The 55,338-nt window shown below is 58.4% G+C and carries 55 protein-coding genes and 1 riboswitch (2 of these 56 running past the window's edge); of the genes, 14 read left to right on the top strand and 41 right to left on the bottom strand.

From position 1 onward, the window contains the following. The 6 genes from ACR0DK_RS00505 to ACR0DK_RS00480 form a co-directional block, all read right to left on the bottom strand. Nucleotides 1–1,079 carry the 5' portion of an acetyl-CoA C-acetyltransferase gene (locus ACR0DK_RS00505; protein WP_170420896.1) on the bottom strand. The gene continues 133 nt to the left of window position 1, outside the view, so 1,079 of the gene's 1,212 nt are visible here — the first part of the coding sequence; it begins with the start codon at nt 1,077–1,079; the stop codon falls past the left edge of the window. Between the two features lie 12 nt (nt 1,080–1,091). Beyond that, nucleotides 1,092–1,730, bottom strand: a complete 639-nt coding sequence (locus ACR0DK_RS00500; RefSeq protein ID WP_480734532.1) for a glutathione S-transferase family protein — start codon at nt 1,728–1,730, stop codon at nt 1,092–1,094. A gap of 31 nt (nt 1,731–1,761) precedes the next feature. Continuing rightward, complete coding sequence (locus ACR0DK_RS00495) at nt 1,762–1,974, bottom strand: hypothetical protein (protein ID WP_170391916.1); 213 nt, start codon at nt 1,972–1,974, stop codon at nt 1,762–1,764. A 53-nt stretch (nt 1,975–2,027) separates the two neighbouring features. Next, nucleotides 2,028–3,809, bottom strand: coding sequence for an acyl-CoA dehydrogenase C-terminal domain-containing protein (locus ACR0DK_RS00490; RefSeq protein ID WP_480734529.1), 1,782 nt, complete (start codon nt 3,807–3,809; stop codon nt 2,028–2,030). A gap of 38 nt (nt 3,810–3,847) precedes the next feature. After that, nucleotides 3,848–4,249, bottom strand: a complete 402-nt coding sequence (locus ACR0DK_RS00485; protein WP_039536426.1) for a MerR family transcriptional regulator — start codon at nt 4,247–4,249, stop codon at nt 3,848–3,850. Between the two features lie 172 nt (nt 4,250–4,421). Then, entirely contained in the window at nt 4,422–4,790 is a 369-nt protein-coding gene (locus tag ACR0DK_RS00480; RefSeq protein WP_170391912.1) for a MerR family transcriptional regulator, read from the bottom strand. A 117-nt stretch (nt 4,791–4,907) separates the two neighbouring features. On the opposite strand from ACR0DK_RS00480, the gene ACR0DK_RS00475 reads away from it, so the two are divergent. Genes ACR0DK_RS00475 through ACR0DK_RS00465 form a run of 3 tightly spaced genes read left to right on the top strand, consistent with a single transcriptional unit; the run spans nt 4,908 to nt 7,166 of the window. After that, nucleotides 4,908–5,327 carry a PaaI family thioesterase gene (locus tag ACR0DK_RS00475; RefSeq protein ID WP_010438901.1) on the top strand — a complete coding sequence of 140 codons (420 nt, stop codon included), beginning with the start codon at nt 4,908–4,910 and terminating at the stop codon, nt 5,325–5,327. 1 nt (nt 5,328) lies between these two features. Then, nucleotides 5,329–5,847: a PaaI family thioesterase gene (locus ACR0DK_RS00470; RefSeq protein WP_170391910.1), complete on the top strand. Its 519-nt coding sequence runs from the start codon at nt 5,329–5,331 to the stop codon at nt 5,845–5,847. 2 nt (nt 5,848–5,849) lie between these two features. Next, nucleotides 5,850–7,166, top strand: coding sequence for an MATE family efflux transporter (locus tag ACR0DK_RS00465; RefSeq protein ID WP_480734527.1), 1,317 nt, complete (start codon nt 5,850–5,852; stop codon nt 7,164–7,166). Here ACR0DK_RS00465 and arsC read toward each other — a convergent pair. From arsC to ACR0DK_RS00445, 4 genes are read right to left on the bottom strand one after another with little or no spacing between them, the layout of a single operon-like run. Then, on the bottom strand, nt 7,163–7,504 hold the full coding sequence (gene arsC / locus ACR0DK_RS00460) for an arsenate reductase (glutaredoxin) (protein ID WP_480734526.1): 342 nt from the start codon (nt 7,502–7,504) through the stop codon (nt 7,163–7,165). The genes ACR0DK_RS00465 and arsC overlap by 4 nt on opposite strands. After that, on the bottom strand, nt 7,501–8,559 hold the full coding sequence (locus ACR0DK_RS00455) for a quinone-dependent dihydroorotate dehydrogenase (protein ID WP_480562356.1): 1,059 nt from the start codon (nt 8,557–8,559) through the stop codon (nt 7,501–7,503). Before ACR0DK_RS00455 ends, arsC begins: the two co-directional genes overlap by 4 nt. Beyond that, entirely contained in the window at nt 8,556–8,987 is a 432-nt protein-coding gene (locus ACR0DK_RS00450) for a DUF1330 domain-containing protein (protein WP_480734524.1), read from the bottom strand. The genes ACR0DK_RS00455 and ACR0DK_RS00450 overlap by 4 nt, the downstream gene beginning before the upstream one ends. Next, nucleotides 8,984–9,322 carry a DUF952 domain-containing protein gene (locus ACR0DK_RS00445; RefSeq protein WP_480734521.1) on the bottom strand — a complete coding sequence of 113 codons (339 nt, stop codon included), beginning with the start codon at nt 9,320–9,322 and terminating at the stop codon, nt 8,984–8,986. The genes ACR0DK_RS00450 and ACR0DK_RS00445 overlap by 4 nt, the downstream gene beginning before the upstream one ends. A 108-nt stretch (nt 9,323–9,430) precedes the next feature. Between ACR0DK_RS00445 and ACR0DK_RS00440 the strand changes: the two genes are divergently transcribed. Further along, nucleotides 9,431–11,008 carry a bifunctional metallophosphatase/5'-nucleotidase gene (locus ACR0DK_RS00440; RefSeq protein ID WP_170625323.1) on the top strand — a complete coding sequence of 526 codons (1,578 nt, stop codon included), beginning with the start codon at nt 9,431–9,433 and terminating at the stop codon, nt 11,006–11,008. Nucleotides 11,009–11,059: 51 nt separating this feature from the next. Here ACR0DK_RS00440 and ACR0DK_RS00435 read toward each other — a convergent pair whose 3' ends face one another. Continuing rightward, the gene (locus ACR0DK_RS00435; protein WP_480734520.1) at nt 11,060–12,712 is read right to left on the bottom strand and encodes a tetratricopeptide repeat-containing sulfotransferase family protein; all 1,653 of its coding nucleotides are present in this window, start codon (nt 12,710–12,712) and stop codon (nt 11,060–11,062) included. 151 nt (nt 12,713–12,863) lie between these two features. Between ACR0DK_RS00435 and mnmH the strand changes: the two genes are divergently transcribed. Then, on the top strand, nt 12,864–13,916 hold the full coding sequence (gene mnmH, locus ACR0DK_RS00430; RefSeq protein WP_480734518.1) for a tRNA 2-selenouridine(34) synthase MnmH: 1,053 nt from the start codon (nt 12,864–12,866) through the stop codon (nt 13,914–13,916). Here mnmH and selD read toward each other — a convergent pair. Genes selD through ACR0DK_RS00395 form a run of 7 tightly spaced genes read right to left on the bottom strand, consistent with a single transcriptional unit; the run spans nt 13,907 to nt 21,993 of the window. After that, nucleotides 13,907–16,066: a selenide, water dikinase SelD gene (gene selD / locus ACR0DK_RS00425; protein WP_480734516.1), complete on the bottom strand. Its 2,160-nt coding sequence runs from the start codon at nt 16,064–16,066 to the stop codon at nt 13,907–13,909. The two genes, mnmH and selD, sit on opposite strands and share 10 nt — an antisense overlap. A 5-nt stretch (nt 16,067–16,071) precedes the next feature. Beyond that, a complete protein-coding gene (locus tag ACR0DK_RS00420; protein WP_170401276.1) occupies nt 16,072–16,458 on the bottom strand; it encodes a Na+/H+ antiporter subunit G in 387 nt (128 codons plus the stop codon). 7 nt (nt 16,459–16,465) lie between these two features. Further along, nucleotides 16,466–16,735 (bottom strand): K+/H+ antiporter subunit F, encoded by a 270-nt coding sequence (locus ACR0DK_RS00415; protein WP_170563653.1) that lies wholly within the window; start codon nt 16,733–16,735, stop codon nt 16,466–16,468. Further along, complete coding sequence (locus ACR0DK_RS00410) at nt 16,732–17,229, bottom strand: Na+/H+ antiporter subunit E (protein WP_170392908.1); 498 nt, start codon at nt 17,227–17,229, stop codon at nt 16,732–16,734. The genes ACR0DK_RS00415 and ACR0DK_RS00410 overlap by 4 nt, the downstream gene beginning before the upstream one ends. Continuing rightward, entirely contained in the window at nt 17,229–18,767 is a 1,539-nt protein-coding gene (locus ACR0DK_RS00405) for a monovalent cation/H+ antiporter subunit D (protein WP_480734515.1), read from the bottom strand. The genes ACR0DK_RS00410 and ACR0DK_RS00405 overlap by 1 nt, the downstream gene beginning before the upstream one ends. After that, complete coding sequence (locus tag ACR0DK_RS00400) at nt 18,764–19,123, bottom strand: Na+/H+ antiporter subunit C (protein ID WP_170391885.1); 360 nt, start codon at nt 19,121–19,123, stop codon at nt 18,764–18,766. Before ACR0DK_RS00400 ends, ACR0DK_RS00405 begins: the two co-directional genes overlap by 4 nt. Next, the gene (locus tag ACR0DK_RS00395) at nt 19,123–21,993 is read right to left on the bottom strand and encodes a monovalent cation/H+ antiporter subunit A (protein WP_480734512.1); all 2,871 of its coding nucleotides are present in this window, start codon (nt 21,991–21,993) and stop codon (nt 19,123–19,125) included. The genes ACR0DK_RS00400 and ACR0DK_RS00395 overlap by 1 nt, the downstream gene beginning before the upstream one ends. 220 nt (nt 21,994–22,213) lie before the next feature. Between ACR0DK_RS00395 and ACR0DK_RS00390 the strand changes: the two genes are divergently transcribed. After that, nucleotides 22,214–22,687, top strand: a complete 474-nt coding sequence (locus tag ACR0DK_RS00390) for a rhodanese-like domain-containing protein (protein ID WP_480734510.1) — start codon at nt 22,214–22,216, stop codon at nt 22,685–22,687. Next, nucleotides 22,684–23,499, top strand: coding sequence for a PHB depolymerase family esterase (locus ACR0DK_RS00385; RefSeq protein ID WP_170391879.1), 816 nt, complete (start codon nt 22,684–22,686; stop codon nt 23,497–23,499). Before ACR0DK_RS00390 ends, ACR0DK_RS00385 begins: the two co-directional genes overlap by 4 nt. On the opposite strand, the gene mdoH is transcribed toward ACR0DK_RS00385, so the two are convergent. The 13 genes from mdoH to cbiE form a co-directional block, all read right to left on the bottom strand. After that, nucleotides 23,500–25,371 (bottom strand): glucans biosynthesis glucosyltransferase MdoH, encoded by a 1,872-nt coding sequence (gene mdoH, locus ACR0DK_RS00380; protein ID WP_480734508.1) that lies wholly within the window; start codon nt 25,369–25,371, stop codon nt 23,500–23,502. It lies immediately after the preceding gene. Beyond that, on the bottom strand, nt 25,368–26,867 hold the full coding sequence (locus ACR0DK_RS00375; protein WP_480734505.1) for an OpgD/OpgG family glucan biosynthesis protein: 1,500 nt from the start codon (nt 26,865–26,867) through the stop codon (nt 25,368–25,370). The genes mdoH and ACR0DK_RS00375 overlap by 4 nt, the downstream gene beginning before the upstream one ends. Then, nucleotides 26,864–28,081, bottom strand: a complete 1,218-nt coding sequence (locus tag ACR0DK_RS00370) for an OpgC family protein (RefSeq protein ID WP_170594865.1) — start codon at nt 28,079–28,081, stop codon at nt 26,864–26,866. The genes ACR0DK_RS00375 and ACR0DK_RS00370 overlap by 4 nt, the downstream gene beginning before the upstream one ends. A gap of 33 nt (nt 28,082–28,114) precedes the next feature. Then, nucleotides 28,115–29,485: a tetratricopeptide repeat protein gene (locus ACR0DK_RS00365; RefSeq protein WP_480734502.1), complete on the bottom strand. Its 1,371-nt coding sequence runs from the start codon at nt 29,483–29,485 to the stop codon at nt 28,115–28,117. Nucleotides 29,486–29,665: 180 nt separating this feature from the next. Then, nucleotides 29,666–30,850: a CaiB/BaiF CoA transferase family protein gene (locus tag ACR0DK_RS00360; RefSeq protein WP_480734500.1), complete on the bottom strand. Its 1,185-nt coding sequence runs from the start codon at nt 30,848–30,850 to the stop codon at nt 29,666–29,668. Beyond that, a complete protein-coding gene (locus tag ACR0DK_RS00355; protein ID WP_480734498.1) occupies nt 30,837–32,456 on the bottom strand; it encodes a thiamine pyrophosphate-binding protein in 1,620 nt (539 codons plus the stop codon). The genes ACR0DK_RS00360 and ACR0DK_RS00355 overlap by 14 nt, the downstream gene beginning before the upstream one ends. Nucleotides 32,457–32,535: 79 nt before the next feature. Then, on the bottom strand, nt 32,536–33,000 hold the full coding sequence (locus tag ACR0DK_RS00350) for a DUF302 domain-containing protein (RefSeq protein ID WP_480734497.1): 465 nt from the start codon (nt 32,998–33,000) through the stop codon (nt 32,536–32,538). A 76-nt stretch (nt 33,001–33,076) separates the two neighbouring features. Next, nucleotides 33,077–33,820 carry a precorrin-6A synthase (deacetylating) gene (gene cobF / locus ACR0DK_RS00345; RefSeq protein WP_480734496.1) on the bottom strand — a complete coding sequence of 248 codons (744 nt, stop codon included), beginning with the start codon at nt 33,818–33,820 and terminating at the stop codon, nt 33,077–33,079. Beyond that, the gene (cobA, locus tag ACR0DK_RS00340) at nt 33,813–34,541 is read right to left on the bottom strand and encodes a uroporphyrinogen-III C-methyltransferase (RefSeq protein WP_170512197.1); all 729 of its coding nucleotides are present in this window, start codon (nt 34,539–34,541) and stop codon (nt 33,813–33,815) included. The genes cobF and cobA overlap by 8 nt, the downstream gene beginning before the upstream one ends. After that, nucleotides 34,538–35,860, bottom strand: coding sequence for a cobyrinic acid a,c-diamide synthase CobB (locus ACR0DK_RS00335; RefSeq protein WP_480734495.1), 1,323 nt, complete (start codon nt 35,858–35,860; stop codon nt 34,538–34,540). The genes cobA and ACR0DK_RS00335 overlap by 4 nt, the downstream gene beginning before the upstream one ends. Beyond that, nucleotides 35,847–36,641: a precorrin-4 C(11)-methyltransferase gene (gene cobM / locus ACR0DK_RS00330; RefSeq protein WP_480734493.1), complete on the bottom strand. Its 795-nt coding sequence runs from the start codon at nt 36,639–36,641 to the stop codon at nt 35,847–35,849. The genes ACR0DK_RS00335 and cobM overlap by 14 nt, the downstream gene beginning before the upstream one ends. Continuing rightward, entirely contained in the window at nt 36,638–37,006 is a 369-nt protein-coding gene (locus ACR0DK_RS00325; RefSeq protein WP_480734491.1) for a cobalamin biosynthesis protein, read from the bottom strand. Before ACR0DK_RS00325 ends, cobM begins: the two co-directional genes overlap by 4 nt. Further along, complete coding sequence (gene cbiE, locus ACR0DK_RS00320; protein ID WP_480734489.1) at nt 37,003–38,202, bottom strand: precorrin-6y C5,15-methyltransferase (decarboxylating) subunit CbiE; 1,200 nt, start codon at nt 38,200–38,202, stop codon at nt 37,003–37,005. Before cbiE ends, ACR0DK_RS00325 begins: the two co-directional genes overlap by 4 nt. Between cbiE and ACR0DK_RS00315 the strand changes: the two genes are divergently transcribed. Continuing rightward, entirely contained in the window at nt 38,201–38,932 is a 732-nt protein-coding gene (locus ACR0DK_RS00315) for a cobalt-precorrin-6A reductase (RefSeq protein ID WP_170391851.1), read from the top strand. The two genes, cbiE and ACR0DK_RS00315, sit on opposite strands and share 2 nt — an antisense overlap. Here the strand turns inward: ACR0DK_RS00315 and cobJ are convergent. From cobJ to ACR0DK_RS00280, 7 genes are read right to left on the bottom strand one after another with little or no spacing between them, the layout of a single operon-like run. Next, entirely contained in the window at nt 38,929–39,687 is a 759-nt protein-coding gene (cobJ, locus tag ACR0DK_RS00310; protein ID WP_170512163.1) for a precorrin-3B C(17)-methyltransferase, read from the bottom strand. The two genes, ACR0DK_RS00315 and cobJ, sit on opposite strands and share 4 nt — an antisense overlap. After that, complete coding sequence (locus ACR0DK_RS00305) at nt 39,684–40,412, bottom strand: precorrin-2 C(20)-methyltransferase (protein ID WP_170420941.1); 729 nt, start codon at nt 40,410–40,412, stop codon at nt 39,684–39,686. Before ACR0DK_RS00305 ends, cobJ begins: the two co-directional genes overlap by 4 nt. After that, nucleotides 40,409–41,038 carry a precorrin-8X methylmutase gene (locus ACR0DK_RS00300; RefSeq protein ID WP_480734487.1) on the bottom strand — a complete coding sequence of 210 codons (630 nt, stop codon included), beginning with the start codon at nt 41,036–41,038 and terminating at the stop codon, nt 40,409–40,411. The genes ACR0DK_RS00305 and ACR0DK_RS00300 overlap by 4 nt, the downstream gene beginning before the upstream one ends. After that, nucleotides 41,038–42,165 carry a precorrin-3B synthase gene (cobG, locus tag ACR0DK_RS00295; protein WP_480734486.1) on the bottom strand — a complete coding sequence of 376 codons (1,128 nt, stop codon included), beginning with the start codon at nt 42,163–42,165 and terminating at the stop codon, nt 41,038–41,040. The genes ACR0DK_RS00300 and cobG overlap by 1 nt, the downstream gene beginning before the upstream one ends. Then, nucleotides 42,162–45,455: a cobaltochelatase subunit CobN gene (gene cobN / locus ACR0DK_RS00290; protein ID WP_480734485.1), complete on the bottom strand. Its 3,294-nt coding sequence runs from the start codon at nt 45,453–45,455 to the stop codon at nt 42,162–42,164. The genes cobG and cobN overlap by 4 nt, the downstream gene beginning before the upstream one ends. 5 nt (nt 45,456–45,460) lie before the next feature. Continuing rightward, the gene (cobW, locus tag ACR0DK_RS00285; RefSeq protein WP_170662098.1) at nt 45,461–46,516 is read right to left on the bottom strand and encodes a cobalamin biosynthesis protein CobW; all 1,056 of its coding nucleotides are present in this window, start codon (nt 46,514–46,516) and stop codon (nt 45,461–45,463) included. Next, nucleotides 46,513–46,893, bottom strand: coding sequence for a DUF1636 family protein (locus ACR0DK_RS00280; protein WP_170391837.1), 381 nt, complete (start codon nt 46,891–46,893; stop codon nt 46,513–46,515). The genes cobW and ACR0DK_RS00280 overlap by 4 nt, the downstream gene beginning before the upstream one ends. 85 nt (nt 46,894–46,978) lie before the next feature. After that, nucleotides 46,979–47,185, bottom strand: a riboswitch (cobalamin riboswitch). A 105-nt stretch (nt 47,186–47,290) separates the two neighbouring features. On the opposite strand from ACR0DK_RS00280, the gene ACR0DK_RS00275 reads away from it, so the two are divergent. From ACR0DK_RS00275 to ACR0DK_RS00265, 3 genes are all read left to right on the top strand, one after another. Continuing rightward, nucleotides 47,291–48,277: an NAD(P)-dependent oxidoreductase gene (locus ACR0DK_RS00275; RefSeq protein ID WP_480439222.1), complete on the top strand. Its 987-nt coding sequence runs from the start codon at nt 47,291–47,293 to the stop codon at nt 48,275–48,277. Nucleotides 48,278–48,391: 114 nt separating this feature from the next. Then, complete coding sequence (locus ACR0DK_RS00270) at nt 48,392–49,399, top strand: glycosyltransferase family 2 protein (protein ID WP_480734481.1); 1,008 nt, start codon at nt 48,392–48,394, stop codon at nt 49,397–49,399. After that, a complete protein-coding gene (locus tag ACR0DK_RS00265; protein WP_480734479.1) occupies nt 49,392–50,003 on the top strand; it encodes a class I SAM-dependent methyltransferase in 612 nt (203 codons plus the stop codon). Before ACR0DK_RS00270 ends, ACR0DK_RS00265 begins: the two co-directional genes overlap by 8 nt. Nucleotides 50,004–50,127: 124 nt before the next feature. Here the strand turns inward: ACR0DK_RS00265 and ACR0DK_RS00260 are convergent, their stop codons facing one another. Genes ACR0DK_RS00260 through ACR0DK_RS00250 form a run of 3 tightly spaced genes read right to left on the bottom strand, consistent with a single transcriptional unit; the run spans nt 50,128 to nt 53,130 of the window. Then, entirely contained in the window at nt 50,128–51,126 is a 999-nt protein-coding gene (locus ACR0DK_RS00260; RefSeq protein WP_170401224.1) for an ABC transporter substrate-binding protein, read from the bottom strand. Next, nucleotides 51,105–52,472, bottom strand: a complete 1,368-nt coding sequence (locus tag ACR0DK_RS00255; RefSeq protein ID WP_480734477.1) for a sensor histidine kinase — start codon at nt 52,470–52,472, stop codon at nt 51,105–51,107. Before ACR0DK_RS00255 ends, ACR0DK_RS00260 begins: the two co-directional genes overlap by 22 nt. Further along, the gene (locus ACR0DK_RS00250; RefSeq protein WP_170420955.1) at nt 52,462–53,130 is read right to left on the bottom strand and encodes a response regulator transcription factor; all 669 of its coding nucleotides are present in this window, start codon (nt 53,128–53,130) and stop codon (nt 52,462–52,464) included. The genes ACR0DK_RS00255 and ACR0DK_RS00250 overlap by 11 nt, the downstream gene beginning before the upstream one ends. A 108-nt stretch (nt 53,131–53,238) precedes the next feature. On the opposite strand from ACR0DK_RS00250, the gene ACR0DK_RS00245 reads away from it, so the two are divergent. The 3 genes from ACR0DK_RS00245 to ACR0DK_RS00235 form a co-directional block, all read left to right on the top strand. Beyond that, nucleotides 53,239–54,216 carry a tripartite tricarboxylate transporter substrate-binding protein gene (locus ACR0DK_RS00245; RefSeq protein ID WP_170391824.1) on the top strand — a complete coding sequence of 326 codons (978 nt, stop codon included), beginning with the start codon at nt 53,239–53,241 and terminating at the stop codon, nt 54,214–54,216. A gap of 66 nt (nt 54,217–54,282) precedes the next feature. Continuing rightward, on the top strand, nt 54,283–54,765 hold the full coding sequence (locus tag ACR0DK_RS00240; RefSeq protein WP_170401217.1) for a tripartite tricarboxylate transporter TctB family protein: 483 nt from the start codon (nt 54,283–54,285) through the stop codon (nt 54,763–54,765). A gap of 1 nt (nt 54,766) precedes the next feature. Then, nucleotides 54,767–55,338, top strand: partial view of a tripartite tricarboxylate transporter permease gene (locus tag ACR0DK_RS00235; protein WP_170391820.1) — the start only. Its footprint extends 940 nt past the window's final position; 572 of the gene's 1,512 nt are visible here — the first part of the coding sequence; the start codon lies at nt 54,767–54,769; its stop codon lies beyond the right edge, outside the window.

The raw sequence follows: 55,338 nt of genomic DNA, 5'->3' as shown, positions 1-55,338 counted from the left end.
GGGTGACCCATCGCGATCGAGCCGCCGTTCACGTTCACCAGCGCCGGATCGACGTCGAACGCCTGCTGGAAGCGCAGCACGACCGAGGCGAAGGCTTCGTTCACTTCGAAAAGGTCAAGATCGCCGATTTTCATTCCGTTGTCGGCCAGAATTTTCTCAGTCACCGGAACCGGACCGGTCAGCATTATGGTCGGATCGGTGCCGATCTTGGCAGTTGCTTTGATGCGCGCGCGCGGCTTCAGGCCGTATTTCTCGCCGAACTCCTTATTGCCGATCAGCACAGCCGCCGCGCCGTCGACGATGCCCGAGCTGTTGCCCGCGTGGTGGATGTGGTTGATCCGCTCAAGATGCGGGTATTTGATCATCGCAACCTTGTCGAAGCCCGGCATTTGTTCACCCATCATGGCAAAGGACGGGTTCAGCGCGCCGAGGCTCTGCATATCTGTTCCGGGGCGCATATATTCGTCGCGGTCCAGAATGGTCAGGCCGTTTTGATCTTTGATTGTGATGACCGATTTCTCGAACCGGTTGTCCTCCCACGCCGCTGCAGCGCGTTTCTGAGATTCAACGGCCAGCGCATCCGCGTCATCGCGGCTGAAACCATATTCGGTCGCGATAATATCTGCCGAGATACCCTGCGGCACAAAATAGGTTTCCATCGCCAAAGACGGGTCAACGGCAATCGCCGCACCGTCGCTGCCCATGGCCACCCGGCCCATCATCTCGACGCCACCTGCGATATAGGCTTCACCCGCGCCGCCTTTGACCTGGTTTGCCGCCAAGTTCACAGCTTCCATGCCCGAGGCGCAGAAACGGTTGATCGCCAGACCGGGGATCGATTCATCTAGATCCGAAGCCAGAACTGCCGAGCGCGCCAGACAGCCACCTTGCTCCATCACCTGCGTGACGTTGCCCCAGATCACGTCCTCAACGGCGTGACCTTCCAGATTATTGCGCTCTTTCATTGCGTTCAGGGTCAGGGCGGACAGGCGCACCGAGGTTACCTCGTGCAGGCTGCCATCCTTGCGGCCCTTGCCGCGCGGAGTGCGCAGGGCGTCATAGATATAGGCTTCGGTCATGGGGTCTTCTCCTTAAGCTCGATCCGACGGGTTGCCGGGCATCAGGTCGTAGGGGTGTTTCCAACCGGGCTGTTCGCAAAGGCGCGTCAGCCAGGCATCGATGTTGGGCCAGTCGGCGCGATCAAAGCCAAATGGTTCGGGATAATAGAGGTAGCCGCAGCAGCTGATATCAGCATTGGTCACGCCGTCACCAACGATCCAGTCGCGGCCTTCAAGATGGGCGTTCAGAGTCTGATAAGCAGCCTTAAGGCGACCCTGATTGAACGCGATCACATCCGGGTTGCGGTGCTTTTCTGGCAGGAAGTTAATCAGGAAACGGGTCAGCCCGGCCATTGAGCTAAGCTTGTGATTGTCCCACAGAACCCATCTGAAAATCTCGTAGTTCTCATCACGATCCTTGCCGCCGAATTTGCCGGACTTCTCGGTGACATAGGCCTGAATTGCCCCAGACTGACTGGTGCGAAAATCGCCATCGACCAGTACGGGTGCTTCGCCCATTTCGTTCACTTCGGCCCGGAATTCAGGGGTGCGCGTTGCGCCGTTGAAAAAGTCGACAAAGACCGCCTCCCACTCCAGACCCGACATCTCAAGCGCCAGAGCGGCTTTGTAGCTGTTTCCGCTTTCACCGAAGCAATGCAGTTTGATGGTCATTTGGGCGCCCCTCCCAAGGCGTATTGCGCGTTCAGCGCTTTCTTGCGTCCAGCTCGGAGTTGAAGATGCGCAATCTGTGCGTCAGGTTCTCGTGATCAATCACGCTATTGAAATTCTCGAACAGGAACGACAAAGCCTCACCTTCATCCAATCCCGCCTCTCGCGCGAATCCGCGGAGTTTGCGATAGCCATCCTCGGTCATGGCGACGGGAAAGCGGCGGGTCAGGCGAAAGCGTTTTGGCATCTTGTCTCCTCCAAGGGTGGGTTCGGGCTACGACGCCCGAGCCCACACTGAGATCAGAAGTTCGCTGCGTCCAGCGCCATTACCGTGTCCGCTCCGGTTTGGATGCGCGCCAAATGCATGGCTGTCGCGGGCAAGCGACGGGCCATGTAGAAGCGACCGGTATTGATCTTGGTCTCGTAGAACTCTTTGTCCGAGGCGCCACCATCCAGCGCTTCGCGAGCGGCTTTCGCCATCTGAGCCCACATCAGGCCCAGGCAAACATGACCAAACATGTGCATGAAGTCATACGAACCGGACAGCGCGTTGTTAGGGTTCTTCATGCCTTCCTGCATGAAATACATGCCAGCGGCTTGCAGGTCCTTGGACGCGGCCTTCAGCGGTTCGATGAACGCTTTGTCATAAGCTTCATCCTTGCCGGTATTTTCCTTGCAGAAGGTTTTAACCATCTCAAAGAACGCCATGACATGCTTGCCGCCATCCTGCGCCAGCTTCCGGCCAACAAGATCCAACGCCTGAACGCCGTTTGCCCCTTCGTAGATCATCGCGATGCGGGCGTCGCGGGTGTATTGCGACATGCCCCATTCTTCGATGTAGCCATGGCCGCCATAGACCTGCTGCGCCTGAACGGTCATGTCGTAGCCTTCATCCGTCAGGAAGCCCTTGATGACCGGTGTCAGCAGCGAGATCAGCCCGTCCGCATCCTTGTCACCCGAGCGGTGCGCCTTGTCGATCATGGTTGCGCCCCACAGGATGAATGCGCGTGCGCCCTCGGTGAAGCTTTTCTGATCCATCAGGTTGCGGCGAATGTCGGGGTGTACGATCAGCGGATCGGCGGGGCCGTCCGGGTTCTTCACACCTGTTACGTCGCGGCCCTGCAGGCGGTCTTTGGCGTATTCGACGGCGTTTTGATACGCTGCCTCGGCCTGAGACAGTCCTTGCATGCCCACACCCAGACGCGCTTCGTTCATCATCGTGAACATGGCGCGCATGCCTTTGTGTTCGTCGCCCAGCAGCCAGCCGGTGGCCTCGTCATAGTTCATGACGCAGGTCGAATTGCCGTGGATGCCCATCTTTTCCTCGATCTTGCCGACCGAAACACCATTACGCTCGCCAGGAGTACCGTCTTCGTTCACGATAAACTTCGGGACAATAAACAGCGACACACCTTTGATGCCCTCGGGTCCGCCTGGAATTTTGGCCAGCACCAGGTGAATGATGTTGTCGGCCATGTCGTGATCGCCCGCCGAGATAAAGATTTTCTGACCGGAAATCTTGTAGCTACCGTCGCCCTGAGGTTCCGCCTTGGTGCGCATCAGGCCCAGATCGGTACCGCAATGCGGTTCGGTCAGGTTCATGGTGCCGGTCCATTCGCAGCTGACCATGTTGGGCAGGTACGTGTTCTTTTGCTCATCCGAACCATGCGCGAGGATTGCCGAGGCTGCGCCGTGGGTCAGGCCCTGATACATCACAAACGCCTGGTTCGCGCCCGAGAACATTTCGCCCACCGCAGTACCCATCACATAAGGCATGTTCTGGCCGCCATACTCTTCCGGCATGTCGAGGCCAGTCCAGCCGCCTTCTTTCATCTGCTCGAAGGCATCTTTGAAACCTGTTGGGGTGTACACAATCCCGTTTTCCAACCGGCACCCTTCGATGTCCCCAACCACGTTCAGCGGGTGCAACACATTGGTGGCAACTTTGCCCGCTTCTTCCAGAACCGCGCCGGTAAACTCGGCCTCCAGTTCATCATAGCCGGGGATATCCGACTGCGAGACTTTCAGAACATCGTGCAGGATGAACTGCGTATCTTTGGTTGGCGCGTTATAGACGGGCATGTGAAGCTCCCTTAATTCATATGTCCGAAAGGCCGGGCTTATTCGGCGGCCTTCTTTTCCTGTTTCATCGAGGCGATAACCTTTTCGCCCCAGCGCAACTGCTCTTTTAGTTCGTCAATGGCCTGCGTCAGCTCTTCGCGGCGCGATTCCATGTCAGCAAGGCGCTCGCACGCGATTTCATAAGTGCGGGACATCTGGGTCAGCTGCTGGTCACCCACGTGGTACAGGTCCAGAAGCTGGCGGATCTCTTCGAGGCTGAAGCCAAAGCGCTTGCCGCGCAGGATCAGTTTCAGGCGTGCACGATCCCGTTTGGTGAACAAGCGCTTTTGGCCCTCGCGGATCGGAAACAAAAGCTCTTTGGCCTCGTAGAACCGCAATGTGCGGGGCGTGACATCATATGTCTCGCACATTTCGCGGATGGTCAGCAGATCTTCGGTCATGGTTCAAACTCTCATCACTGGCGTCATGCAATCTGAGTTGCGCAGTCGATGAGCGTTTTACAACACACAAGTGACGTTTACGTAATGCGGACGCTGCGTCACAAAATAGTTGACGTAACATCCAGTCGCGTAAGCAGGGGTTTCGGCAATTTTCTTGCCGTAGGGGAAGGGGCTATTTCAGCAGGCCGACGGTCTGATCGCGCAATTGCTGAAGCGCATCCATTGCTTCATCCAACTGCGCGCGCTGCTGGCGCAGCTCTTCCATTTGACGATCGGCCATCTCGATAAAGGTCGCCATCTGCGCCTGATTGCCCTGATCCTCGTAGATCAGCAGCCACTGACGAATCTCTTCCAAAGGAAATCCAAACTTTCGACCACGCATGATCAGTTTCATCCGGGCGCATTCACGAGGCCCGTAAAACCGCGACCTGCCTTCACGGTCAGGCTGCAGCAATTCGATGTATTCGTAATAGCGCAGGGTGCGTGGGGTCACGTCGAACTCGGCGCACATTTCTTTGAATGACAAACGGGTGTCGGACATTCCGGGTCTCCTTGGCAGCAACCTAGGGCGTCGTTGCGGCAAGCGCAACAGGTGGGCTTGCCCTTGGTGTAAACGCAGGCCCATAAAGGGGCAGGTACAAGGACAGGACCCAACCCCATGGTCGATAAGACAGTTTTAGCGCGGCAATTCATCGAGGCGATTCCGCACGCCAAGGCCTTGGGGCTTGATCTGACCCACATCGGAGAGGGCGAGGCTGAAATCTCGATGCCCTATAACGAGCAACTGATCGGCGACCCTCGGACTGGCGTGATCCATGGCGGGGCTGTGTCGGCCATGCTGGATACCTGTTGCGGTGCCGCAGTGATGAGCCACCCCTCGGCCCCGGGAGGAACCGCCACCATCGATCTGCGTATTGATTACATGCGGGCCGCAACGCCGGGTCAAAGTATCCGGACCCGCGCGACCTGCTATCACATCACGCGCAACGTGGCTTTTGTGCGGGCGACGGCGACGGATGATGACAGCGACCGTCCCGTTGCCACCGCTTCAGGTGCCTTCACTGTGGAGGGTCGCTGAGATGGCAAGACCTCGCCCAGAACCTATGCAGGTGGTCAAGCAACGCCGTGATGCCGCATTGACCGCGCTGGTCGAAGGTGTGCCGTATATTCGGTTCCTCAATATAACATTCGACCGGCGGGGGGACGAACTGACAGGCGTTCTGAATTTCGATGAGAAGTTGATCGGTAATCCTTTTCTACCCGCTATCCACGGTGGGGTGACAGCGGCGTTTCTGGAAGTCACTGCCGTAATCACGCTGAGTTGGGAACATATGTTTCCCAGGATTGAAAGCGGTGAGATCGGTGCGGAGGACATCCTGACTGACGTGAATATCCGCTTTCCCAAAACCATCGACTTCACGGTCGACTACCTGCGGTCGGGCCTGCCGCGAGACGCCTATGCGCGCGCTTTCATCAACCGCTCGGGTCGACGTTATGCCTCTGTCCGGGTCGAAGCCTGGCAAGACAATCACGCCAAACTCTTTGCGCAAGGTACGGGGCACTTCCTGATGCCGCAATCTCCGACATCGAAAGACTAAGGATGGAGGACGCCTCAGCGCCCATTACCCATCGGCGCGTTTTGAAAATCGCGTTGCCGATCGTGCTGTCGAACGCGACCGTACCGATCCTCGGGGCAGTGGATACCGGCGTTGTCGGTCAGATGGGGCAGGCCGCCCCCATCGGGGCTGTGGGCATGGGTGCGGTGATCCTGTCTGCGATCTACTGGATTTTCGGCTTTCTGCGGATGGGCACCACCGGGCTGGCGGCACAGGCGCGCGGTGCAGGTGACACTGCAGAAACCGGAGCGTTGCTCATGCGAGGCTTGCTGCTGGGCGGAACAGCAGGATTGGTCTTCATTGCCGCGCAGGTTTGGGTATTCCTTGGAGCTTTTGCACTGTCGCCCGCCAGCGCCGAAGTCGAGTCTCTGACGCGCGCCTATCTGGAGATTCGCATCTGGGGCGCTCCGGCCACGATTGCCCTTTATGCGGTGACAGGCTGGCTGATCGCAGTCGAACGCACGCGAGGTGTATTCATCCTGCAGATATGGATGAATGGGCTGAATATAGCGCTGGATCTATGGTTCGTGCTTGGCCTGGGCTGGGGTGTCGAGGGCGTTGCCATCGCGACACTGATTGCCGAGTGGACGGGTCTTGCCCTGGGTTTGTGGCTTTGTGGTGATGCGTTTGGCGGCAAGCAATGGCGGGATTGGCCGCGTATTTTTGATGCCGCACGGCTGCGCCGGATGATGCAGGTGAATGGCGATATCATGGTGCGCTCGGTTCTGTTGACCGGAGCATTCACCACGTTTTTGTTTGTCGGTTCCGATCTGGGCGACGTGAATTTGGCGGCCAATCAGGTGTTATTGCAGTTTCTCGAAATCACCGCATTCGCTTTGGACGGATTTGCTTTCTCGGCTGAAGCTCTTGTCGGAGGAGCCGTCGGTGCTCGCGACCGCCGGAAGGTCCGGCGCGCGTCGGTCATGGCTTCGCAATGGGGCGTTGGCGGGGCCATCGGGCTTGGGCTGGTGTTTTACCTGGCAGGGCCCGCGCTGATCGATCTGATGTCGACATCGCCTGATGTTCGGGCGACGGCACGCGAATATCTGATCTGGGCCGCTCTGGCACCGGTCATCGGAGTGGCAAGCTGGATGTTCGACGGCATCTATATCGGGGCCACCTGGACCCGCGATATGCGTAATGCGATGATCCAGTCAGTCGCGCTGTACGTGGTTGCGTTGTTCGTGCTGGTGCCGACGATGGGCAATCATGGTCTTTGGGCCGCGCTGATGGTGTTGAACATCGCACGGGGCCTTACGCTTGGTTGGCGCTATCCGCGACTTGAGGCACAGATCGCCTAAAGCAAGTCCAGCAGGTTCTCGGGCGGGCGTCCGATAGCGGCTTTGTCGCCCGCGATGGCCAGCGGACGTTCGATCAGGATCGGGTGTTCGGCCATGGCCTGAACAAGCTCCTCATCGGGCGAGGTCTTGGCCAGACCAAGCTCTTTGAACGTTTTCTCTCCGGTGCGCATCATGCTGATCGCCGGGATATTCAGCTTGGCCAGAACCGTCCGGATTTCATCGGCCGAGGGCGCGTCTTCGAGGTATTTGCGCACCTCAGGATCTGCGTCGTTTTCCTGCAGCAACGCCAACCCCGCGCGGGATTTGGAACAGCGCGGATTGTGCCAATATTCGATCATAGCCAGTCCTCTCGTTTGCTGCCCACCGCCTGTGCGACCGAGGCGAAGCCGTCGCGTGCCAGCAATGCATCCAGCCCCTGCGCGATGTCAGCGGCCAGGGAAATCCCGCCATAGACCATCGCCGTGTAGAACTGCACTGCGGACGCTCCGGCGCAGATCTTGGCATAGGCCTGTTCTGCCGTGCTGATGCCGCCGACCCCGATCAACGGGATATCTGCGCCCGTCAAATGGCTGAGCTGCGCCAGCACCCGCGTCGATTTCTCGAATAACGGCGCGCCGGACAGGCCTCCGGCCTGATCCTTGTGCGCACTGCGCAGGCCATCGCGCGACAGTGTGGTGTTGGTGGCGATCACCGCGTCCACGCCGGTTTCACGGGCGACAGCGGCGATATCCTGCAATTCGTGCTCAGTTAGATCCGGGGCGATCTTCAGGAAGATCGGGATCGGGCGGGGCAGGGCGTTTCGGGTTTCGATCACACCGCTCAGCAACGCAGTTAGCGCCGCTTTGCCCTGCAAATCTCGCAGCTTTTCGGTATTGGGCGAGGACACGTTGACGGTGGCAAAGTCCAAATGCGCAGCGCATTGGGCAAGCACTTTTGCGAAGTCTCCGGGCCGATCATCACTGTCTTTGTTGGCCCCAAGGTTCAAACCGATCACCGCGTCCTTTGGACGCTGCGCCAGACGCGCGGCCATGACCTCCATTCCCTCGTTGTTGAAGCCAAAGCGGTTGATGGCGGCGCGATCTTCGGTCAGGCGGAACAAGCGCGGTTTAGGATTGCCGGGCTGCGGACGGGGTGTCACCGCCCCGACTTCGATAAACCCGAACCCGGCGCGTGAAAGCGGCAACAGTGCTTCGCCATTTTTGTCAAACCCTGCGGCCAGTCCGACGGGGTTGGGCAAATCCAGACCCGCGACTCGGGTCTTCAGTCGGTCCGATGTGACCGGCCCAGGCGTCGGTGCAAGCCCCGAGGTCAGGGCCTTGATCGAAAGCCCATGCGCGGTTTCCGGGTCAAGACGGTGCAGCGCAGCGAGCCCAAGTTTTTCGGTCAGTTTCATCCGAAGGAATCTCCACCCTCTGTCGGCGCGCAGCGGATCAGGCGCGAGGTTTCAACGGCGGCTTGCCGGTGCATCACGGCAGCGCGATAAGCTGGGTCGGTTACCATCTCAAGAAACGCATGGGCGGTGGGATAGCGGGCGATAAACACTTCGTCCCATTCTTCAACCTGCGGCCCGATAAGCGTAGTCTGAAACGTACCGCGCCAAAGGATCGTTGCGCCTATGCGGGCGATGATTGGGGCAGTCTCTGCCCCGTATTTGCGGTAGGCTTGCGCTCCGGTCAACCCAGCATTGGCCAGCGGATGATCCGACGGATACTGTGCTGTGTCGCGGAACTTCACCAGGTTGAGCATCTCGATCGGATGGTCACGGTTGAGGTCTTTGAATGCCTCAAACTGTTCCCGATCCGGGTCGATGAAGCGGGTCATTCCATCCCCTCCGGGAACCGGTGGGTTTGACCATCAAAGGGCAGATCGCGCGACCAGACCACATCCGACATTCGAATCTGGCGGTAGAGATGGGGGAACAATGCGCCGCCACGGGAAGCCTCCCATTTCAGATCGTCACCCATCGCCTGGCTGTTACAGGCCAAGAGGGTCAGGCCCTCGACCCCGGCAAAATGCTTGGCAGCGGTTTCAGCGGCCTGTTCTGCGGTTGAGAAATGAACATATCCATCCGACACATCAATCGGTGCACCATCCGAAGCCCCTTGTGCCTGCAGGTTTGCCCATTCATCGGCGCGGAAGATCTTGTAAATCAGCATGAAGTCCTGATGCCCCGCACGACGGGTAGAATCAAGCCGGATTTCCCCCTTTGACTCTTCGCCACGCAACGCGCACCATCGCGCAAAACAATCATAGGGAGTTTCACGATGTTCACCCGTTTTCTGGCTTCGGCTGCGGTATTGGCACTCAGCGCCGGTATGGCGGCTGCCGAATACAAGCTTACGATTCTGCATACAAACGATTTCCACTCGCGCTTTGAACCGATCAACAAGTACGACAGCGCCTGTGGCGACGAAGACAATGCCGAAGGCAAGTGCTTTGGTGGATCGGCGCGCCTTGTGACGGCAGTCGAAGAGGCCCGCGGACGGGCCGATAACTCGATCCTCGTTGATGGGGGCGACCAGTTCCAGGGCTCGCTGTTCTATACCTACTACAAGGGTAAGGTTGCGGCTGAGTTCATGAACAAGCTGGGCTATGACGCCATGACTGTGGGCAACCATGAATTCGACGATGGCCCTGAGGTGCTGCGCGGCTTCATCGACTCGGTCGATTTCCCGGTGCTGATGTCCAACGCCGATTATGCGGATGAGGAACTGCTGACCGACAAGATCAAGAAATCGGCTGTGATCGAAGTGGGCGGCGAAAAGATCGGACTGATCGGACTGACACCGGAAGACACGCACGATATCGCGTCACCCGGTCCAAACATCACCTTCTCTGATCCAGTTCCTGCCGTTCAGGCTGAGGTCGACAAGCTGACCGGCGAAGGTGTGAACAAGATCATCGTTCTCAGCCACTCAGGCTATGGCGTAGATCAGCGCGTGGCGCAGGAGACCACGGGCGTTGACGTGATCGTGGGTGGGCATTCGAACACATATCTTTCGAACACATCCGACAAGGCCGCCGGGCCGTACCCGACCGTCGTAAACGGGGTGCAGATCGTTCAGGCCTATGCCTATGGCAAGTTTCTGGGTGAATTGAATGTGACATTCGATGATGACGGAAATGTTGTATCCGCAGAGGGTGAGCCGCTGATCATGGATAATGCGGTGACCGAGGATCAGGCCGCGCTGGACCGCATCGCCGAGCTGGCCGTACCGCTGGATGAAATTCGCAACAAGGTTGTCGCGGAAGCGTCAGCTTCGATTGAAGGCGACCGGTCCGTTTGTCGCGTGCAGGAATGTGAGATGGGCAATCTTGTTGCGGATGCCATGCTGGCGCGGGTTGCCGATCAGGGCGCCCAGATTGCGATTGCGAACTCGGGTGGGCTGCGCGCCTCGATCGATCCGGGTGAGGTGACCATGGGTGAGGTGCTGACAGTTCTGCCGTTCCAGAACACGCTCTCGACCTTCGAGATCAGCGGTCAGGGTGTGATCGATGCGCTTGAAAATGGGGTGAGCCAAGTTGAAGAGGTCAAAGGCCGCTTCCCGCAGGTGGCCGGCATGACCTTCACCTGGGACCCCTCTGTCGCCCCGAATGAGGGTCGGATTGTTGAGGTCATGGTCGCCAAGGACGGCGGTTTCGAAGCTATTGATCCAGCTGCGACATATCTGGTGGTGACAAACAACTATGTCCGCAATGGCGGCGATGGTTACTCTGTGTTCTCAGGTGATGACAAGAACGCCTATGATTTCGGGCCTGATCTGGCGGATGTTACGGCGGAGTATCTAGCCGAGAACGCCCCGTATCAGCCTTATCTGGACGGGCGGATCAAACAGAAGTGATGTGACCGGAGAAGCAAAAAAAGGCCGTCTCTCGGGGCGGCCTTGTCTTGGTCAATCGAACCTGTATTCGGGCCACAACGCCTGATCCAGCCCATCCAACATCGGCTGAATTTGATTCGCAACCTCTTGCCAGCCACCAATTGACCCGGTTGAGATTTTCTTGCGCACCTGATCGGTGCTGGCGGTGCGGACTTTCCTGGTATTTTTCTCAGGGGTCATCATCCGCTCATCCCAGTCGATACCGCAGAAGGCGGCGACTTGCTGGATACAGGTTTTGGGTTCGACTACCAGGTCCTCATATCGAACCGTCAGAATACGATCACAGAACAGCTTTTCCCAATGAGATAGATAGCACCGGTACAGGTTGGCTGAGTGGGCAATCGATTCAAGATTGGATGCATAGCGCATACCCGGTGAGTGAAAACGCCTGATCCATTTTGATAGCCCCACATCCCTTGGATCGCGCAACATGTTGATCACGCGGGCATTCGGGAACGCTGACATTATGAAGCCGAGCCGCTGATAGTTGTGTGGCATCTTGTCAACGAATGCGGTCGAGCTTTCGGGTAAGGGTGGCATCAGCCTGCGAAACTCTGCTGCACATTCAGCAGCTGCGTCTGCGTCAAATGGTTTGCCGCTCTCTCTGACCTTCTGGGATAATTCACCTGCAATCGTCAGCTCTCCACAGCCGGCGATATCCGGTGCCGAACTAAGCATCATTTCCATCAGTGTTGTGCCTGATCGTGGCTGTCCGACTACGAATATCGGCTTGGGCCCATCGCTTACGCCTGCAGTCGCAGGAGGTACATTCAGGGGAAAAAACGTGCTGATTTCTTTGAACCGTTTCTCTTCTTGCGTGCTGTCATACGGATTCACGTTGTGTTGAATGGCATTGGCCCGCGCAAAGTGGGGGAGCGCCGAGAACAGCCCATCACGTTTGGAGATCAAGTGCGCCTTTGCGAATTCAAGCACCGAGTTGGCGTGATCACTTTCTGAAATTGCGGTGTCGACAGCACGCGCAAGGCTCTCGGCATGGTCATTGTCCACCATTAGAGACATTTGGTAGAGCGCCGCCGCGCAAAACTTGTTTCTCTCAAGTACAGCGCGCAAAATGGTTTTTGAGCCCTCTTTGTCGCCCGTTTGATACAAGTCTACGGCTTTCGACAATGCGATTTTTTCATTTTCAGGTGCGATCCCATAAGCGCGGGCAATGTCCTGAGAGCTGTGATCGGAGAATCCGACCTCTCCGTAGGCGCGGGCCCGCAACCAAAGCAAATCTGCATTGTTAGGGTCTTTTTCCAGTTTGTTCGTCGTATGGTCGATGATCAGGCGCCAATTCTGTCCCTTGAGCTGAATTTCATCAATGACGCGGACCAGTTCTTTGTTATTCGGGAAGCGTTCAAGTTTCTGCTCGGCATAAGACAGCGCACGCGGAATTTGACCTGTCTGCATTAACGCGTTGGCGAGGTTTTCGACAAATTGAGCATCGTCCGGTTTCATTCGCGATGCTTCAGCGAAGTGTGGAATGGACTGCTTGTACCGCTTCATCTCGGTCAGGACAAAGCCTGCGATTGCTTGGTAATCGGCATCCTTGGGGTGTTTCTTGATGCCAAGCTGCGCTTTTTTCAAGGCCTGCGGCAACTTCCCTGTCTCCAGATCGGCCAATGCTTTGCTCTTGAGGGAATTTGCGGTCTGCTGTGCCATTTGTGCGCACGTCCCATGCCAATAAGAAACCAGTATCGATGGTTCATTACCCAAGCGAAGATGGTTTGCAATGGCTGTTCCGTATTATGGTCTGGTACCTTCAACAGCGGCTTGGGTTTTCTTCCGGCACCATGCGGGATAGACCGTTGATATGGTTTTGAAAGTCTCCAGCCTGCAGCAATTCTACAACCACACGTTTGATACGATTGTCGACGTGCGTAGCCCGGCTGAGTTCGCCGAAGACCATATGCCGGGCGCTATCAATCTGCCGGTTCTGGACAATGAAGAACGCGCATGGGTCGGTACCATCTACGTCCAGCAAAGCCCGTTTCTGGCCCGCAAGCTGGGTGCTGCGCTGGTGTTTCGCAACGCGGCAGGCCATATCGAGGATCACCTGAGCCATCATGAGGGCGACTGGAAACCGCTGGTCTATTGCTGGCGTGGCGGGCAGCGATCAGGATCATTTACCTGGATGTTGCAACAAATCGGCTGGCGCGCCGAGGTGGTTGAAGGCGGCTATCGCAGCTATCGCCGACTGGTAAAGCAGTTCCTCTATGATGAAGTGTTGCCATATCGATTAGTCGCGCTGGATGGTTATACCGGGACGGCCAAGACAGACCTGTTGGGCCATCTAAAGGCGCAAGGCGCGCAAGTGCTGGACCTTGAAGGGTTGGCCAATCACCGAGGCTCATTGTTGGGCGAAATGCCGGGTGGGCAACCCAGTCAGAAAGCCTTCGAATCCGCGCTCGCCGCTTCCTTGGGCGAGCTGGATGCAGCGCGTCCGGTGGTTGTTGAAGCAGAATCATCCAAGATCGGAAACCTGATCCTCCCGCCCAGCCTGTGGTCGGCCTTGTGTTCTGCACCTCGCATCCAGATCACAGCACCGATTGCTGCGCGCACCGCGTATCTGGTGTCTGCCTACGATGACATCCTGTCGGATAGCGAACGGCTACGTGATCGATTGTCTCCACTGCGCATTCATCGCGGTCATGAGGTTGTGGATGGTTGGCTGGAATTGATCAATGCCGGCGACAAGCGTGGACTGACACAGGCATTGATGGAACAGCATTACGACCCGGCCTATGCCAAATCGCGTAAGGCGCAGCGTGCCGAAGTGATCGCGCAGATTGAGGCACCGTCACTTGATGATACCGGGCTGTCGGCGACGGTGGCTCGGATCAAGAATGTTCTGGATCAGCTTTGAACACGCAGGCCCGATGTAGCGTCGATGTGACCAATCAGGGCGGCAGGGTAACCGGCGGCGCGTAGTTCCGAGCATACTTGCTCGGCTTCGTTGGCATCGACGGCCGCCAAGAGACCTCCCGCAGTCTGAGGATCGAATAATAAATCCGCCTTGCCGCCGGTCGGAAGGCCTGGGGCGATGGCACGGTTGTCGGTGTAGATTGTAGATCGAATGCCCTGATCACTGAGCTCTGCCGCACCTTCCAGAGCTGGAATCGCGTCCAAAGACAGGGTTGCCCCGCAGCCAGACGCTTCGCATACCCCTTGCAGGTGACCCGCCAGACCAAAACCGGTGACATCCGTCATCGCATGGGCATTTTTCAGGATGCGGGACGCCTCACCCTGCGGCTGTATCATTTGCGCGAAAGCTGCCGCGACCCAGGCGCCTTCCGCCTTGCCCGCCATTTCGGCCGCCATCAAAACACCGCTGCCCAACGGCTTTGTCAGGATCAAAGCGTCATTAGGTTTTGCACCACCCAGCGTGATCGGTTCAGCATCACAGAGCCCGGTCAGAGTGAACCCGATGGTCATTTCGTCACCCATTGAGCTATGGCCGCCGACGATCTCAGCCCCGGCTTGGTGCATGACGTCGCTGGCAATATGCATGATCTCAGCCATTGTGCGCTGCTGCAACTCAGCTGACATGCGCGGCAGGATGATCGTTGCTGTCGCAGCCTGCGGACGAGCGCCCATTGCCCAGATATCACCAAGCGCGTGGACAGCGGCGATACGCGTCATCAAGGCGGGATCGGTGGTGAAGCTGCGTAAGTGATCCGATGTCATAACCTGTCGCGTGCCACCGGTTAGCAGCACCGCCGCATCGTCACCGGGCAGGGGTGTAATGACGGGCCTGTCGAGCTGCGGCAACTCCTGCAATGCGGCCTGCAAAGCGCCTCGACCCACCTTTGCACCACACCCGCCGCACATTGGTTTTTCTCCCAACGCCTCTTGCAGCCCTGCTGCGTGATGACGGGGCAATGCGGTGGTGGGCATTTGGGGCAGTTCACGGAACCGGTTCATGAACTTCTGATCGATATGGTTTTTCCATTGCCACATGAGCGGCCCGCTGAATGATGTTCCCAAGCGCTCGGCCAGTGCGGATTTTCCACCCAGAGAGATGAGTTTCAGGTAATCCTTCTGCGGCATGTAGCGCCGCATTTTCCCAGACCCTAGCGCGGCGCGCAAATTGTCATACAGTATTGGTGCCTCGCGCACTGCGTAGACCCCTGCCTTGGGGCGCGGGTTCTCGGACAGATGGGCACAATCCCCGGCGGCGAAAATCGCCGGATCACTGGATTGCAGGGACGCGTTAACCTTGATGAAACCGTCATGCAGCGCGAGGCCGGTATTGGATATCCACTCATAGGGCCGCGCGCCTGCAGCACCGGTGATGAAATCGGCTGGTATCTGGCGACCGTCCGTTAGCTCGATTTCGCCCGCAGAAATCTTCTGGATTGATGTGTTTTCCAGAACTTCGATCCCCAGGTGCGCCATCGCCTGCCGGATGGTGGCGGATGCCTTCGGGACAGTCGCTGTCAGGGCTGTTGCACTGTCGATCAAAGTAACCTGCGCTTCACGTCCTTTGGAACGCAGTGCATGGGCCATCGCCATGACTAGCTCTACTCCCGCAACGCCACCGCCGATTACCGCGACTGAGGTGCGGCCCGTCCCTGAAAGATAGCTTTGCCATTGCGCGGCGAAGAGGCCGAGCGGCTTGGCCGGAACGGCATGCTCGGCGAATCCCGGCAATGCTGGCATATCCGAGGTGATCCCGACATTGACCGAGGCCACATCAAACGCCACCGGCGGGCGTCCGGGCACATGGATTTGGCGTGTGTCCGGGTCGATACCTTCAACTGCGCCCAGTATCACCCGCGCACCGGCAAAGCGGGCCAGACGCACCAAATCAATATCAAGCTCCCACCGCTGATAGTGACCCGCGACAAATCCTGGCAACATGCCCGAATAGGGTGCGGTGGGACCGGGGTTTATCACCGTAACCCGCGCGCCGGACAGCGGTTTCATGCCCCATTTCCGCAGTAGCAGCGCGTGCGTGTGTCCTCCGCCTATCAGAACCAGATCGCGGGTTAGGGGCAGCAGAGGTGTGTGCATGGGTCTCAGTTCGTACTGTGGTCCGGGACGTCCTCGACCTGTTCGACCGCGTGGGTGGCCCAAAGCTCATCCTCGCCTGCGTCTGGCAGATCGCTGGGCTTTTCATGGCGATGAATGTGCCATTTGGCAATGAAAAGGGCCGTGATCGGAGCCGTCAGGAACAGAAAGAGCGTGATCAACAACTCGTGCATCGACAGTTTGCCCTCAAGCAAAACCGAATGCGCGATCGAGGCTAGCAGGACGCCGCCCACGCCCAGCGTAGTTGCCTTGGTGGGTGCGTGTAGGCGGGACATGGGGTCTTTCAGCTTGATCATGCCGAATGATCCGACAAAGCCGAAAATGCCCGATACGATCAGGAAGAATGCGATGAGCAGTTCGAAGATAAAGGTCATGCCACGCTCATTCGATGATATTGCCACGCAGCATAAAGCGCGCATAAGCCACGGTTGAGACAAAGCCGAGCATGGCGATGATCATGGCGGATTCAAAGAAGATTTCGGTCTCGATACTCAAGCCGTAAAGGATAAGCAGAGCGATGGTGTTGATCACCATTGTATCTAGGGCCAGAACACGGGTACTGACACCGTCGGCTGTAATGATACGCCACAAGCACATCATGATCGCAGCGCCGAAGCAGGCAAAAGCAAAGTAGATCGCATAGGTGATCATTCGAAAATCTCCTTCAGGCGGCGCTCATAGCGTTGTTTGATCTGGTCGCGCACCTCTTCGGGGTTCGGTGCATCCAGACAATGAACCAGCAGGTAGTGCCCTTGTGCGGACAAATCGCAACTGACGGTGCCAGGGGTCATGGTGATGGTTCCGGCCAGAACTGTGATGGCCTCGGGCGTGCGCAGTTCCAGCGGGACGCTGACAAAGCTTGGCTGGCGGTCTGCATCGCGCTTGAACAGGATGATCCGGGCCACCGCGATATTGGCCATCACGATATCCCATAAGACAACCAACATGTATTCCGCCACCATCGGCCAATTGCGCAGTTTCGGGCGATCCGGCCAATAGGGCTGAGTGATAAACGGAATGATGATGCCCAGTAGCAGGCCAAAGACCACCGAGTTCAAAGACCCGGTGTTTGCCAGAAACACCCACACCAGTGTAAGTAGTGCGGTCAGATGGGGATGCGGAAATATACGGTGCAGAAGCTTCATCATTCTTCCCCTCCCAGCACGGCCGAAATGTAATCTTCCGGCGCGAACAGTTGCACGGCCGTGTTGCTGGCATATTGCAGCGCCGGACCTGCAAACAGTGTCAGCAGCACAAGTCCCAGAACCGCCCCGAACACCGAAGTAAAGGCGAGGCCCGGATAGGGCTCGGGCGCGGTTGGTAGGCTGTCTTCGTCGGTTGGCTCAGGCGTCACATTATGTTGGGCGTCGTGACTTTTCCAGAAGATCAGCGTTCCCGCGCGGGCCAGACCCACGATTGTGACGAACGACCCGATCAAGATCACGGCCCAGACCGCATTTGCATCGGGCGCGCCACGTGAGGCGTCCAGTACCAGCAGCTTGCCCACAAAGCCCGATAGTGGCGGCATGCCAGCCATCGCGATGGCGCCGACAAAGAACAGGGCTGAGATCAGACCGGATTGCGGCATCGGCCTCGAAGGGGCTATGGCTCCGCCACGGCGCTCCATTACCATGTCCGCGACAAGGAACAGCAGGGCCGTCGCCAGAGTCGAATGGAAGATATAGTAGAGCGCTGCCGCCGTCGCGGCCTCGCTAAACAACGAGATCGCAATCAGCAATGTGCCCATCGATGCGATGGCGCAAAAGGCCACCATTCGCGCGATATGTTGCGAGCCCAGAATGCCAATAGCGCCAACGGCCAATGTCAGCAGCGCTGCAGGTTGTAGCCAACTACCGACTAGCCCTTCGGTTGCGGCTACATTGGGCCCAAAGACCAGCGTATAGACCCGCAGGATCGAATAAGCACCGACTTTGGTCATGATCGCGAACAGCGCCGCAACGGGCAGTGGCGCATTTGCGTAGCTTGCAGGAAGCCAGAAATGCAGTGGCAACACTGCGGCCTTGATACAGAAAACCAGTAATAGCAAGACTGCTCCAACCCGCAGCAAGGCGGTGTCTTCGGGTGGGATATCGGCCACGCGAACGGCCAGATCAGCCATGTTGAGCGTTCCGGTCACAGCATAGATCGTGCCCAAGGCAAACAGGAACAAGGTCGAGCCGAGCAGGTTATAGGCGACGTACTGAACACCGGCCTTCAACCGCACTGCGCCACCTGCATGCGTCATGAGGCCGTAAGAGGCAATCAGCAGGACCTCGAAAAACACAAAGAGGTTGAAGGCGTCGCCGGTCAGAAAAGCACCGCAGACACCCATTAGCTGAAAATGGAGTAGAGCATGGAAGTGTTTGCCTCTCTCATCCCAGCCAGAGCCGATGGCATAAAGGACAACCGGCAGGGCCAGCAGGGCCGTCAACAACACCATCATGGCCGAAAGTTTGTCCAACACCATTACGATGCCGAACGGTGCGGGCCAGTTGCCGAGCTCATAGACCTGAACCTCGCCACCCGATGCCTGGGCGGTAATGGTCAAGGCGATACCCAGCAATCCCACGACGCCGGCGACCGAGAAGATGCGTTGAAGGTCCAAATGATATCGCAACACCATAATGATAAACGGGGCCAGGATCGCGGGCAGGACGATCGGCGCGACGATCCAATGGTTCATGCGTCTTCTCCCGGAGCGTCCACGCTATCGCTTGCGCTCATATCGATATGGTCATCCTTCGAGGACAGATAGGCGGACAACGAAATCATCACGATCACCGCCGTCATCCCGAATGAGATCACGATGGCCGTCAGCACCAGCGCCTGCGGTAGCGGGTCGGTATAGGGGACATCTTCATATTTGTTCAGAACTGCAGGTGCGTTCAGCGCCAGCCGCCCGGTGGCGAACAAGAACACGTTCACCGCATAGGTGATCAGCGACAGGCCCAGAATGACCGGGAATGTACGACGACGCAGGATCAGGAAAATCCCGGCTGCGGTCATGACGCCTACGGCAGAGGCTACGAGCGCTTCCATCAGGCCTGCTCCTTCTCGTTATCTTCATCCTGAGGGCTGTCCCGCAGTGGGTTGATATCCATCGGGAATTCTTGAGCCATGCCCGGTTGCCAGGCGAAGCGCGACAGGCTGTCGAGCGCCAGCATCACAGCGCCCAGTACCGCAAGGAAGACGCCGGTATCGAACAGAATCGCGGTTGCCCATTCGAATTCTTCTAGCGGGGGCCAGTGGATATAGCCGAAATCGCTGGTCAGGAATGGGCGTTCATTGAACCATGCGCCCAAACCGGTGGCAGCAGCGATCAATACGCCCCAGCCGATGGTGCCGTGATAATAGAATCTCTGCCGTTCAATCGCCCAGGTATAGCCGCTGGCCATGTACTGCATCAGGAAGGCGATCGCGACGATGAGGCCTGCGATGAAGCCGCCGCCGGGCTGGTTGTGGCCTCGGAAGAAGATATAGGCCCCGACCATCAATGCGATGGGCATCATCACGCGGGTGACGACCACCATCATCAATGGGTGAGAGTCACCCGACTGCGGCCAATGTGGTTTGCGGTTCAGCAGGTAACTGCGCACATTGGTGCTCAGCACTGCTTCGGTCAGGGCGTAGATGATCAGGGCTGCGATGCCCAGCACGATGATCTCGCCAAAGGTATCAAAACCCCGGAAGTCGACGAGGATCACGTTCACGACGTTGGTGCCACCGCCACCTTTGTACGAATTGGCCAGATGGAATTCCGAGATCGTTGGGAAAGCAAAATCCCGCATCATCAGCGCATAGATCAAAGCGCCTGAGCCGATCCCGGCAACCACCGAAATTGCCGCATCACGCCAACGCCGTGCCGCGCTGCTGTCCCAGGGTGTGTCGGTCGGCAGAAAGTTCAGCGACAACAACAGCAGGATCATCGTCACCACTTCGACCGAAATCTGTGTCAGCGCCAGATCGGGGGCAGAAAGGTAGTTGAATGCCATCGAAACGATCAGGCCAACCACCCCGATCAACACCAGTGACAGCAGACGGTTGCGGTGGAACCACATGATCGCCAGCGTCGCACCCACCAGACAGATCCAGCCGATGATCGGGATGACCTGAGCCTCAAGCGGTACGCGTGTTTCAACGCCAATGGTGCCGGTGGTGTAGGCGTAGTAGCCAAGCCCAACGACAAAAGCCACGAAGATGATCGCATACCGGCTGAGCACACCATTATGCAGCTCGTCCGTAATCCAGCGGCTGAGACGGGTCAGCGCGTCGATGATTGCCTCGAAGATCACCTTTGCCTCGGGCCGGGGCAGGGTGTTCCATATCTGGTCGCCGCGTTTGTGCAACGACAGCAGGAACAGGCCTCCCAGCGTCGCGACCACCGACATGTAAAGCGCAGGTGTAAAGCCGTGCCACAGTTTCAGCGAGTAATAAGGCAGCTTCTCGCCCCCGATCACCGCGCTGGAGACAACCGCGACAAGCGGGCCAACAATGGCTGCGGAATAAAGACCGATCAGGACAACCAGCACCACAAGGAACGCCGGCGCCAACCAAAGACCGACAGGCGGGTCATGCGGATGCGCGGGGTAATCGTCCCGCTCGGGCCCAAGGAAGACATGGCTGACAAAGCGAAAGGAGTAGGCCGCTGAAAATAGCGCAGCCAAAAGCGCCAAGCCGGGTACCAAGTAAGGCGAGTTCAGCCAAGTCGTGTGGACCGTCTCTTCCAGCATCATCTCTTTCGAGAGGAAGCCATTCAGCGGTGGCAGACCGGCCATCGACAGGGCAGCGATGGTGCCGATAGTAAACGTGATCGGCATCAGATGCCGCAAACCACCCAGCCGTTTGACATCGCGTGTGCCGGTCTCGTGGTCCACGATCCCGGCGGTCATGAACAAGGCCGCCTTGAACGTCGCGTGGTTGATGATGTGGAAGACGGCTGCAACAGCAGCGATCGTCGTGCCAAAGCCCAGTAGCATCGTCACGAGACCCAGATGGGACACCGTCGAAAACGCCAACAGCGCCTTTAGGTCATCCTTGAACAGCGCAATCACGGCACCCAGCAGCATGGTGATCAAACCGGTAGTGGCGACGATGTAGAACCACGCATCCGTACCCGCCAGAACCGGCCACATCCGGGCCATCAGGAACAGGCCTGCCTTCACCATTGTGGCCGAGTGCAGATAGGCCGACACTGGCGTCGGAGCCGCCATCGCGTGCGGCAGCCAGAAATGGAACGGGAATTGCGCCGATTTGGTGAAACAGCCAAGCAAGATCAGGATCAGCGCAGGAAGGTAGTACGGCGAGGACTGGATCAGCTCTTTGTTCTGCAGAATGACACTCAGGTCATAAGATCCCACGATATTGCCGAGGATAAGCATCCCTGCGATCATCGCCAGCCCGCCCGAACCGGTCACGGCCAAAGCCATACGCGCGCCTTGACGACCCTCGGGCAAGTGCTTCCAGTAACCAATCAGCAAGAATGAACTGAGCGACGTAAGTTCCCAGAATATTAGCAGAAGCAGGATATTGTCGGACAGAACAATTCCCACCATCGCGCCCTGAAACAGCAGCAGATAGGTATAGAACTGCCCCATCGGATCCTCGCGCGACAAGTAGAATCGTGCGTAGAGGATGATCAGAAGACCGATGCCCAGGATCAGCAGGGCGAACAAAAAACCCAGGCCGTCCAGCATGAAGTTCGCGTTTAGTCCAAGCCCGGGTATCCAGTCGAACCGCGCGGTCACAACATCACCGCGCATGACGCTGGGAATGTGGATCAGCAATCCCATCAACGCGAGGAAGGTGGTCAACCCAGCCGCTGATGCTGCTGCGTTTCGTCCTGCCCGGATCAGGAGGGCCGGAAAGACAGCTCCGAGGAAGGGAAGGGCCGCGATAAGGAATAGGGACAAGTGCGATACTCCGGTCTGTGCGGTCAATATGACTGAATTACTAGGGATAATTTATTGACTGTCCGGAAATTGCAAGGTTCCGAAAGGTCCTAAAGCGCACATATTGGACGTGATCTACCTGTGTAACTATGACGCGAACTTGATCTGAGGGTTGGATTTCCTGAAAGCGTCGCGAATTGCCATATGATAATACCGATCTGACAATGCAGGAGAGTGCCGCATGGCAGAAGGGAAACGCCGAACCCGCAGATGGGTCCTATTGGGCGGAGGGGCCGCCATTGCAGCGGGTTTCGCAATCCGCGAATACCGGCTGATCCCGCAGGCCTATGCTGGTGGTCAGATTGCGGCGGCCACAGCCCATCAACAGGCTCTCGACGGCGCGATCCATCTTATCGATATCCGAACCCCACGCGAATGGCGGGCGACCGGGGTCGCCGAAGCGGCCCATCCGCTCGACATGCGCCGTGAGGATTTCGTGCAGGCCTTGGACCATCTGCTCGGGGGGGACCGATCTACACCTGTCGCACTGATCTGTGCACGCGGGGTGCGCTCGGCCCGATTAAGCAATCGACTGACCGAGGCTGGATTTACCAATATCATCGACGTGCCCGAGGGCATGCTGGGTTCGGCGGCCGGACCCGGTTGGGTGCGGGCTGGGTTGCCTGTCAACGCTTATGAAGAGGAAACGGGATGAGTGTCAGACACTGGTTGGCCGCGTGCTTTGTTTTTGCCGGGCAACCAGGCCTTGCGGCTTGTGGCGATACCGAGGGGATGTGCGAAACCGCATCAGGCGGATATCACATCGAACTGCCGAAAGCGGAGAACCCTCCGCTGGTTGTGTTCCTGCACGGCTATGGCGGCAGCGCCACCGGTACGCTCAAGAATCGATCCATGGTCGAGCCGTTGCTGGCGCGCGGCTACGCGGTGATGGCACCGGAAGGGTCCGAGAGAAACGGCCGAAAAAGCTGGAACTTCTTTCCCGGTTGGGAAGGTCGGGATGAACCCGCGTTTCTTCGTGAAGTAGTGCAGGACGCCGCCGACCGGTTTGATATCGACCCGGATCGCGTGGTGCTGGGCGGCTTCTCGGCTGGCGCGTTCATGGTTTATTACCTCGCCTGCGCTGCGCCGGATTCATTTTCTGCTTATGTCCCGGTTTCAGGCGGGTTCTGGCGGCCACATCCCGAAAGCTGTGATGGTCCGGTACGCATGTTCCACACCCATGGTTGGACGGACAATGTGGTGCCGCTGGAGGGCCGCCTTTTGGGCGGAGGCCGTTTCCACCAGGGCGATATCTTTGCAGGATTGGAAATCTGGCGGGTCGCCAATGAGTGTGCCGATACCAAGCCCAGCGGGTTTTCTACCACAGGCCAGTTCATGCGTCGCAACTGGATGGGGTGTGCCGAAGGTAGCGCCTTGGAATTTGCTCTGTTCCCGGGCGGCCATACGGTGCCAAACGGCTGGGCTGATATGATGGTAGACTGGTACGAGGGCCTGCCCGGCGGGTGATCATTCCGCCGGTGTGATCACGCCCTTGCCTTCGATCAATCGCTTCAACTCATCACGATAGCGCCGGGCCGAGCGTGTAATTGCAGGCTCACTGACATCTTCGCGCATACCAACCATACGGCGCGCGGTGCCTGCCGATACGCCGCTGAGCGCAGACAATGGGATCGCCAGTGCCAGGCTGATCGCAATCGGTGCCAGCCAGACCGAGACCAGACCGGCGAGGATGCCAACGCTAAGCGCGCCGCCGATGATAGTCTCAAGGCTGTGGCACAGGATCAGCGTGCGCAGCCCGTAGCTGCCACCATCGCGCGCTTGCGGGGACCAGCCCTTTTGAATGCCCAACGCGGTGCGGAACACTGCAATCATCTGCTGCACCATAAGTATAGGGGCATAGAGGATCGACAGGATGACTTCGGACAGAAATGAAGTGAAGAATTTTCGCGTTCCGCCGAAATCGGAATATCGCACACCGCTGAGGGGCAGGGCAGCGACGCCCAAAACCTTGGGCGCCAATAGCATCGCATACATCACCAGAATGATCAGCACATGGCGTGTTTCGGACATTTCTGGCCATTGCGGGAACAGCGGATTGTCCGGGCTGAAGTAATGCAGGACCGAGGCGTCCTTGCCCTGACCGATCAAGGCCCACATCACCAAAAGTGCGAACCATAGCGGCGACATCAGATATCCGACCGCACCGTGGAACATATGGAACCGCGAGACTGCGCGGAAGCCGGTCGAACCCAGCAGTTTCAGGTGCTGCAGGTTGCCCTGACACCAGCGGCGATCGCGCATTGCGTGGTCAATGAGGGTGGGGGGCGTTTCCTCATATGATCCGCGTATGCGCGGCAGAAAGCGCACGGCCCATCCTGCGCGGCGCAGCAATCCGGCCTCGACGAAATCGTGGCTCATGATCAGCTTGTCTTGTCCGTTGAGCGACCGCAACTTGGGCAGACCTGCGCTAGAAGCAAATGCACAGGTGCGAATGATGGCGTTGTGGCCCCAATAATTGCCTTCTTGCCCGCACCAGCGCGCGAGGCCTTCGGCAAAGGCGATACCATAGACGCCGTTGGCAAACTGCTGCATCCGGGCAAAGACCGATTGCGCGCCAATCAGCTGCGGATAGCTTTGGATCAGGCCTGCGCCGGGATCGCGGGCCAAAGCATCGGTCAGGCGCGAGATCGCGCGACCCGTCATCAGGCTGTCGGCATCCAGCACCAACATCGCATCCCAGTCCGCGCCCCAGCGGCTGACCCAATCGGCAATATTACCGACCTTGCGATCCGTATTCTGGGGGCGGCGGCGGTAATAGAGTTCAAGCCCCGGTGCCAGCGTGGTCCGCAACGCCTCAACGCTGGCCTGTTCCTGCGCGGCGATCTCGGGGTCGCGCGTGTCGGATAAAATGAACATGGCATAGTGGTGCTGACCACCGCGTTTCTGCAGGTCTTCCAGCATCGTACGGGCGTTCCCCAGCACGTTCCACGGCACTTCGTTATAGACAGGCGTCAACAGCGCCACGCGCAACGGTTGCGAGCGTCCTTCACGCTTTGGCTGCTCTTGCCGGGACAGCGAGACCATGCCCAGCAGTACGGTGCAGACCGTGAAGGAAATCCAGAAGAAATTGAACGAGATTAGCGTCAGCAGGATACCTTCGACCAGATTGATCCCTTCGGCGCTGAACCAGTCGGACATGACCCAGAGCAGACCCAAAGCCGCCGCCATGGCAGGTGAGAAGACCAGCGCGCGCCAAAACCCGACAGAGGGATTTCGACCCCCGGCAGGTACCTGCGCATCGCGGAATCCCTGCGCAAAGTTCTGGGCTGGCATCGCTAGAGGGGCCTCGGGCGGCATGATATGAAGATCGCGGTTCATATGGTCCAACGGTAAAGCCAGACTTCAGAGGCTGGTTGTTTGTCTTTCAGCAACTGCGCGCGCAGTTCCACGTGGTTGCGTTCGCCTGGTTCGAATGAGAACGCCAGCCGCAACCCGCCCGTGTCTGGGTTACGCTGCAGAACGCCTTCTGAAGTTTCGGCATGGGGCGAGTCGACAAACACCGTGATGGCCTCGGGATCGTCAAGCAGCTCACTGGCTTCGAAATCAATCACAGCCAAACGGCCCTCGCCGAACGTGTTGTCGCCCATCGCGGTGTTGATCACGCGGGCCATAGGGGTGTGCTGCGGTTCCTCGCCCCAGGTCAGGCGATAGGACAGATCAATCTGGCTGCCTGCGGCGTAGGGTTCCATCGGGCGCCAATAGGCGACGATGTTGTCATAAATCTCCTGATCCGCTGGGATTTCGACAAGCGTGACGGTGCCTTTACCCCAGTCTTCGCTGGGTTCGACCCACAAGCTTGGGCGTTTGTGATAATTGGCTTCAAGATCCGCATAGTCCGAGAACTTGCGCTTGCGTTGCATCAGACCAAAGCCGCGGGGGTTTGTGTCGACAAAAGACGAGATCTGCAGGCGAGTCGGGTTCGCAAGCGGGCGCCACAGAACCTCTCCTGCGCCGTTGCGGATCATCAACCCGTCACTGTCGTGCACTGCGGGGCGAAAATCATCGAAACGGCTGTGATTGGTTTGATCGAACAGGAACATAGATGTGCCGGGCGCGATGCCGACATGGGGCAGTTCGGTACGTGGGAACAGGGTGGCTTCAATATCCATCACGCAATCTGAACCGGCGGTAACGTGGAAGCGGTAGGCCCCTGTAACGCTGGGGCTGTCCATGAGCGCATGAACGACCATGTTACGTTGATCCGGTTTTGGACGCTCCAACCAGAAACGAATGAATTCGGGAAATTCCTCGCCATCTGGATCGCCGGTCTTCAAGGCGAGCCCTCTGGCCGAAAGGCCATAGACTTCGTGCAAACCGATGGCGCGGAAATAGCTGGCCCCTTGCCAAACGCAGAACTCGTCTGTCTCGCCAGGGCGGTGCATCTCAGTACGCAGGCGTAGACCTGAAAAGCCCAGCGTGTCGTCAATGGGCAGCTCAGGTACGTCTTCAGACTTATCGAACATGGCCAGATCAAAGGCGACCGGCTTGGTCATACCGTCCTCGACGGTCGATACTTTCACTGTGCGTGGAAAATACAGGCCCGGCGTGAAAAAATCGACGTTGAAGGGCGTCTCGGTCTCATACCACAGCGCGCGATCCAGCCGGAACCGGATTGAACGGTATTGCTGATACGTCAGGTCCTGCCACTCCTGCGGAACCATCTCACGCTCGGCATGATCACGGCTGGCCAGGTCGCGGGCCATTGCGATGACGTCGTCTCGGCTGAACGGGGTCTCTCCACCTGTGGCATATGCCGCTGGGGCGAAGGCCAGAGCGGTTGATGAGGCGAGAAAAGCGCGACGTGTAAAGTTCATTTCTTTGATTTCCAAGGTTGTGACTTGAACCAGGCGGCCAGATAAGCCACGCCGATGATCATGGCAAAGCCAATCATGTTGGCGATGAACACACTGGCAACATCCCGCCCACTCAGGTCCAGTCCGACGCCGATAAGTCGTGCTGCTGCCATAGAAAATACGAACACCGCGAGCGATTGCTGACCCACTTTGGTGATGATGGTCAGCAGGAACTGCCAGACCTTTGCGGCTGCCCCATGACCGGTCGCTATCAGGCGACGGCCATGCTCACCGGCGATAACCCAACCCAGATAGGCAAGCGACAGAAAATGCAGATATCGGAATAGACCAAAGTCGGTCTTGTCGCGAAATTCTTTGGTCACTGGCCAGACCTTGCGAATCTCATCAGCCAGATCAGGGGCTGCTGCATTGATCCAAGTGAATACCTTCCACGAGCCGAACGGCATCGAGAAGATCAAAAACAATGCTGCCGCCCAGATCAGAGTTTTCGACACCGGCGGCGCTGGAATCCAACCTCGCATGAACGCAAAGCCGGTGAAGAACAGCAATTGCCACCCGAATGGGTTGAAGAACCACTGGCGCTCTGACCAGGGCTCGGCCGGCAGGTCAAGGTAGTCGAATTGTGCAACGAGCCAAATCGTGACCGAGGCCATGGCGACCGCCCAGAATCCGATACGATATAGCCCCATAAACAGGGGCATCATCGCCAGTACCACCAGATACATCGGTAGAATATCGAAGTAGTTCGGCACATAGGTCAGGGTGAACAGTCCGACGATCTGTGACGCCGGATCGTTGAAGAAATGCTGTAGATTGAGAGAGGAGATATAGTTTTTCTCGAACAGCCCACTCTGGTTCAGGGCCGCCATTGTCATCGCGACAAAGAAGAACAGGCAGATATGCGCCCAGTAGACCTGCCAGATGCGAAAGCTCACGCGTGCGGTGCCCATCCACCAGCCTTTGCGCATGAACGCCCCCCCAAAAGCAATTGCCGAAGCCATGCCTGAACAGAATACGAAGATCTCGGTTGCGTCCGAAAAGCCAAAGCGGGCAGGTATCCATTTGGCCCACGGATCGTTCGGAATATGGGCAATCAGGATGATGAACATCGCGATGCCGCGATAGAAATCCAACCGCGGATCGCGCGTAGCGGCGGGGGCGGCGACCTGAGACGCCACCGGAGCAAAATCAGAAGCGGGCGATGCGGTCGCCATACGGTTTCTGTCCTTCTTGGTCTTTTATTGTTGTTATTCGGCGGGGACGCTTTGTGCGTCGCCGCTGTCGCGTGCGGCCTCGATCAATTCTCGGCGGGCGAGGGCGTAATTGTCCTCTCCCCCGGCACGTTTGGCGCGGCGGTCGTCCAGGATGCGCTCGACAGCATCCAAGCGGCCAGCGCGCAGGCCGGAATCAATGGTGATGCGCTCGAATACATCACGTTGGGCGTGGCTGCCACCCGCCAGTTGCATCCCACCCCGGGCATTTGAAAGAAAATCAAAGGCTTGGCCGTAAAGGCCCTCTCCAAAGGCCTCAAGCCCCTTGGCGGCGGCAATGCCCGGGTCGGACATGCGGATCGGCGTGTCACCCTGATTGCGCTGGGCGTCATTTTGAATACGCTGCAGCATATTTGCCGTAGCCTCCGAACGTTTGTCCCCGGTCAATGCCAGCAAGTAGTGAAGATCGGCGAAGATCAAGCATCCGTCTTCGGTTCGTGCTGCGCTGAGATCGGCCAGTTCTTCCCAGCGGTTGCCAACATCAACGCCCTCAAGCTCTAGCCGGGACAGCAGCGAGGTTGCATTCGAGATATCGCGATAGTCGTCGGTTTTGTCCTGGCGGATGTGATGATCGTAAAGCGCCATAACTTGATCGACTTGCCCCAAATCCAGATGCATCAGCGCCTTGTGCCACCAGACATGATAGCGGAAATTGTTGCAATGCGCCCAAGCGTCCTCGCGTCCCGCGAGCCAGTCCAGTCCCAGCTGCGCGTTGCCCGTCATCTCGTGCACGTGCGCCACAGCGTGCAATCCCCAGGCGTCGTCCGAAACCATCCACAAGGCCTGACGACCGGCGATCTCGGCTTTCTCGTAGGCGCCGGTTTCCTCCAGCGCGAACGAGTGGCACCCCAGCAAGTATCCACGTCCGGCGTGGTCGGGTTCATACGCTGGCATCACCCGTTCGATCGACCGACGCATCCCCGCCGCATCGCCCAGAACGAAACGCGTCGCATGGCTGAGCTTCATGGCCAGAGTATCAGTTGGGTGCGCTCGCAGAATCTCTTCAAATTTCTGAACGGCCTGTGATGGAAGGTCGGCCATATACAAACCAAGCGCCTCGACATATAGCCTTTCCCGGGCTGAAACTGGCTGACGCTCCATCGCTGCATTCGCGGCACTCAGCGCTTCGGCAGCGACCGCGATCATCTCGCGCCGGCCCAGCAGAACCATGAACAACCCTTTGACCGCATGGCCCAGCGCAAAGTCCGGCTCAAGCTCCAGCACCTTGCCCAGATGTTGCGGTGTTACAGCGGCATGCGCCATGAACCCAAGGAGAACACCATCCCATGCCTCGACGCTTGCGGGCTGGTTCAGGGTGTTCATCTGTCCAAAGACGTCTTGTTTCATACTCGGGTCCAATCTGATTGCGACGTTCTACACTGTTCGATGTAACAGAGTGTGCAGCCGGGTCGTAACAGTATCGACCCTGCTCTCGAATTGGTGAAATCCCGTGTGTGAGAAACGCGAAAAAAACCGCCGATTCAAGGGCATGTTTCAGCAACTTGCCGCCTAAACGGGCAGAGTGTTTCAATCTTCGAAGGGGTTTTCCGCGTTCAGAACAGCCTGTGTGTCAGCCCCACAGACTGGTGGTGCGCTGCGATATGTTACAGGCGTGCGTGACAGGTTCAGGGGATTCCCGATCAGTTGCACCTCGCCAGGCTCAGCTTGCATCGAGATCTGCATCTGGCGGGCAGCGACCTGATCCGAGTCAAAAACCTGATCGAGCGTCCGCACCGGGCCAACAGGGACTTTCAGGTCTTCAAGCCCCGCGATGACGCTGCCTGTATCCAGCGCCTGAACTGCCGGGCGCAGGATCGCATTCAGCGCATCCCTATTTTCAAGACGGGCCGGGTTGGTGGCAAATCGGGGATCTTCGGCTAGCTCTGGCTTTTCGATGAAGCCGCAAAATCTTTTGAACTGACTGTCATTTCCAACGGCCAGAATCACGTGCCCATCCGCCGTCTGATAGACCTCGTAAGGCACAATATTGGGATGCCCGTTGCCGCGCCGCTGAGGCACTTCGCCCGAGGTCAGATAATTCACGCCCTCATTTATCAGCCAAGCGATCTGAGCATCCACCAGCGCCAGATCGATCTGCTGACCCTCGCCAGTCATGTCGCGATGACGCAGCGCAGCCAGAATACCAACGCAGGCATACATACCACACATCACGTCAGCAATTCCGACGCCTACTTTCATCGGCGCGCCTTCGGCGTCTCCGGTCAGAGACATGATCCCGCCATATCCTTGCGCCATTAGATCATATCCGGGCTTCGATGAGTTTGGGCCTGTCTGCCCGTAGCCTGAGATTGAACAATAGACGAGGTCGGGAAACTCATTGGACAAGGTTGCGTAGTCGAGCCCGTATTTCGCCAGTCCACCGGGCTTGAAATTCTCGATCAGTATATCAGCGTGCGAGGCTAGGCGTCGGACTTCTGCCTGTCCTTCGGGTGTTGCGATATCCAATGCGACCGATTTCTTGTTGCGGTTGGAGGACATGAAATATGCGCTCAGGTCCGAGCGGTTACCATCCGCATCCTCGGCGTAAGGAGGGCCCCATTGTCGCGTATCATCACCACCGGTCGCCGGGTTTTCGATTTTGATGACGGTAGCGCCAAGGTCGCCCAACAACTGCGTACAAGTGGGTCCTGCCAGAATGCGAGACAGGTCCAGTACCTTGACGCCTTTCAGCGGTCCTTCAGATGCGGCCATCATATCCTCCACGGTCAATTTCCGCAGCAATGACAGTGAACTTGTCTGCTTTCAACGCCTGATCCAATGCAGCCCGCAAATCATCGCGGCTACGAACTGTGCGACCATAACCGCCGAGTGCGCGGCCTAAAGCGGCAAAGTCATGGCGGTCAAAATCCACTCCGCGATTGCCCATCTGACGCTGGCGTTGTTTCAGCTCGATCAGCGCAAGGCTGGCATCGACAAAGACCAGAAAGATTGGGTTGCCACCCAATTCGGCGGCAGTCGACAGCTCTCCGGCAACCATCAGAAACCCGGCATCGCCTGAAAAGCTGATCACGGGGCGATCCGGTTCGGCCAATTTCAGACCGATCGCCATCGGAACGGCACACCCCATCGTGCAGAGCGCCGAGGACTGGATCAACCCTCGTGCCTCCGAACACTCCCACATCTGACTGAGCAGAATGCGATGCGCGCCGCTGTCGGCCGTGGCGAGGGTCTCAGGTGGCAGAACGGCACGAGTTTCTGCGATGATCGCCGCCGGTCCCCAGTCTTCATCTGTCGGAAAAGCATTCGCCAGCGCAGCCTTGACCTGTTCGGGCTCGCCATTCGGCCAAGTCTTGCCGGCAGGGTTGCCCTTGGCAATGGCCTCAAGCGTTGCGCCGGTGTCGGCGACCAGATTTAGCCCAGCCTGATGCATGTAATGATCGTTCACCACGGCTGATATGTCGATCACGCGCTTGGTTTCTGGGTCCCAGATCTCGCGCCAGCCGGGGCGCATCTCGATAGGGTCATATCCCAAACACAGCACCAGATCAGCCTGTTCCACCAGCGGGACCAGGTGCTTATCGGCCAGCGGAGATAAACCCGCCCCGCCCAGGCAGAGTGGATGATCCTCGGGCACCACCCCCTTGGCCTTGTAGGTGGTGAGAAAGGGAATGTTGAAATGCTCTAGAAATGCTCGCACCACACAGCGCGAGTCGTCGTAAAGAACATCAAGACCGATTATCGCCAAAGGTCGCTCAGCCTCGGCCACCCAGCGGCGGGCCTTTTCCAGACATTCCGCGCCAGGCGCGACAGGAGCAACTTTTGCCAGTCGACGACGTTTAACCCCTGATACGCGCGTATCGGCCACCGAGATAGGCACATCGATGTGTACCGGGCCGGGGCGCGCTTGGTTGGCAAGCGATACCGCCTTGTCGGCGATGATATCGGCCCCGTCGGCCGTCAGCATGAAGCTGCCTTTGGTGATCGAGCGATAGACTTGCGCGTGATCCATCACCTGATGGGTGTAGGTCAACGCCTCATCCGCGTCGACACATCCGGTCAGCACGATCATCGGCACCCGATCCTGCAGGGCGTTGGCGACAACATTGATCCCGTTCATCGCTCCGGGCCCGAGTGTGGCCACGAGGATTGCAGGTGCACCATCGCGATGGTGGACCGCTTCGGCCATGAAACCTGCAGAGTTTTCGTGTTTTGCAAGGTGGAAAGCAATGCCCGCGCTTTCCAGCGCATCCACCAATGTCAGAACCTCGCCGCCGGGCATTCCGAACGCATGGCGGCATCCGGCCTCGAAAAGGCGTTGTGCCAACAAATCCGCAGCGCGGGGAGACAGGTCCTGCATTAATCAAGCTCCGACAAAGTTATCTGCCAGCAGATTGCGGAGGACGCGTCCGGACGCAAGCAGGTTCACGTCAGTGTGACTATTTGACGGCTTTTTCCGCTACGGCCTGAAACTTTGCGTCCAATTCTATGGCAATCTCGCGCAGAGCGTCTCCGCCCTCGTCTGCGTAAGGGGCAAAGACGAAGCTTGGTGTCTTGTAAGAAAGGGTTGCAGTGCCGTCCTCGTTCTCGGTCACGTAGAAGCGGATGGGCGCTTCGATCATCGCATTGGTCGAGGTTTCAAGAACCCGAACCGCGAAATCGTTGTTGAATGCGCCAATCACGCGATTGCCAGGAATGGTGATGCCGCGCGATGCCGCCGCTTTGGTCGGCCCAGCTTGTGTCACAACGATCAGGCCGTTTTCCTTTACCGCGGCCTTTGTGTCTTCCACGAGGGTCTCATAGCTTTTTCCGCTGGAGTAAACCGCCCATCCAGTAAGAGGTTCGATGCCGTCGGCCCAAGCAGGCATCGCCAGCAGGCAGATTGCAGCCCAAAGCGCCCTCATGTTCTTTCCCTTCCTGTTGACTGGGGAATTGATGACAGAAAAGCGCTGAAACGGGGCTCACAATCCTGTGCGCGCGTCAGGCCGCACGTTTCTTCAGCAGATAGATATCCATGATCCAGCCGTGATCAGAGCGGGCCTGCGTGCGGGTATCCAGAATGTCTTGCGCCACATCCGCCAATGGGCCTTTGATCAGAATCTCTTCTTTCATGCCCACATATGCCCCCCACCAGATGTCATAATCGGTCATCTTCAGGCTCTGGAACGAGCATTCGCCATCCAGCATTACGGCCACTTTCGACGCCGTTTCAGGCCATCCATCATCGCGGATGCGACGGCCTGTGGTCACGACATAGGGCGCGCCCAGATCATTGATCGGGATCGCATGGGCTGCAGTCAACGCCTGTAACGCTGTGATTCCCGGCATAACCTGGACTCGCGGTTGCGGGTCCAGCCGCGCTGCAATTCTTAGCGAACTGTCATACAGCGACGGATCACCCCAGATCAGCAACGCCACCTTCTGCGCGTCCGGGTAGGCTGAAATCGCCTCGTGCCAGCGCAGGGCAATTGCGTCGTGCCATTCGTCGACGCCTCGGAGATAACCGTCATCTGCCCGGCGTTTGGGAACGTCGAAATAGGCGATCCGCGCAGGTTTGTCGGTGACCTTCGTGATGATGTCTTCGCGCAAACCGGCCAGATCGGCTTTGTTCTCTCCTTTTTGCGGAATCAGGATCAGGTCCGCTGATCTGATCGCCTTCGCCCCCTGAAAGGTCAGGTGGTCGGGATTACCCGTTCCGATTCCGATCAGGATCAGTTCAAACATCTTCGAACTCTGCCAGCGGGCCATACAGGATCAGGGCCGGGGCGGTTCCGACCTCGGATCGCAGCTTGTCGGACAGGTCTCCGATTGTGGAGCGCTCCAAGGATTGCTCGGGAGTTGAAACAGATTCGGCCATCAAAGCAGGCGTGTCCAACGGCAAGCCATGCGCGCTCAGGGCTTCGACCAGCAAGGGAAAAGTGCGCTTGCCCATAAATACGACCGTCGTCGCGGTAGCGTCAGCCAGGGCGGGAAGGTTCAGATCGGTCGGCAATTTGCCACTTACGTCATGCCCGGTGACGAATTGAACACGACGTGCAGTCAGGCGTCGGGTCAGAGGAATACCAGCGGCAGCTGCCGCCGCGACGGCAGAGGGGATGCCGGGAATGATCTCGTACTTGATGCCGGCTGCCTGCAACGCGACCAGTTCTTCTTCCAGTCGACCGAACAATCCTCCATCACCGGATTTCAGGCGTACCACCTGCTGACCGGTCTGCGCATACTCCACCAACAATCGGCTGACGTGATCCTGCTTGGGCGAAGGGCGACCGGCGCGTTTGCCAACACCAACCAGATCAGCATCGTCACGCGCATGGGTCAGGATCGGGCCGCTGCTGAGATCATCAAACAGCACCGCATCGGCCTTCTGCATCCGGTCTACGGCCTTGAGCGTTAGTAGCTCCGGATCACCCGGACCGGAGCCAATGAAAGAGACAAAACCGGTCATGCCGAGGCCTCTGCAATAAGATGGAAAAATGTGCCGGTGACATTGCCACGTCGCGATCCTGTCTGAGGGCCTTCGGCCCCCTCGGCATCGAAGACTCGCGCAAGAGGAGCGTCAGGTTGTTCGATGATCGAGGAATAGTGGAACTCATGTCCGCGCAAGGCGGTACCCTTGGCAAAGCCAGGCATCGACGCCAAAAGTTCAGCCCTACGATAGCCAAGGTTGAATTTGCGCTTTTGGTATGAGGTTTGCAGACCCAACAACCCTGCCATCTGATGTGGCGCGCCTTCCTTGTCGACCAGAACTTCCCCCAATGCCATATAGCCCCCGCATTCACCATGCACGGGCCGCGTTTCCGCGTGTTTGCGCAGCCCCGTCAAGAAAGTATCTGCTGCCGCCAATGTTCCTGCGTGCAGCTCGGGATAGCCCCCCGGTAGCCAGACCAGTTCAGCGTCTGCAGCTGGCGCTTCGTTTGCCAGTGGCGAAAAGGGCAGTATTTCTGCACCGGCGCTGCGCCACCCTTCCAGCAGATGCGGGTAGGTAAATGAAAACGCTGCATCACGGGCCAGTGCGATCCGCTGCGCCGGGGGGCGCGGCAGCGCGGCTGACGATGGCCCAGCAGGGCCTGAGGAGGCCGCCCGTTTGATCGCATCCAGATCGACATGTTCACGCAGGAATGCGGCATATCCGGCGATTGCCGTTTCCAGATCCGGATGCTCAACCGCCTGGATCAGGCCTAGGTGTCTTTCGGGCAGAGTCAGATCACCTCGGCGCGGAAGAACGCCCAGAACCGGCAATCCAGCCCTTTCCATGCCCAGCCGCGTCAGCCGCTCATGTCTTGGGCTGGCACAGCGGTTCAGGATCACCCCGGCAAAAGGTAGATCGGGGTTATATATCCGAAAGCCAAGCGCGGTCGCCGCCGCCGATTGCGCCTGTCCTCCGACATCCAGGACCAGAACGACCGGCCATCCCATGCGTAGCGCCGTTTCAGCGCTCGACCCATGCCCCAGCTCTCCGGGTTTGGCGACGCCATCAAACAAACCCATTGAGCCTTCGGCCACCACAATATCCGCGCCCGTCGCCTGCTCAGAGATCGCGCTTAGCAGCGGCTCCCCCATCGCCCAGCTATCCAGATTGAACGAGGCACGGCCTGCCGCAGCCCGGTGAAAAGCCGGGTCGATGTAGTCCGGCCCGCTTTTGAACGGCTGCACGGTCAATCCGTCCTCGGCCAGAGCCCGAAGCAATCCCAGCATGACTGTAGTTTTGCCTGTGCCCGACGACGGTGCGGAAATCAGTATTCCCGGAGGGTTAGTCATCACCATGACTCCAGCTCGACCAAGGGCTGTCGGCGTTTTGCGGGCGATAGCGACGGTCGTAAGTTTTTGAATACAGACAGCTTTCGTCAAACCCTTCGCCCGCCAGCGCCGGACCCACCATGATCAGAGCCGTACGCGAGATGCTGTCGTCCAGCGCCTCTTTCAAGGTCGCCAGCGTCGCGCGGATGATCCGTTCATCCGGCCAGCTGGCGCGGTAGACAACGGCGACCGGGCAGTCCGCACCATAGGCAGGGGTCAGGTCGGCGATGACATTGTCCAGATTTCCGATCGACAGGTGAATGGCCAGAGTGGCACCTGTTTTAGCGAAGTTTTTCAGCGTTTCACCTTCAGGCATCGACGACGCGCGCCCGGGCGTCCGGGTCAATACTACCGATTGCGCCAGTCCCGGAAGGGTGAGTTCAGTTCCCAGAGCAGCAGCTGCGGCGGCAAAAGACGGGACACCGGGCGTGACGCTGACCGGGATTCCCATTTCTTTCAGACGTCTGACTTGTTCTCCCATCGCCGACCAGACAGACAGGTCCCCGGAATGCAGCCGCGCCACGTCTTGCCCGGCTTTGTGCGCTGTTTCGATCTCGGCCATGATCTGATCCAGATCCATCGGAGCCGTGTTCACGATCTTCGCGCCGTCGGGGCAGTGGCTCAAAATCTCCTCGGGAACCAATGAGCCAGCATAGAGGCACACCGGGCAGGAGGCGATGATATCGCGCCCGCGTAGGGTTAGCAGGTCGGCGGCACCCGGTCCGGCGCCGATGAAATGAACGGTCATGTCTGTCCTCCGATGGCGACGGCGCAGGTTGCAAGCCGGTCGTCCGAGATTTGTCTGGGTGAAATCAGCCGCGCGCCATGTCCGGCGGCAGCAAGAGCGGATGCTTCGGCCACGCTGTCGGTGCCATATGTGGCGCGACTGCGGGCTGAGCAAGTAAGTGTGCGTTGTTCGGCAAGATCATTTGCCGGAATGAAATGTATCGGCAGCTCAGTTGCTTCTGCAAGCGCGGCAAGTGCGGCGTGTCCGTCCTTGTCCGCAACAGTCGCAAGGGCATCGACAGTTTCTCCTGTCGAGGCCAGCTCGAAAGCGGCACGAAGACTAGCCAGCGTAGCAGAGGATGAGAAACCTAACCCCGCGACGATCATAACGTGAGGCTCCACTGCACCACTGGGTAGGCAGATTTCCAGCCTCGCCGTGGACCAAGCGCAGCTGCCTGCGCCAGTTCGATGCGCAGCAGGTCTCCGCCGAGCTTGTCGTGCCATTCAGCTAGTAACGCTTCGCTTTCCAATGTCACCGCGTTGGCGATCAGCCGCGTGCCGGCCTGAAGATTAGCGTGTAGCCAGTTCAGCAGATCCGCACTCAGACCTCCACCGATGAACACCACATCGGGTCGGTCAAGATCAGCCAACGACTCTGGTGCAGAACCGTGCACAACGCACAACCGATCCTGCCCTAACGTATTGGCATTGCGGCGAATGCGTTCGGCCCGATCAGCACGCGGCTCGATAGTCGTTGCAGTTAGCGTCGGATCGCACATCAGCCATTCGATGCTGATCGAACCGGTGCCACCACCGATATCCCACAGATGCTCACCCCGCTGAGGAGCAAGCGCCGACAGGGTTAGCGCGCGAATGGGGCGCTTGGTGATCTGGCCGTCGGTTTCAAAGATGTCATCGGGCTTTCCCGAGGCTTTGGGAAAGGCACGCCCAGTACCAGCGACATCAAGACCGACACAAACCGGATGTTCGAATGTACCAAGCAACGCCTCGGTCAGCGACACGCTGCGCGCGCGTTCACGGGGGCCACCGAGCGCTTCCATGACGTGCAGAGTGCAATCGGCAAAATCGGTTTCGCCCAGATAGGTCGCAAGCTCAGCTACGGCTTTGCCATCGCGCAGCAAGAGAATCGCGCGCAGGCCGGGTGCCAAGTGAGGGCGAAGGCGCGTAAGAGGCGCGGCATGTAGCCCGAAGGTCAACGTGTTTTCAAGCGGCCAACCAAGCCGCGCAGCAGCAAGCGAAAAGGTCGACTGGCCGGGTAGGGCAATCCATTCGTTCGTTTCGAAATTACGCGCGATAACGGACCCGGCCCCGAACCAGAACGGATCACCCGAGGCCAGCACAACGGTTTGCCGACCGCGCAATGCGGTCAGAATTGGCAGGCCATCGGCAAATGGGACCGGCCATTCAATCCGTTCCGCCGCGCTGTCTGAGATCAACGACAGGTGGCGTGTCGGACCCATGACAATCTCAGCGCGGTCCAGCACTTGACGGCTTGCAGGGGACAGGCCATCCAGTCCATCTTCGCCCAAACCCAATACAGTCAGCCACGGAGTTTCAGACATGCCCAACCTCCTGATTCTTGGTGGCACGACCGAGGCGAATGCTCTGGCAAAATCGGTTGCCGATCAAGGCATTCCCGCTACATATTCCTACGCTGGACGTGTCGATAACCCGCGCTCGCAACCCGTGCCGATGCGCGTGGGCGGGTTTGGTGGTGCAGCGGGACTGGCGCGGTACATTCACGAGCACGGCGTCAGCCATGTTGTCGATGCGACTCATCCCTTTGCCGCGCAGATGAGCCGGAATGCGGTGGAAGCCTGTGCGGGGGGCGCAACGCCCTTGGCCGCTTTGACGCGACCTGCTTGGGTCGCGCAAGACGGGGACAACTGGCAGCACGTACCGGATATTGAAGGTGCGGTTGAAGCTCTGGCCGGTCCAGCCCGCCGCGTCTTCCTGGCAGTTGGCCGCATGCATCTTCATGACTTCGCAGCCCAACCTCAGCATCACTATCTTTTGCGGCTTGTAGACGATCCGGACGCATTGCCGCTTCCGAAAAGCGATGTGATCGTTTCGCGGGGCCCGTTTTCTGTTGAAGAGGACCGGGCCTTGATGGAACGTCACCATACGCAATTGATTGTGTCCAAGAATGCGGGTGGCACCGGCGCGCGGGCCAAACTGGATGCCGCAAGGGCGCTGGGCTTGCCGGTTCTGATGATAGACCGTCCGACCCTGCCGAAGCGGACCGAGTTGGCAAATGTCACGCAGGTCTTGGACTGGCTGGCGCATACTTAATCCTTGGCCAGCGTGAATCTCGGGGTGTAGACGATCGGGGCGCTGTTGCGCTCGACTATGCGGGTCAGGGACGAGCCGACGATGACGACGGTCTGCATGTCCGCCATATCTGCCGTGGCTTCTTCCAGAGTTGAAATCCGCAATGCCTCATCCTCGCGGGATACAGCGCGTGCAAACAGGATCAGGCGTTCCGGCTCACATTCTTCCCGCAGGATTTCCAGCGTTTTTTCAAACCCTTCCGGTCGAGACTTCGAGCGAGGGTTATAGAACGCCATGGCGAAATCGCCCTGCGCGGCAAGTCGGAGGCGCTTTTCGATCAGTGGCCATGGCTTCAGGTTGTCGCTCAGGTTGATGGCGCAGAAATCATGCCCTAACGGTGCCCCAGCGCGGGCCGAAGCCGCCAGCATCGCAGTGATCCCGGGCAACACTTCGATCTGTATGTCGCGCCAGTCATTCGGCCCGTTTTCAAGCGCTTCAAACACCGCTGCGGCCATCGCAAACACGCCGGGATCGCCAGATGAAACCACAACGACGCGTTTACCGTCGGCCGCCATTTGCAAAGCGTGCTGAGAGCGGTCGATCTCGACCCGGTTATCGCTGGCGTGCAGGGTCAATCCCTCTCGCTCGGCCACCCGAGCAACATAAGGGATGTAGCCAACCACGTCCGTCGCTTCTGCCAGCGCGGCAGTGACTTCGGGAGTGACCAGTGCTTCGTTTCCAGGCCCAAGGCCAGCGATCTTGACCCAACCGCTCATGGTCGGCGTCCCTGTCCATGAACCAGAATGATTGAGAAATAGGGCGTGATCCCTTCGCAATTGTCAGACAGTTTGCAGACCCGTTGGTTCGGCATCTGAGCGTATTCGACGATCCACGCGCGGTCATACAGCCCGGCTTGTCTCAGCGCGCGCTTTACCTTGTCGAAGTTCCGCCCGATCTTCATGACAACCAGCGCATCGGTCTGGGTCATGCGTTCAGTCAGAGTATCCTCGGGCAAGGTTCCAACAAGAACCGTGAGGACATCGTCGCCCCAAGTTATCGGGTCACCGGTTGCGGTCCAAGCGCCGGACATGCCGGTTATGGCAGGTACGACTTCGACTTCAGATATGTCTCGTAATCGATTGTAAAGGTGCATAAATGATCCATAGAAGAACGGATCGCCTTCGCACAGGACCACTACATCCTCACCATTTTCGGTAAGCGATTTCAGATGTGCGGCACAGTCTTCGTAAAACACCGAAAGGAGTTCATTATACCTTGGATCCGTCACCGGGATTTCGGTTGTTACCGGGTACTCCATTGGAAACTCGATGGCGTCGCCGGGGATCATTCCATTGACGATCTTGCGGGCCTGACCTGTGCGGCCAGGTTTGCGAAAAAACGCCACATGGCGGGCATTGCGCAGCAGGCGGTCCGCACGGACACTCATCAGGTCCGGATCGCCGGGGCCGAGGCCCACGCCGTATATTTTACCCCCGCTCATTCGGTGCGGCTCGCGATAGCATTGATGGCAGCAACTGTGATCGCACTGCCTCCCAAACGGCCTTTGACGATACAGGATGGTACTGGCTGCGCTTCCCACAAGGCATCCTTGGACTCGACCGCTCCGACGAAGCCCACCGGGCAGCCGATAATGGCAGCGGGGCGTGGGCAGTCGGGATCTTCCAACATGTTCAGAAGGTGGAAAAGCGCGGTAGGGGCGTTACCGATCGCGACCAGTGCTCCTTCCAGATGCGGACGCCACAGCTCTAGCGCGGCGGCAGAGCGCGTGTTGCTCATTTCGGCAGCCAGAGGGCGAACACGCTCGTCATGCAGGGTGCAGATCACTTCGTTATCGGCGGGCAGGCGAAAGCGGGTGACGCCTTCGCTGACCATGCGGGCATCACACAGGATCGGCGCGCCATTTTCCAGCGCGGAACGCGCTGCCGAGACAAAATCGTCCGAGAAATGGACGAACTCTTCCAGTCCGACCATCCCTGCGGCGTGGATCATCCGAACGGCGACCTGTTCTTCATCGGCATCGAACCGGGCCAGATCAGCCTCGGATCGGATGGTGGCAAAGCTCTGCTTGTAGATCGCCGCGCCGTCGGTTTCGTATTCATAGGGCATCAGGTGAAGTCCATGGTCATGAGTGTTTCTTCGGTCAGGCCGCGTTGGCAGGGCTCATCCCCCGCACGGCCTTGTTTGACAAGGTCAAATCGTCCGGAATTACCAACCAAAGTGACATCGGCCGGACCCATTCGGGCGCATCCCTTGGCGCAGCCCGACACATGCAGGCTGCCTGCAACGCGCGCGGCCAGGGCGCACGCCACACCGCGGGTTTCGACCTGCGCCTGCGGGCAGTATGGCGCGCCGGGGCAGGCGTCGGTTGTTCTCAGCGGGTCGGTGCCATCTGTGACAAAGTCAGGGGCGGGTATCGCCGCCCCGCCTTCCAACAGGAACAGCCGCCATGGTGTGACCCGCAGGGCAGTGGCGTTGCTGTTTTCAACCAGCGAATGGAGTTGCCGCGCCGGTAGCTGCCCAAAGGCAGCGCCATAGAGTGTCCCCTGCGCGCAGGCTCCCGGTTGAAGAGGCACGCCAATGGGGCCGGGCGCGCTGCGTTGCCACTCGCTGGGCAAACCATATGTGGCAACGGTCCGCGCCATGCGGCGGGTCTCGGTTGTGTGGGTTTGCGCAAACCACTGCGCCAACGCGATCATTAGGTCGATGGCTTGGGCTTCGCTTACCGCTCGCCCGGTTTCAGCCCCGTCCGCGCGCAAGATCAGGCCGCCTGAACCGAGTTCAAGCCGGATATCAGCCGAGTCATCGGCCAATAAACGCTCGGAACCTGTGTCGATGGCAAAGCCGAACTTGGCAGGTAAATCCGGAAGCTCGGCCAGACGCTGGATCAATTCCTGTGTCAGCCGAGCGGTCAGATCACCGGCTTCATAGAGTGGCGAGACCAGAATGTTGCGGCGAATTTCGATTCCGGGTTCGGCGTCCAGCAGGTTCAGCGAGGAAAGCGCGGCCAACAAGGATTGATGGTCGGTTTCCTTTACTCCACGCAGCTGAAGGTTGGCGCGGTTGGTAAGGTCGATCGTGCCATTGCCGAACCGTTCCGCCAATTCGCACAGCCCTATCGCCTGTTGGGCATCCAGGCGCGCCAGCCGAGGGCGCACACGCACGACCAGCCCATCACCGGACATCATCGGGCGATGGGCACCGGGGCACCAGCCCTGCACGATGGGCGCACTCATTCCAACCCCTCCAGGTCGGCGCGGATCGAGTTCCGGCGGGTATGCCATAGCCCTGCCTCCAGCAGTGCCCGGAACCGATCCTGCATGGCCTGATGTGCTTGCGGGTTTGCCTGTTGCAGGAAGGCGTCGACCTCTTCATTGCCCAGCGTGGCGTCGTGGTACAGATCGAACAGATGCGGTGCGACTGTGCCGGACAGATGCGCGAAAGATGCCATATGATCCAGCGTCGCCGCGATTTCAGCGGCACCCCGAAACCCGTGCCGCTGCATTCCGGCAATCCATCCCGGGTTGGCGGCGCGAGCATAGACGACGCGGCTGATTTCCTCGGGCAGGGTGCGGGCGCGCGGGTTGTCCGGGTTGGTATTGTCCAGATGATAAAGCTGCGCAGTACCGCCGGTGATTTTCTTGGCGGCGGCAAATCCGGCCTCGTGCGTGGCATAATCATTGGCCAGCAGCAGATCGGTTTCGGTCAGGTCCTGTAGGTGCACAAAGCTGTCGGCATTGGCGACGCGCTGAGAGATGCCGTCCTTATCTTGCGCTATATGCTCGCCTTCCAAAGCGAAGGAACTGGCATCAAGCCAAGCCTCACCCGCTTGCACGCGTGCCTCATCCGTATAGGTTTCGGACAGATGAGTCATGTTCAGACCATAGCTGCCGGGGGCTGGCCCATAGACCCGCGCCGCAGGCTCCTGACCGGCGTAAGGATTCCAGTCGGGTGCTTCATCTCGTTTGGTCAATGCGCGGACAGCCTGACCGTACAGCGCCGAAAGCGTCGGGAACACGTCCCGGAAAAGACCTGAGACGCGCAATGTTACGTCCAGACGCGGGCGGCTGAGATCGGTGACCGGCAACACTTCGATGCCCGAGACCCGCTCAGACCCTTTGTCCCAAACCGGCTTCACCCCCAGCAGATGCAGCGCCATGGCGAATTCCTCGCCCGCTGTGCGCATGGTGGCCGAACCCCATAGATCGACGATCAAGCCCTTGGGGTAGTCGCCTTCTTCTTGCAGGTGCCGCCGAACCAGTTCCTCAGCGAGCTTGACGCCTTGTGTATAGGCCGCGCGCGTGGGAACCGAGCGCGGATCGGTCGTGTAAAGATTCCGCCCGGTCGGCAGAACATCCGTACGCCCGCGATAGGGGGATCCGGACGGCCCGGCCTCGATCCGTTTGCCCGCTAAAGCGTCAATCAGGGCAGAGCGTTCAGCTTGGGCTGAGGGGGCAGCGTCGAAATTGCCCGTCTCATCGGGGACGCGCCCAAAGATATGCAGCCCATCACCGAACTGGCTTTCCTTGATGTCGCAGACAAATCGGTCAATGCGCGTGATCGCCTCGGCGGTACAGGTGGCCTGATCGAGGCCAAGATCGCTTTCCAGCCCGATGGCCTGCGCCTCGTCCCGGATATCTTCCTGCAGGCGATCACGGCGTTTGGGGTCTAGCCCGTCCGCGTTCGAGAACTCGTCCAACAGCGATTCCAGCCGTACCATGCGATCCGGTGTGCCGCTTTCCTTCATCGGGGGTGGGATATGGCCCAACGTGACCGCCCCGATCCGACGCTTGGCCTGCGCGGCCTCGCCGGGGTCGTTGACGATGAAGGGATAGATCACCGGCAAATCGCCGATTAACGCCTCGGGCCAACACTCGTTGCACAAGGCGACTGATTTTCCCGGCAACCATTCCAGCGTGCCATGCGCGCCGATATGGATCAGCGTATCCGCGACCAATCCTTTGCGCAGCCATAAGTAAAAGGCGACGTAGGCGTGGCGTGGTGTGCGCGACAGATCGTGATAGTCGTCATCGCGCAGTTCGGGTGTACCGCGCTCGGGCTGCAGCGCGATCAGAGCCTTTCCGCGACGCAGCGCAGTGAAGTAGAACGCGCCATTTGTGAAAGCAGGGTCGTCTTCGGGAGTGCCCCAAACCTTATTGAGATCGGTGCGGAGTGTTTCCGGCAGCGCCGCCAGCGCCACCTGATAATCCTCTAGCGGCCATGAAATCCGGGCATCAAGAAGAGTTTCAGCAATTGGCTCGGCAGGCGCGGTGTCATACCCTTCGCCTTGCAGATCGAGCAACATTGCCTCAGCCGAGGCCAGCGCATCCAGACCCACTGCATGTGCCATCTGCCAGTCTTTGCCGGGATAGGTCGATAGTACCAGCGCCGGAACCTGCTCCGCTTTGGGTTTGTCGTGAAGGTTCAGCCAGCCGGAGATGCGGTTGATGATGGCTTCGATCCGTTCGGGTTCAGCCCGATGAGCGAAGCGAGAATATTCGAGATGCGGGTCGCGTTTGCCCGGCTCTTTGAAAGATACGATGCCCGCGTTGATCCGCCCGTCCACTTCCGGAAGGACCACATGCATGGCAAGATCAGCTGGTGAAAGGCCACGTTCCGCTTCGGCCCACGCTTTGCGGCGTGAGGTGGCCAGCGCCACCTGAAAGACCGGCACCTCTGCCACATCGAGAGGTGAGGTGCCTGATGCGCCCTTGCCTGAGAATGAGGTGGCGTTGACGATCGCCGAAGGCTTCAGCGCCACAATAGTTTCGCGCAGCCAATCGGCGGCATTTGGTGCTTTGAGCGACGGGGCAAACAGGCCGACGGCCTCAAAACCCCGCGCGCGCAAGCTGCGGATCAGCGCTGCGATTGGGGCTGTGTCCGCCGAGGTCAGATAAGCACGATAGAAGGTTACGATGATACGTTTCGCATCACCGGGCAGAGCGTTTTCTGCAGGGATCACGCCGTGATCTGGGCACCAGGCACCGCATTCGGGGATGGTCTTGGCGCCCATGACCGGACCTGCATACAACCCCGCAGCCAGTGCCATCTGCGCCAGAGCGGCCTGCGCCGCGACCTCACCGCCGGTGTCGCACAGATGCGCCAGCCGCCGCAGGGTCGAGACAGGCAGGGTAGAGTAATCATCCAGCCGCGTATCCTCGCGACCGTCTGCGGGCAGTACGGCCAGTGCAATCCCTTTGGCCTGCGCCAGCGCCAGAACCTGCTGCAAGCCGTACGCCCAATAGGGCACTCCACCGATCAGACGGATCAGGATGCCCTTTGCGCCCTCCAGTGTCTGCTCGACATATGTGTCGACTGAGAGGGGATGCTTCAGCGCCGTCAGATTGGCCAGCCGCATCGTTGGCATGCGTCCTTCAGGCCCACCTCCACGATGCCAACCCGCCGCGAAAGCGCCAAGGTCACTGTCGGAAAAGGACAGCACCACCAGGTCCGCCGGGCTCTGACCCAGATCGGTCGGGGTCTCGGTTTCTTCGAGCCCATGGCTTTCGCGGAAGACGACGTGCATAAGTCTTACTCGGCAGCCTCGGTTACACCCACGAGGATATCGCGGATCTCGGCCTCTTTGATATCGTCATGCTCGGCAATGACCACAAGGCGCGAGCGACGGTCTTCGCCGGGCTCCCACGGGCGGTCATATTGGTGACGCACGCGCGCACCGACGGCCTGAACCAGTAGGCGCATGGGCTTGCCTTGAACGGCGGCATAGCCTTTGACGCGCAGGATATTCAACTCGTTGGCCAATCGTTCAATCTTGGCGACCAGATCAATCGGATCGGTTTGCTCGGGCAGTTCAACGATGATGCTTTCGAAATCGTCATGCTCGTGATCGTGATGGCCGTCGTGATGGCTGGGACGCGCGTCCATGTCATCCTCGGCCGCGGCTTCTAGACCCAGCACGACGCGGACGTCCACGGCACCCTCAGCCACTTCGACGACGGGCAGGGGGCGGGGCGCTTCGGCGGCGATGATCTCTTTCGCTTTCGCAACGCCTTCCGGGCCAGCCAGATCGGGCTTGGTCAGCAGAATGATGTCGGCGCAGGAAATCTGATCCTCGAACACCTCGGACAAGGGAGTTTCATGATCAATCGAGTCATCTGCCATGCGTTGCGCATCCACCGCCTCGACATTCGGAGCGAACCGACCAGCGGCCACGGCCTCGGCATCGGCCAGAGCAATCACGCCATCGACGGTGATTTTCGAGCGGATATCGGGCCAGTCGAACGCCTTCAGCAGCGGTTTTGGCAGGGCAAGACCGGAGGTTTCGATCAGGATGTGATCGGGGCGCGGCTCTAGTGCCATCAGGGCTTCAATGGTCGGGATGAAATCATCGGCCACGGTGCAGCAGATGCAACCATTGGCCAGTTCCATGATGTTTTCCGCCGGGCAATCAGGAATGGCGCAGGACTTCAGGATATCGCCATCGACGCCGACATCGCCGAATTCGTTGACGACCACCGCCAGACGCTTGCCCTGCGGGTTCTGCATCAGATGGCGCACCAGTGTGGTTTTGCCCGAGCCCAAAAAGCCGGTGATCACAGTGACGGGGAGTTTCTCGAGATTGCTCATTTCAGGGCTCCAATCGGGGGAATGCGGGCCGCACAGTTTTTGCGGAAATGTTCGGGACGTTCGCGCCATTTGACCAAACCGTCCTCGGTGGCGAGGTATTTGGCTGCGCCTTCGACGATGGTTTCGACATGGTCGATCTCGTTCAGATGCTCATACACGAAAGTCCAGCGATCCGGTCCTCCGCGGAGCACGATCGAGCAGCCTTCATCGCAATTCGACAGGCATTCCACAGCTTTCAAGGTAATGCCTTCGGGCAGGCCCGCCTGTTCAAGCGCCTTGTGCAGCAACGTGCCGGGGCGCTGGGCGTCATCCTCGACAGGCAGCCCGCGACGGCAGGTAGTGCAAACCAGCAGTTCGACCGGTGCGGTCTCGGTCATGTCTCTCATCCCCCCAAATCCTCTTCGTGGGGGACGGGGTTTCATGCGGGCCGATCACAGCCCCACACCGGAACACCCCGTCCGGTTTCATCTTCGGGCGTTGGCAGGTCTCCCGGCTTGCGGATGTCAGAGGAGGCCTCTGTCGGATGTCCCGCCTTCCCGGCCATACTGCCAGTGGCTTTGGGCACCCTCTCCGGTCACGGTCGCGGGGGCGGCTGCGTTTGACGGCAAAAACCGCTGACGCATTCCCTTTTCATCTGCTCTCGCAGACACCAACGAAAGGGACATGCGGCAGGGCAGGGTTGCTTGTCAAGCGAGTCGCGCCGATCCGTGAAAAAGCGGATAAAAAGCGACCTGTCGGGGTCGCTGGGCGGCATGATACTTCTGCAACGACGTGCTGGCATGGCAGCAAGATGCGAACAGGAGGATACCGCGCATGAAAGTAGGGTTTATCGGGCTGGGGAATGTAGGGGGCAAGCTATCTGGGTCGCTGCTACGAAACGGTATCGATCTGACGGTTCATGACCTGAACCCGGATCTGGTGACCGAATTCGTCGCCAAGGGTGCCAAAGCCGCCAAAAGTCCGGCGCAACTGATGCGCGATTGCGATGCTGTTATAACCTGTTTGCCTTCTCCTGCGGCCTCGGATGCGGTGATGCAGGAAATGTTGCCAGAGGTCGGCCCTGGCAAAATCTGGATGGAAATGTCGACCACTGACGAAGCCGAAGTCAAACGCCTTGGCGCAATGGTCATCGAACGAGGCGGCGCAGCGGTGGATTGCCCGGTTTCGGGCGGATGTCACCGGGCAGCGACGGGTAATATCTCGATCTTCGCAGGCTGTGATCGTGAGACTTTTGAACGTATCCTGCCATTCCTGACCACCATGGGGCGGCGCATTTTGCACACGGGCGATCTGGGCTCGGCCTCTGTTCTGAAGGTGTTGACCAATTATCTGGCTACCGCCAACCTGATCACCTGCGCCGAGGCATTGGTGACAGCCAAGGCCGCCGGCATGGACCTTGGAACCACCTATGAGGCGATCAAGATATCGTCAGGCACATCCTTCGTGCACGAGACCGAAAGTCAGGTCATCCTGAACGGCTCGCGCGATATTTCCTTCACCATGGACCTGGTGAAAAAAGATATCGGTCTGTTTCAGGAGGTCGCCGACCGTGCCGGAGTTCCCCTTGAGATAAACCCATTGATGATCAAGATTTTCGAAGATGGCATCGCGCGATATGGTGAGCGTGAACTGTCCCCGAACATCATCAGGCGGCTAGAGGACGCGACCGGACTGGAGATCCAGGCGCCAGGGTTCCCAACCGAGATGCTGGACGACGAGCCAGAAGAACCGGGTTATGAGGTGATCCCGCAGAATCGGTAGATCGATTAATCGGCAAGCATTGCGGCTGTCTGGCGACCTGGTTGGACAAAATTCTGGTGCTATTCTAAATAGGTCGACAGGAGTCCGACACCGGCACAGGCAAGAGAACAACTTATGACGAATGAGACCTTTCTCATCGTAACAACGATGAAAAACGAAGGGCCTTTCATGATCGATTGGGTGGCCTACAACCACGCAATCGGTTTTGATGACATTCTGATTTATACCAATGATTGCGCTGATGGTACCGATGCCATGGGCGAACGGTTGCAAGTGCTTGGCTGGGCTCACCACCAACGAAACAGACTGGGTCCGCGCGCCGCGCCGCAGATTCGTGCATTTTCGCTTGCGCGGAACCACCCAAGCTATCTGTCTTCGGATTGGATTCTCAGTTTGGATGTGGACGAGTATATCAATATCCGTTTGCCCAATAGTGATATAAGAAGCCTCGTTGAGGCCAGCGGCGTGGCGGACGCGATCTCGATCTGCTGGCGCATGTTCGGAAACGCGGGTCAGAACGATTTCGTTGATCGACCTGTACCTGAGACTTTCTTTCTGGCCGCCACGGAAGACGGCTATCCGCATCACCGGACCAAAGGGTTCAAAACGCTGTTCCGCAACAACGGAAAATTCAGCCGTTTTCGCGCCCATCGTCCCAGGATCAATCCAGAAGATGCACCGAACCCTGACGCGCCATACGAAGGCGTGTTGTGGCGGGATTCGGGCGGGAACCTCTACCCAGCAGACCAAGTGAAATGGAAAGCATGGCGTGGTTTCAGCCATGAATTCGCGCGCATTCATCATTATGCTGTGCGCAGCACTGATAGCTTTTTAGTCAAGCGCGACCGTGGGCGCACCAATCATGTGGGGCAGGATCAAGGGCTCAAATACTGGCTCATGATGAACCACAATGATGTTGAGGATCGCTCAATTCTGGAACACATGCCGGCTATGCACGACATCAAAGCTGAGATGATGGCAGATCCGCAATTGGCAGACCTTCATCATAAAGCATGTGAGTGGCACAGGTCGAAAGCCGAAGAATTGAGAGCCAGACCGGATTGGGTTGATCTGGTTGAAGCGTTGCAAAATTCCTCAACCGGAGAAGACGTCTATGGGTGAAGCTGTATCTGCTGAGGATCGCCGCAAGAAGCAAGCTGAGCAGCGCGAGCGGAAGGATTCCCTGCGGCGCGAAATGCTCAAGACCATGCCGCATGGACGGCTGAGCGTTGAAATTGGCGTTTGGAAGGGCGAATTTTCGCGGATTCTGCTGGAAGAGCTACAGCCCTCGAAATTGTGCCTCATCGATCCCTGGCAAGTACAGCAAGACCCGGATGGCGGTGCTTCGCTTGCCGGAGCGCGCACGCAAAAGGATATGGATCGAATTTACGAGGCAGTGACGCGCAAATACAGCACCGAGATTGCCAAGGGGCAAATTTCGATCATTCGCGACTATTCGCAACCGGCGCTGAGTCTGTTTGAAGATCAAAGCATCGGGTTTGCCTATTTGGACGGCGACCATTCCTACGAGGGCGTAAAAACGGATCTGGATGCTTTGCTGCCCAAGATGATCGAAGGCGGCGTAATCATGCTTGACGATTATCACAGGCGCGGTTGGTGGAAAGATGACGTGATGCGTGCGTTCCACGAATTCCTCGGGTCACATTCTGCGGGGCTGCGGCTCAAGGCCATCATGGGGGCGCAGGTGGCCGTCGAGAAACTTTGAGCCGAGATCATTTTTCTGATTATAGATTCGTGCGAGGTAATCTGGGCTGGCTGATGTCTTCCAGCGTCAACAGTGTTAAGCAACAAGTTCAGCGATGACGGATAGGGTTGTTGTCTAAGTCCGATCATTTTTGAATAGCGGCACTTTCCCAGGCAGACAGGAACTTTCTGCGCTTCAGCGTATCGAGGAACGTCAACAGCGCAGGGTCCAGCGCTATCGCTGCGCTTTCGGTCGTGGAGTCCTGCGTGTCCAGAAGTGGCAGTGCTGCCATTGATTCCGGATTCAGCGTGGTCAGGTGCCGGACAAAGGTTTCCGCTTCCTCCGGCAAGCGGCTTTTGCCAGTTACCATGGCGGTTCGCATCATCGTCGTCTGAAAATCCGAAGGCAGAATGATCTGAAGGGCATCCTTTCCTTCTGTTCGTACCGCCGCATAACTGCCAAGCACGTTGTAGGCCACCGCGATCGTACCATCCGCCAGGTCGTTAATCATGTCGCCCGAACAACAATACAGCCGCACGTCCAGGCCGCCCAAAACCTCCATCAAGCGCCAATAGGTTTCCGAGGCGCGGGCGTCCTGCGTCGCGAACAAATAGCCCAATCCCGACTGGCGCACGTCATAAGTGCCGACTTTGCCCCGAAAATCATCCGGGCGGGCACGCAGCGCTTCGATCAGTTCCTGCCGCGTTTGCGGCATTGGTTGTCCTTCGAACGCGGTGCGGTTGACAACGATGGTTGCGGGTTCCGAAGTGAAGGCGAACAGGCTTTGATGCCATTGCGCCCAAGGGGGGTGCGGAAGATCGTTAAGCGCCAGCGCATATCCGTCATTCGCGAGCTTCAGTTGCAGGTCCATCGCGCTGGAAACGACAACGTCGAACGCTTCTGGCGTGGCTCGGACGCGTCGGTCGATATCGGCCGTGCCGGTCACCAGATATTCGACCGATATCGCTGGATTCTGGGCGACGAAATCCTCGATCAGCGGCGCAAACAGGGCGGTATCGGTGCTGGAAATGACCCGCAGTCGGGGGCCGTCGGCACTTTCGTTGAATATTTGTCGGTCTTCCCAATCCTGAGCCCCTGCGCCGCTGGCGAACAGGCACAGGATCAGAGTGACAAGATAACGCATGCGCCGCCCTCCGCTTTGTTTGACAGTACCAGCGTGCCGCCATGGGCGACCGCGACGTCCTGGGCAATGGTTAGCCCGAGGCCCGATCCGATGGTTCCCGCCGCGTTCTGACCACGTTCGAAACGTCTTGTGAGCGTTTCGATTTCATCTGGCGGAAAGCCTGGCCCCTGGTCGCTGACCGTGATCCGGGCTGTGGGTGATCCTGCGACATCGATGACTACGGTACTGTCCGCTGGCGCATATTTAAGCGCATTGTCTACCATGTTCCGCACCGCATTTTGGATGAGGATGGGGTCGCCCGAATACATGACCTGCGGATCGCCGCTCAAAGCAAGCGAAAGGTCCTTCATTTCGGCTATGGGCGTCAAGCGCTGGACAAGCTCACGGATCAGAGTCACCAGATCGATATCCTCGCGCTCCAGATGGTCGGCGCGGAATGTGATCATGGCGTGATCCAGTAGTTGCCCCGCGGCCCGAGAGCTTTCGTCGATGGCGCGCATCATTGATCTTAACGCCTCGCGGTTGTCTTCTCTCTCGACCCGTTGCAGCGTCGCCTCGGCATAAGACCTCACCGTTGCCAGCGGGGTGCGGACCCTATGGGCGGCCTCAGCGATAAAGTCCTCGGATTGGCTGAGAGACTGGTCCAGGCGTCCCATAAGCGAATTCAGCGATGACACCAAAGGCGCCATTTCACGCGGTACTGGTTTTTTGAATGGGCTGAGATCTTGCGGTCCCCGACGGGTGACGGATGTCGTTAATCTGTCGAGCTGACCAATGGTGGCCGAACTCACCCAGAAGGACAATAGAGCCGCAAGTACAAAGAACCCCAATCCCAAAAGGCCAGCATTGCGTGAGATTTGATCCAGCGTCTCCGACAGCGCATCTTGGGTCTGTCCCAAGGCCACTTCGATTTCTGTCTGATTTCCCAGCCCAACCAGAGTGCGGCTGGCACTGACCTGACGAACGTTTTCACCGCGCACTTCACCGAAGCGAAAGGTCCATTTTCCATCAGCGGGTCCTTGAGTTGGGGTCAGGTCTTCGTAGCCGGACAAGAACTCGCCATCCTGAAAAATCGCATAAAACACTCGGTCGTCCGACGGCGTGCTCAGCATGGAAAAGGCAGCATAGGGGATATCGACTTCAAGCTCGCCTCCACGCAGCGCCGCGGCGTCGAGGATCGAGGTGACTGAGGCACCCAGAATGTTGTCCTGACCTTGCTGGGCAACCTGAACTGCATAGTCGCGGACAGCAAAGAACAGCACGAGGGCCAGAATCGCGGCACCGCCGATTAGCGTTAGCGCAAGACGGTTTCGCAGTGATCCGGAAACATTTGGATTAATTGCCATGATCCAGCCTGTAGCCCAAACCGCGCAACGTTGTGATCCTGAGGTCCGATTTTTCCAGATGCTTACGCAGTCGTCCAACATACACCTCGATGGCATTGTCCGAAACATTGTCGTCGTAGGAGAACAACCGGTCCGCCAGCTTCTGCTTAGAAAACACCTGACCGGGGGCGTTGATCAGCAGTTCCAACAAGCGCAGTTCGCGGTTGCGAAGCGAGACGATGTCGTCGCCCACCGTCAAATGACCCGCAACCGGATCAAAGACGACGCCGCCAATTTCAATCGTCGTTTTGGTCTTGCCGGATTTGCGTCTCAGCACTGCGCGGCAGCGCGCCTCAAGTTCGGCATGGTCGAAGGGCTTGGTGACATAATCGTCCGCCCCAAGATCGAGTGAGCCGATTCGATCCGACACTTGACTGCGGGCGGTCAGAACGATGACAGGTGTGTCCAGATGGCTGGCGCGATGCCGTTTGAGGAAATCGCGCCCGTCCCCGTCGGGAAGCATGATGTCCAGCAGGATCAGGTCATACTCATCGATTTCAACAAAGGCCACAGCATCTTCTATTTTCTCTGCGTGATCAACCACATGCCCGTCAAGCCGCATGCGCGAGCTTATGGCATTGGCGAGGTCCAGATTGTCTTCGACCAAGAGGAATTTCATCGGGATCCAATAGTAATTTCACCCATGACAGGTTGATGTCAGGTTGATGTGTTTAGGTTTCGAATAATCTGAGCCGCACTGCGGCCGGTTGTCAAACGGGAGGAATTCATGACGACAATCAAACTGGGCCGTCGCGCCCTGATCGCGGCTGTGACCGCTATTGGTCTGGCTGGACCGACTTTCGCTGAAGAGGTCGTAGATAGCATCCACTTTCTGATCCCCGGTGGCGCAGGGGGCGGCTGGGACGGCACTGCCCGTGGCACAGGTGAGGCGCTGACGAATGCGGGTCTCGTGGGAACTGCATCCTACGAAAACATGTCGGGCGGCGGCGGTGGTAAAGCCATCGGATATCTGATCGAAAACGCCGACAGCAACCACGGCACGCTCATGGTCAACTCGACCCCGATCGTGATCCGCTCTCTGACCGGAGTGTTCCCGCACAATTTCCGCGACCTGACACTGGTCTCGGGCACGATCGGTGATTACGCGGCGATTGTTGTGGGCAAAGACAGCCCCATCAATTCAATGGCGGACCTGCTAGCCGCGTATGACGCCGATCCAAGTACAACGGCCATCGGCGGCGGTTCTGTGCCGGGTGGGATGGACCATCTGGTCGCGGCGATGGTTATGGAAGCGGCAGGCAAGGACGCTTTGGGCGTGAAGTACATCCCCTATGATGCAGGTGGCAAAGCGATGGCCGCGCTTCTGTCCGGTGAGATTGCCGCGCTGTCGACCGGTTTCTCGGAGGCTGTCGATCTGGCGAATGCGGGTGAGGTGAAGATCATTGGCGTCACCGCGGAAGAGCGCGTGGATGCAGCCCCTGATGCGCAGACCATGAAAGAGCAGGGCATCGACACAACTTTCGTGAACTGGCGTGGGTTCTTTGCTGCTCCTGGTCTGCCAGAGGACAAGCTGGTCGCTTATCAAGAAGCCATCGCCAAGATGTATGACACACCTGAATGGGAAGAGGTCCGCGCCCGTAACGGTTGGGTGAACATCCACAACTCGGGTGCTGATTTCCAATCGTTCCTGGAACAGCAGGAAAAGCAGATCGGCGATCTGATGAAAAAGTTGGGTTTCCTGTAAGGATACCTCGGGCAGAGCGGGCAACCGCTCTGCCTCAACCAACAATAAATCAAAGGAGGGGGAAACATGGCGCTGGATCGCTGGATCGCGCTCGTTTTGCTGGGCATATGCCTGACATATGGCTACACTGCTTGGTTCACGATGGATGGCAGTCTGCCCCCCTTCATGCAGCGCAACCCCATTTGGCCGAGCACCTTTCCCAAGGTGCTGTCGATTTTGGGGATAATTGCCACAACGATTATTCTGTTGGGCTTTGAAAAGGCTGAGCCCAAAGAGGCTGATATCGATTATCGGAGGCTGGGCGAATATCACCTAGGCCAGGCGCTGCTGTTACTGGCTTTGATGGTTGCCTATGCGCTGTGCCTGCGTCCGGTTGGATTTCTGATCTCGACATCCGGGTTCCTGATCCTCGGTTCTTTCATTCTGGGCGAACGCAAATGGCACGTCATGCTGCCGGTTGCCGTAATCGCTACAGGTTCAGTCTGGTACCTCGTGCAAGAGGTTCTTGGCATCTACATGCGACCCTTGCCGGGCGTTTTCGGAGGCTGACATGCTTGAAGGATTGTTGATCGGCCTACAAACGGCATTCTCCATCCAAAACTTGTTGATGGTCATAGCGGGCTGTCTGATTGGTACATTCATCGGCATGCTGCCCGGTCTTGGGCCGATGTCGATCATCGCCATCATGATTCCGGTCGCCATTTCGATGGGCGATCCGTCCGCCGCATTGATCCTGCTTGCCGGTGTCTATTACGGCGCGATCTTTGGTGGCTCGACATCTTCCATTCTTCTGAACGCGCCGGGGGTCGCGGGAACCGTGGCCTCAAGCTTCGACGGCTATCCGATGGCTCGTCAGGGCAAAGCCGGGAAGGCGCTCACAGTTGCCGCTATCGCCAGTTTCGCCGGGGGTACGATAGGCGCGCTGCTGCTGATGGTCTTTGCGCCTGCATTATCCTCGGTCGCACTGCTGTTCCACTCGGCTGAGTACTTTGCCTTGATGGTAGTGGGTCTGTCCGCCATCGCCGCTTTTGCGGGAACCGGGCAGGTGGCCAAGGCAATTGTCATGACCATTCTCGGGCTGATCATGGCCACCGTCGGCGAGGGCGCGCTGTTCAACTTGCC

This window comes from Ruegeria sp. CE6 (assembly GCF_056537485.1).
Note: the sequence above shows the minus strand (reverse complement) of the source record. Positions and strands in the feature narration are given on the sequence as shown.

Bases quoted from the DNA above. Each gene is read 5' to 3' on its own strand.
- ACR0DK_RS00500 (WP_480734532.1), bottom strand. From the start codon at position 1,730: ATGACCATCAAACTGCATTGCTTCGGTGAAAGCGGAAACAGCTACAAA.
- ACR0DK_RS00495 (WP_170391916.1), bottom strand. From the start codon at position 1,974: ATGCCAAAACGCTTTCGCCTGACCCGCCGCTTTCCCGTCGCCATGACC.
- ACR0DK_RS00490 (WP_480734529.1), bottom strand. From the start codon at position 3,809: ATGCCCGTCTATAACGCGCCAACCAAAGATACGCAGTTCATCCTGCAC.
- ACR0DK_RS00485 (WP_039536426.1), bottom strand. From the start codon at position 4,249: ATGACCGAAGATCTGCTGACCATCCGCGAAATGTGCGAGACATATGAT.
- ACR0DK_RS00480 (WP_170391912.1), bottom strand. From the start codon at position 4,790: ATGTCCGACACCCGTTTGTCATTCAAAGAAATGTGCGCCGAGTTCGAC.
- ACR0DK_RS00475 (WP_010438901.1), top strand. From the start codon at position 4,908: ATGGTCGATAAGACAGTTTTAGCGCGGCAATTCATCGAGGCGATTCCG.
- ACR0DK_RS00470 (WP_170391910.1), top strand. From the start codon at position 5,329: ATGGCAAGACCTCGCCCAGAACCTATGCAGGTGGTCAAGCAACGCCGT.
- ACR0DK_RS00465 (WP_480734527.1), top strand. From the start codon at position 5,850: ATGGAGGACGCCTCAGCGCCCATTACCCATCGGCGCGTTTTGAAAATC.
- arsC (WP_480734526.1), bottom strand. From the start codon at position 7,504: ATGATCGAATATTGGCACAATCCGCGCTGTTCCAAATCCCGCGCGGGG.
- ACR0DK_RS00455 (WP_480562356.1), bottom strand. From the start codon at position 8,559: ATGAAACTGACCGAAAAACTTGGGCTCGCTGCGCTGCACCGTCTTGAC.
- ACR0DK_RS00450 (WP_480734524.1), bottom strand. From the start codon at position 8,987: ATGACCCGCTTCATCGACCCGGATCGGGAACAGTTTGAGGCATTCAAA.
- ACR0DK_RS00445 (WP_480734521.1), bottom strand. From the start codon at position 9,322: ATGCTGATTTACAAGATCTTCCGCGCCGATGAATGGGCAAACCTGCAG.
- ACR0DK_RS00440 (WP_170625323.1), top strand. From the start codon at position 9,431: ATGTTCACCCGTTTTCTGGCTTCGGCTGCGGTATTGGCACTCAGCGCC.
- ACR0DK_RS00435 (WP_480734520.1), bottom strand. From the start codon at position 12,712: ATGGCACAGCAGACCGCAAATTCCCTCAAGAGCAAAGCATTGGCCGAT.
- mnmH (WP_480734518.1), top strand. From the start codon at position 12,864: ATGGTTTTGAAAGTCTCCAGCCTGCAGCAATTCTACAACCACACGTTT.
- selD (WP_480734516.1), bottom strand. From the start codon at position 16,066: ATGCACACACCTCTGCTGCCCCTAACCCGCGATCTGGTTCTGATAGGC.
- ACR0DK_RS00420 (WP_170401276.1), bottom strand. From the start codon at position 16,458: ATGACCTTTATCTTCGAACTGCTCATCGCATTCTTCCTGATCGTATCG.
- ACR0DK_RS00415 (WP_170563653.1), bottom strand. From the start codon at position 16,735: ATGATCACCTATGCGATCTACTTTGCTTTTGCCTGCTTCGGCGCTGCG.
- ACR0DK_RS00410 (WP_170392908.1), bottom strand. From the start codon at position 17,229: ATGAAGCTTCTGCACCGTATATTTCCGCATCCCCATCTGACCGCACTA.
- ACR0DK_RS00405 (WP_480734515.1), bottom strand. From the start codon at position 18,767: ATGAACCATTGGATCGTCGCGCCGATCGTCCTGCCCGCGATCCTGGCC.
- ACR0DK_RS00400 (WP_170391885.1), bottom strand. From the start codon at position 19,123: ATGGAAGCGCTCGTAGCCTCTGCCGTAGGCGTCATGACCGCAGCCGGG.
- ACR0DK_RS00390 (WP_480734510.1), top strand. From the start codon at position 22,214: ATGGCAGAAGGGAAACGCCGAACCCGCAGATGGGTCCTATTGGGCGGA.
- ACR0DK_RS00385 (WP_170391879.1), top strand. From the start codon at position 22,684: ATGAGTGTCAGACACTGGTTGGCCGCGTGCTTTGTTTTTGCCGGGCAA.
- mdoH (WP_480734508.1), bottom strand. From the start codon at position 25,371: ATGAACCGCGATCTTCATATCATGCCGCCCGAGGCCCCTCTAGCGATG.
- ACR0DK_RS00375 (WP_480734505.1), bottom strand. From the start codon at position 26,867: ATGAACTTTACACGTCGCGCTTTTCTCGCCTCATCAACCGCTCTGGCC.
- ACR0DK_RS00370 (WP_170594865.1), bottom strand. From the start codon at position 28,081: ATGGCGACCGCATCGCCCGCTTCTGATTTTGCTCCGGTGGCGTCTCAG.
- ACR0DK_RS00365 (WP_480734502.1), bottom strand. From the start codon at position 29,485: ATGAAACAAGACGTCTTTGGACAGATGAACACCCTGAACCAGCCCGCA.
- ACR0DK_RS00360 (WP_480734500.1), bottom strand. From the start codon at position 30,850: ATGGCCGCATCTGAAGGACCGCTGAAAGGCGTCAAGGTACTGGACCTG.
- ACR0DK_RS00355 (WP_480734498.1), bottom strand. From the start codon at position 32,456: ATGCAGGACCTGTCTCCCCGCGCTGCGGATTTGTTGGCACAACGCCTT.
- ACR0DK_RS00350 (WP_480734497.1), bottom strand. From the start codon at position 33,000: ATGAGGGCGCTTTGGGCTGCAATCTGCCTGCTGGCGATGCCTGCTTGG.
- cobF (WP_480734496.1), bottom strand. From the start codon at position 33,820: ATGTTTGAACTGATCCTGATCGGAATCGGAACGGGTAATCCCGACCAC.
- cobA (WP_170512197.1), bottom strand. From the start codon at position 34,541: ATGACCGGTTTTGTCTCTTTCATTGGCTCCGGTCCGGGTGATCCGGAG.
- ACR0DK_RS00335 (WP_480734495.1), bottom strand. From the start codon at position 35,860: ATGGTGATGACTAACCCTCCGGGAATACTGATTTCCGCACCGTCGTCG.
- cobM (WP_480734493.1), bottom strand. From the start codon at position 36,641: ATGACCGTTCATTTCATCGGCGCCGGACCGGGTGCCGCCGACCTGCTA.
- ACR0DK_RS00325 (WP_480734491.1), bottom strand. From the start codon at position 37,006: ATGATCGTCGCGGGGTTAGGTTTCTCATCCTCTGCTACGCTGGCTAGT.
- ACR0DK_RS00315 (WP_170391851.1), top strand. From the start codon at position 38,201: ATGCCCAACCTCCTGATTCTTGGTGGCACGACCGAGGCGAATGCTCTG.
- cbiE (WP_480734489.1), bottom strand. From the start codon at position 38,202: ATGTCTGAAACTCCGTGGCTGACTGTATTGGGTTTGGGCGAAGATGGA.
- cobJ (WP_170512163.1), bottom strand. From the start codon at position 39,687: ATGAGCGGTTGGGTCAAGATCGCTGGCCTTGGGCCTGGAAACGAAGCA.
- ACR0DK_RS00305 (WP_170420941.1), bottom strand. From the start codon at position 40,412: ATGAGCGGGGGTAAAATATACGGCGTGGGCCTCGGCCCCGGCGATCCG.
- ACR0DK_RS00300 (WP_480734487.1), bottom strand. From the start codon at position 41,038: ATGCCCTATGAATACGAAACCGACGGCGCGGCGATCTACAAGCAGAGC.
- cobG (WP_480734486.1), bottom strand. From the start codon at position 42,165: ATGAGTGCGCCCATCGTGCAGGGCTGGTGCCCCGGTGCCCATCGCCCG.
- cobN (WP_480734485.1), bottom strand. From the start codon at position 45,455: ATGCACGTCGTCTTCCGCGAAAGCCATGGGCTCGAAGAAACCGAGACC.
- cobW (WP_170662098.1), bottom strand. From the start codon at position 46,516: ATGAGCAATCTCGAGAAACTCCCCGTCACTGTGATCACCGGCTTTTTG.
- ACR0DK_RS00280 (WP_170391837.1), bottom strand. From the start codon at position 46,893: ATGACCGAGACCGCACCGGTCGAACTGCTGGTTTGCACTACCTGCCGT.
- ACR0DK_RS00270 (WP_480734481.1), top strand. From the start codon at position 48,392: ATGACGAATGAGACCTTTCTCATCGTAACAACGATGAAAAACGAAGGG.
- ACR0DK_RS00265 (WP_480734479.1), top strand. From the start codon at position 49,392: ATGGGTGAAGCTGTATCTGCTGAGGATCGCCGCAAGAAGCAAGCTGAG.
- ACR0DK_RS00260 (WP_170401224.1), bottom strand. From the start codon at position 51,126: ATGCGTTATCTTGTCACTCTGATCCTGTGCCTGTTCGCCAGCGGCGCA.
- ACR0DK_RS00255 (WP_480734477.1), bottom strand. From the start codon at position 52,472: ATGGCAATTAATCCAAATGTTTCCGGATCACTGCGAAACCGTCTTGCG.
- ACR0DK_RS00250 (WP_170420955.1), bottom strand. From the start codon at position 53,130: ATGAAATTCCTCTTGGTCGAAGACAATCTGGACCTCGCCAATGCCATA.
- ACR0DK_RS00245 (WP_170391824.1), top strand. From the start codon at position 53,239: ATGACGACAATCAAACTGGGCCGTCGCGCCCTGATCGCGGCTGTGACC.
- ACR0DK_RS00240 (WP_170401217.1), top strand. From the start codon at position 54,283: ATGGCGCTGGATCGCTGGATCGCGCTCGTTTTGCTGGGCATATGCCTG.